Annotated in this window: 61 protein-coding genes (2 of these 61 running past the window's edge); 32 read left to right on the top strand and 29 right to left on the bottom strand. The window is 67.7% G+C overall.

Features of this window, described 5'->3' with window-relative positions:
* The 9 genes from O6P37_RS07790 to O6P37_RS07750 all read left to right on the top strand — a co-directional run.
* Window positions 1–248, top strand: partial view of an SDR family NAD(P)-dependent oxidoreductase gene (locus tag O6P37_RS07790; RefSeq protein ID WP_269893507.1) — the final stretch only. 496 nt of this gene lie to the left of the window's left edge; only the last 248 of its 744 coding nucleotides appear in the window; its start codon lies off the left edge, out of view; it ends in the stop codon at window positions 246–248.
* Between the two features lie 63 nt (window positions 249–311).
* Window positions 312–1,571: an aromatic ring-hydroxylating oxygenase subunit alpha gene (locus tag O6P37_RS07785; protein WP_269893506.1), complete on the top strand. Its 1,260-nt coding sequence runs from the start codon at window positions 312–314 to the stop codon at window positions 1,569–1,571.
* A gap of 2 nt (window positions 1,572–1,573) precedes the next feature.
* A complete protein-coding gene (locus O6P37_RS07780; RefSeq protein ID WP_269893505.1) occupies window positions 1,574–1,909 on the top strand; it encodes a hypothetical protein in 336 nt (111 codons plus the stop codon).
* Window positions 1,910–1,923: 14 nt separating this feature from the next.
* On the top strand, window positions 1,924–2,769 hold the full coding sequence (locus tag O6P37_RS07775) for a TauD/TfdA dioxygenase family protein (RefSeq protein WP_269893504.1): 846 nt from the start codon (window positions 1,924–1,926) through the stop codon (window positions 2,767–2,769).
* Window positions 2,766–3,332 carry a carboxymuconolactone decarboxylase family protein gene (locus O6P37_RS07770; RefSeq protein ID WP_269893503.1) on the top strand — a complete coding sequence of 189 codons (567 nt, stop codon included), beginning with the start codon at window positions 2,766–2,768 and terminating at the stop codon, window positions 3,330–3,332. Before O6P37_RS07775 ends, O6P37_RS07770 begins: the two co-directional genes overlap by 4 nt.
* A 76-nt stretch (window positions 3,333–3,408) precedes the next feature.
* Window positions 3,409–4,689, top strand: a complete 1,281-nt coding sequence (locus O6P37_RS07765) for a cytochrome P450 (RefSeq protein ID WP_269893502.1) — start codon at window positions 3,409–3,411, stop codon at window positions 4,687–4,689.
* Window positions 4,689–4,880 (top strand): ferredoxin, encoded by a 192-nt coding sequence (locus tag O6P37_RS07760; protein ID WP_264015557.1) that lies wholly within the window; start codon window positions 4,689–4,691, stop codon window positions 4,878–4,880. The genes O6P37_RS07765 and O6P37_RS07760 overlap by 1 nt, the downstream gene beginning before the upstream one ends.
* 31 nt (window positions 4,881–4,911) lie before the next feature.
* The gene (locus O6P37_RS07755; protein WP_264015556.1) at window positions 4,912–5,196 is read left to right on the top strand and encodes a DUF1330 domain-containing protein; all 285 of its coding nucleotides are present in this window, start codon (window positions 4,912–4,914) and stop codon (window positions 5,194–5,196) included.
* A 44-nt stretch (window positions 5,197–5,240) separates the two neighbouring features.
* Complete coding sequence (locus tag O6P37_RS07750; protein WP_269893501.1) at window positions 5,241–5,807, top strand: dihydrofolate reductase family protein; 567 nt, start codon at window positions 5,241–5,243, stop codon at window positions 5,805–5,807.
* 45 nt (window positions 5,808–5,852) lie between these two features.
* On the opposite strand, the gene O6P37_RS07745 is transcribed toward O6P37_RS07750, so the two are convergent.
* From O6P37_RS07745 to O6P37_RS07705, 9 genes are all read right to left on the bottom strand, one after another.
* Window positions 5,853–7,058 (bottom strand): cytochrome P450, encoded by a 1,206-nt coding sequence (locus tag O6P37_RS07745; RefSeq protein WP_269893500.1) that lies wholly within the window; start codon window positions 7,056–7,058, stop codon window positions 5,853–5,855.
* 40 nt (window positions 7,059–7,098) lie between these two features.
* Window positions 7,099–7,299, bottom strand: coding sequence for a ferredoxin (locus O6P37_RS07740; protein WP_264015553.1), 201 nt, complete (start codon window positions 7,297–7,299; stop codon window positions 7,099–7,101).
* 28 nt (window positions 7,300–7,327) lie between these two features.
* Window positions 7,328–8,530, bottom strand: a complete 1,203-nt coding sequence (locus O6P37_RS07735) for a cytochrome P450 (RefSeq protein WP_269893499.1) — start codon at window positions 8,528–8,530, stop codon at window positions 7,328–7,330.
* Between the two features lie 120 nt (window positions 8,531–8,650).
* Window positions 8,651–9,445, bottom strand: a complete 795-nt coding sequence (locus O6P37_RS07730; protein WP_269893498.1) for an NAD(P)-dependent oxidoreductase — start codon at window positions 9,443–9,445, stop codon at window positions 8,651–8,653.
* A complete protein-coding gene (locus tag O6P37_RS07725; RefSeq protein ID WP_269893497.1) occupies window positions 9,442–10,260 on the bottom strand; it encodes an NAD(P)-dependent oxidoreductase in 819 nt (272 codons plus the stop codon). The genes O6P37_RS07730 and O6P37_RS07725 overlap by 4 nt, the downstream gene beginning before the upstream one ends.
* On the bottom strand, window positions 10,260–11,186 hold the full coding sequence (locus O6P37_RS07720; protein ID WP_269893496.1) for an alpha/beta hydrolase: 927 nt from the start codon (window positions 11,184–11,186) through the stop codon (window positions 10,260–10,262). Before O6P37_RS07720 ends, O6P37_RS07725 begins: the two co-directional genes overlap by 1 nt.
* Entirely contained in the window at window positions 11,183–12,841 is a 1,659-nt protein-coding gene (locus tag O6P37_RS07715) for a thiolase C-terminal domain-containing protein (protein WP_269893495.1), read from the bottom strand. Before O6P37_RS07715 ends, O6P37_RS07720 begins: the two co-directional genes overlap by 4 nt.
* Before the next feature lies 1 nt (window position 12,842).
* Window positions 12,843–13,190 (bottom strand): ferredoxin, encoded by a 348-nt coding sequence (locus tag O6P37_RS07710; RefSeq protein WP_408633126.1) that lies wholly within the window; start codon window positions 13,188–13,190, stop codon window positions 12,843–12,845.
* Window positions 13,187–14,494: an NADH-ubiquinone oxidoreductase-F iron-sulfur binding region domain-containing protein gene (locus O6P37_RS07705; RefSeq protein WP_269893493.1), complete on the bottom strand. Its 1,308-nt coding sequence runs from the start codon at window positions 14,492–14,494 to the stop codon at window positions 13,187–13,189. The genes O6P37_RS07710 and O6P37_RS07705 overlap by 4 nt, the downstream gene beginning before the upstream one ends.
* Before the next feature lie 39 nt (window positions 14,495–14,533).
* Here O6P37_RS07705 and O6P37_RS07700 point away from each other — a divergent pair, with 39 nt between their 5' ends.
* Window positions 14,534–15,007, top strand: a complete 474-nt coding sequence (locus O6P37_RS07700) for a hypothetical protein (RefSeq protein WP_269893492.1) — start codon at window positions 14,534–14,536, stop codon at window positions 15,005–15,007.
* A gap of 7 nt (window positions 15,008–15,014) precedes the next feature.
* Here the strand turns inward: O6P37_RS07700 and O6P37_RS07695 are convergent, their stop codons facing one another.
* From O6P37_RS07695 to O6P37_RS07680, 4 genes are read right to left on the bottom strand one after another with little or no spacing between them, the layout of a single operon-like run.
* On the bottom strand, window positions 15,015–15,902 hold the full coding sequence (locus O6P37_RS07695; protein ID WP_264015544.1) for an alpha/beta fold hydrolase: 888 nt from the start codon (window positions 15,900–15,902) through the stop codon (window positions 15,015–15,017).
* A gap of 32 nt (window positions 15,903–15,934) precedes the next feature.
* Complete coding sequence (locus O6P37_RS07690) at window positions 15,935–16,351, bottom strand: Rieske (2Fe-2S) protein (protein WP_269893491.1); 417 nt, start codon at window positions 16,349–16,351, stop codon at window positions 15,935–15,937.
* A gap of 3 nt (window positions 16,352–16,354) precedes the next feature.
* Entirely contained in the window at window positions 16,355–17,509 is a 1,155-nt protein-coding gene (locus O6P37_RS07685; protein ID WP_264015542.1) for an amidohydrolase family protein, read from the bottom strand.
* A 19-nt stretch (window positions 17,510–17,528) separates the two neighbouring features.
* On the bottom strand, window positions 17,529–18,626 hold the full coding sequence (locus O6P37_RS07680) for an amidohydrolase family protein (protein ID WP_269893490.1): 1,098 nt from the start codon (window positions 18,624–18,626) through the stop codon (window positions 17,529–17,531).
* 282 nt (window positions 18,627–18,908) lie between these two features.
* On the opposite strand from O6P37_RS07680, the gene O6P37_RS07675 reads away from it, so the two are divergent.
* Both O6P37_RS07675 and O6P37_RS07670 read left to right on the top strand, forming a co-directional pair.
* The gene (locus O6P37_RS07675; protein WP_269893489.1) at window positions 18,909–19,913 is read left to right on the top strand and encodes an acyl-CoA dehydrogenase family protein; all 1,005 of its coding nucleotides are present in this window, start codon (window positions 18,909–18,911) and stop codon (window positions 19,911–19,913) included.
* Window positions 19,914–21,089, top strand: a complete 1,176-nt coding sequence (locus tag O6P37_RS07670) for an acyl-CoA dehydrogenase family protein (RefSeq protein WP_269893488.1) — start codon at window positions 19,914–19,916, stop codon at window positions 21,087–21,089. It begins immediately after the preceding gene.
* 52 nt (window positions 21,090–21,141) lie between these two features.
* On the opposite strand, the gene O6P37_RS07665 is transcribed toward O6P37_RS07670, so the two are convergent.
* The 6 genes from O6P37_RS07665 to O6P37_RS07640 form a co-directional block, all read right to left on the bottom strand.
* On the bottom strand, window positions 21,142–21,477 hold the full coding sequence (locus tag O6P37_RS07665; protein ID WP_264015538.1) for a hemophore-related protein: 336 nt from the start codon (window positions 21,475–21,477) through the stop codon (window positions 21,142–21,144).
* 120 nt (window positions 21,478–21,597) lie between these two features.
* Window positions 21,598–21,981, bottom strand: a complete 384-nt coding sequence (locus O6P37_RS07660) for a hypothetical protein (RefSeq protein WP_408633133.1) — start codon at window positions 21,979–21,981, stop codon at window positions 21,598–21,600.
* A 137-nt stretch (window positions 21,982–22,118) separates the two neighbouring features.
* Window positions 22,119–23,483 carry a cytochrome P450 gene (locus O6P37_RS07655; protein ID WP_269893486.1) on the bottom strand — a complete coding sequence of 455 codons (1,365 nt, stop codon included), beginning with the start codon at window positions 23,481–23,483 and terminating at the stop codon, window positions 22,119–22,121.
* A gap of 46 nt (window positions 23,484–23,529) precedes the next feature.
* Complete coding sequence (locus O6P37_RS07650) at window positions 23,530–23,721, bottom strand: ferredoxin (RefSeq protein ID WP_269893485.1); 192 nt, start codon at window positions 23,719–23,721, stop codon at window positions 23,530–23,532.
* Window positions 23,722–23,763: 42 nt separating this feature from the next.
* Window positions 23,764–24,624, bottom strand: coding sequence for a mycofactocin-coupled SDR family oxidoreductase (locus tag O6P37_RS07645; RefSeq protein ID WP_269893484.1), 861 nt, complete (start codon window positions 24,622–24,624; stop codon window positions 23,764–23,766).
* Between the two features lie 44 nt (window positions 24,625–24,668).
* Window positions 24,669–25,370 carry an SDR family NAD(P)-dependent oxidoreductase gene (locus O6P37_RS07640; protein WP_269893483.1) on the bottom strand — a complete coding sequence of 234 codons (702 nt, stop codon included), beginning with the start codon at window positions 25,368–25,370 and terminating at the stop codon, window positions 24,669–24,671.
* Window positions 25,371–25,673: 303 nt separating this feature from the next.
* Between O6P37_RS07640 and O6P37_RS07635 the strand changes: the two genes are divergently transcribed.
* From O6P37_RS07635 to O6P37_RS07580, 12 genes are read left to right on the top strand one after another with little or no spacing between them, the layout of a single operon-like run.
* The gene (locus O6P37_RS07635; protein ID WP_269893482.1) at window positions 25,674–27,194 is read left to right on the top strand and encodes an aldehyde dehydrogenase family protein; all 1,521 of its coding nucleotides are present in this window, start codon (window positions 25,674–25,676) and stop codon (window positions 27,192–27,194) included.
* A gap of 35 nt (window positions 27,195–27,229) precedes the next feature.
* Window positions 27,230–28,438 (top strand): CaiB/BaiF CoA transferase family protein, encoded by a 1,209-nt coding sequence (locus tag O6P37_RS07630; protein WP_269893661.1) that lies wholly within the window; start codon window positions 27,230–27,232, stop codon window positions 28,436–28,438.
* A 19-nt stretch (window positions 28,439–28,457) separates the two neighbouring features.
* Window positions 28,458–29,669, top strand: a complete 1,212-nt coding sequence (locus O6P37_RS07625; RefSeq protein WP_269893481.1) for an OB-fold domain-containing protein — start codon at window positions 28,458–28,460, stop codon at window positions 29,667–29,669.
* Window positions 29,666–30,832: a thiolase C-terminal domain-containing protein gene (locus O6P37_RS07620; protein ID WP_269893480.1), complete on the top strand. Its 1,167-nt coding sequence runs from the start codon at window positions 29,666–29,668 to the stop codon at window positions 30,830–30,832. Before O6P37_RS07625 ends, O6P37_RS07620 begins: the two co-directional genes overlap by 4 nt.
* Window positions 30,825–31,619 carry an MlaE family ABC transporter permease gene (locus tag O6P37_RS07615; RefSeq protein WP_269893479.1) on the top strand — a complete coding sequence of 265 codons (795 nt, stop codon included), beginning with the start codon at window positions 30,825–30,827 and terminating at the stop codon, window positions 31,617–31,619. The genes O6P37_RS07620 and O6P37_RS07615 overlap by 8 nt, the downstream gene beginning before the upstream one ends.
* A gap of 2 nt (window positions 31,620–31,621) precedes the next feature.
* A complete protein-coding gene (locus O6P37_RS07610; protein WP_269893478.1) occupies window positions 31,622–32,479 on the top strand; it encodes an MlaE family ABC transporter permease in 858 nt (285 codons plus the stop codon).
* Between the two features lie 8 nt (window positions 32,480–32,487).
* On the top strand, window positions 32,488–33,699 hold the full coding sequence (locus O6P37_RS07605) for an MCE family protein (RefSeq protein WP_269893477.1): 1,212 nt from the start codon (window positions 32,488–32,490) through the stop codon (window positions 33,697–33,699).
* The gene (locus O6P37_RS07600) at window positions 33,696–34,721 is read left to right on the top strand and encodes an MCE family protein (RefSeq protein WP_269893476.1); all 1,026 of its coding nucleotides are present in this window, start codon (window positions 33,696–33,698) and stop codon (window positions 34,719–34,721) included. The genes O6P37_RS07605 and O6P37_RS07600 overlap by 4 nt, the downstream gene beginning before the upstream one ends.
* On the top strand, window positions 34,721–35,824 hold the full coding sequence (locus O6P37_RS07595; protein WP_269893475.1) for an MCE family protein: 1,104 nt from the start codon (window positions 34,721–34,723) through the stop codon (window positions 35,822–35,824). Before O6P37_RS07600 ends, O6P37_RS07595 begins: the two co-directional genes overlap by 1 nt.
* Window positions 35,808–37,322 carry an MCE family protein gene (locus O6P37_RS07590; protein WP_269893474.1) on the top strand — a complete coding sequence of 505 codons (1,515 nt, stop codon included), beginning with the start codon at window positions 35,808–35,810 and terminating at the stop codon, window positions 37,320–37,322. Before O6P37_RS07595 ends, O6P37_RS07590 begins: the two co-directional genes overlap by 17 nt.
* Window positions 37,323–37,336: 14 nt before the next feature.
* Window positions 37,337–38,680: an MCE family protein gene (locus tag O6P37_RS07585; protein WP_269893660.1), complete on the top strand. Its 1,344-nt coding sequence runs from the start codon at window positions 37,337–37,339 to the stop codon at window positions 38,678–38,680.
* Window positions 38,680–40,380, top strand: a complete 1,701-nt coding sequence (locus O6P37_RS07580) for an MCE family protein (protein ID WP_269893473.1) — start codon at window positions 38,680–38,682, stop codon at window positions 40,378–40,380. Before O6P37_RS07585 ends, O6P37_RS07580 begins: the two co-directional genes overlap by 1 nt.
* Before the next feature lie 75 nt (window positions 40,381–40,455).
* On the opposite strand, the gene O6P37_RS07575 is transcribed toward O6P37_RS07580, so the two are convergent.
* The gene (locus O6P37_RS07575) at window positions 40,456–40,971 is read right to left on the bottom strand and encodes an Rv2253/PknI dimerization domain-containing protein (RefSeq protein WP_269893472.1); all 516 of its coding nucleotides are present in this window, start codon (window positions 40,969–40,971) and stop codon (window positions 40,456–40,458) included.
* Window positions 40,972–41,050: 79 nt separating this feature from the next.
* On the opposite strand from O6P37_RS07575, the gene O6P37_RS07570 reads away from it, so the two are divergent.
* A complete protein-coding gene (locus O6P37_RS07570; protein ID WP_269893471.1) occupies window positions 41,051–41,488 on the top strand; it encodes a hypothetical protein in 438 nt (145 codons plus the stop codon).
* 38 nt (window positions 41,489–41,526) lie between these two features.
* Here O6P37_RS07570 and O6P37_RS07565 read toward each other — a convergent pair whose 3' ends face one another.
* On the bottom strand, window positions 41,527–42,804 hold the full coding sequence (locus O6P37_RS07565) for a cytochrome P450 (protein WP_269893470.1): 1,278 nt from the start codon (window positions 42,802–42,804) through the stop codon (window positions 41,527–41,529).
* Window positions 42,805–42,982: 178 nt separating this feature from the next.
* Here O6P37_RS07565 and O6P37_RS07560 point away from each other — a divergent pair, with 178 nt between their 5' ends.
* Window positions 42,983–43,594, top strand: a complete 612-nt coding sequence (locus tag O6P37_RS07560; protein ID WP_269893469.1) for a TetR/AcrR family transcriptional regulator — start codon at window positions 42,983–42,985, stop codon at window positions 43,592–43,594.
* On the opposite strand, the gene O6P37_RS07555 is transcribed toward O6P37_RS07560, so the two are convergent.
* The 8 genes from O6P37_RS07555 to O6P37_RS07520 form a co-directional block, all read right to left on the bottom strand.
* Window positions 43,577–44,011 carry a hypothetical protein gene (locus O6P37_RS07555; protein ID WP_269893468.1) on the bottom strand — a complete coding sequence of 145 codons (435 nt, stop codon included), beginning with the start codon at window positions 44,009–44,011 and terminating at the stop codon, window positions 43,577–43,579. The two genes, O6P37_RS07560 and O6P37_RS07555, sit on opposite strands and share 18 nt — an antisense overlap.
* A gap of 52 nt (window positions 44,012–44,063) precedes the next feature.
* Window positions 44,064–44,369, bottom strand: coding sequence for a cytochrome C oxidase subunit IV family protein (locus tag O6P37_RS07550; protein WP_269893467.1), 306 nt, complete (start codon window positions 44,367–44,369; stop codon window positions 44,064–44,066).
* 4 nt (window positions 44,370–44,373) lie between these two features.
* On the bottom strand, window positions 44,374–44,970 hold the full coding sequence (locus tag O6P37_RS07545; protein WP_269893466.1) for a cytochrome c oxidase subunit 3 family protein: 597 nt from the start codon (window positions 44,968–44,970) through the stop codon (window positions 44,374–44,376).
* 8 nt (window positions 44,971–44,978) lie between these two features.
* A complete protein-coding gene (locus tag O6P37_RS07540; protein ID WP_269893465.1) occupies window positions 44,979–45,749 on the bottom strand; it encodes a hypothetical protein in 771 nt (256 codons plus the stop codon).
* Window positions 45,746–46,498: a hypothetical protein gene (locus tag O6P37_RS07535; RefSeq protein WP_269893464.1), complete on the bottom strand. Its 753-nt coding sequence runs from the start codon at window positions 46,496–46,498 to the stop codon at window positions 45,746–45,748. Before O6P37_RS07535 ends, O6P37_RS07540 begins: the two co-directional genes overlap by 4 nt.
* 108 nt (window positions 46,499–46,606) lie before the next feature.
* Window positions 46,607–47,749, bottom strand: a complete 1,143-nt coding sequence (locus O6P37_RS07530) for a thiolase family protein (RefSeq protein WP_269893463.1) — start codon at window positions 47,747–47,749, stop codon at window positions 46,607–46,609.
* A gap of 28 nt (window positions 47,750–47,777) precedes the next feature.
* Window positions 47,778–48,191 (bottom strand): Zn-ribbon domain-containing OB-fold protein, encoded by a 414-nt coding sequence (locus O6P37_RS07525; RefSeq protein ID WP_269893462.1) that lies wholly within the window; start codon window positions 48,189–48,191, stop codon window positions 47,778–47,780.
* A 113-nt stretch (window positions 48,192–48,304) separates the two neighbouring features.
* Entirely contained in the window at window positions 48,305–49,030 is a 726-nt protein-coding gene (locus tag O6P37_RS07520) for an enoyl-CoA hydratase/isomerase family protein (protein WP_269893659.1), read from the bottom strand.
* An 80-nt stretch (window positions 49,031–49,110) separates the two neighbouring features.
* Between O6P37_RS07520 and O6P37_RS07515 the strand changes: the two genes are divergently transcribed.
* The 6 genes from O6P37_RS07515 to O6P37_RS07490 all read left to right on the top strand — a co-directional run.
* Window positions 49,111–50,697: an AMP-binding protein gene (locus O6P37_RS07515; RefSeq protein ID WP_269893461.1), complete on the top strand. Its 1,587-nt coding sequence runs from the start codon at window positions 49,111–49,113 to the stop codon at window positions 50,695–50,697.
* A gap of 35 nt (window positions 50,698–50,732) precedes the next feature.
* Window positions 50,733–51,923 (top strand): amidohydrolase family protein, encoded by a 1,191-nt coding sequence (locus O6P37_RS07510; protein ID WP_269893460.1) that lies wholly within the window; start codon window positions 50,733–50,735, stop codon window positions 51,921–51,923.
* Window positions 51,920–53,428, top strand: a complete 1,509-nt coding sequence (locus O6P37_RS07505; RefSeq protein ID WP_269893459.1) for a FadD3 family acyl-CoA ligase — start codon at window positions 51,920–51,922, stop codon at window positions 53,426–53,428. Before O6P37_RS07510 ends, O6P37_RS07505 begins: the two co-directional genes overlap by 4 nt.
* A gap of 93 nt (window positions 53,429–53,521) precedes the next feature.
* Complete coding sequence (locus O6P37_RS07500) at window positions 53,522–54,466, top strand: hypothetical protein (protein ID WP_269893458.1); 945 nt, start codon at window positions 53,522–53,524, stop codon at window positions 54,464–54,466.
* A gap of 32 nt (window positions 54,467–54,498) precedes the next feature.
* A complete protein-coding gene (locus O6P37_RS07495; RefSeq protein WP_408633132.1) occupies window positions 54,499–55,149 on the top strand; it encodes a hypothetical protein in 651 nt (216 codons plus the stop codon).
* A 339-nt stretch (window positions 55,150–55,488) separates the two neighbouring features.
* Window positions 55,489–55,508: the 5' portion of a low temperature requirement protein A gene (locus O6P37_RS07490; RefSeq protein WP_269893658.1), read on the top strand. It continues 1,189 nt past the right edge of the window; the window shows 20 of its 1,209 coding nt (coding positions 1–20); its start codon is at window positions 55,489–55,491; its stop codon lies beyond the right edge, outside the window.

The following is a 55,508-nucleotide window of genomic DNA, read 5'->3' as shown; positions in this document are numbered from 1 at the left end:
CACGCGAATTCGGCGCGCTGGGCATCACCGTCAACAACGTCCCGCCGTCCGGCATCGAGACACCGATGCAGCACAAGTCCCAGGCCGCCGGCCTCTTGCCGCCCAACGAGCAGATGGCCGCGAGCATCCCGGTCGGTCATCTCGGCACCGGCGATGACATCGCCGCCGCGGTCGGCTTCCTGTGCTCGGAGGAGGCCGGCTTCATCACCGGCCAGACCCTGGGTGTCAACGGCGGATCGGTGATGTGATGGACCGGGCGACCGGCGACCGGGCGGTAGAAACGGAAACGCAACCACGACAGGGAGGTTCGCATGGCGAAGTGGCCTAAGCCGGCGGAGGGCAGCTGGACCGAGCACTATCCGGAACTCGGCACCGGGCCGGTGTCGTTCCGCGATTCCACCTCGCCGGAGTTCTACGAACTCGAGCGCGAGGCGATCTTCAAGCGCGCGTGGCTCAACGTCGCGCGCGTCGAGGAACTGCCGCGTGTCGGCAGCTACCTCACCAAGGAGATCCACGCGGCGAACACGTCGGTGATCGTGGTCAAGGGCCGCGACGAGCAGATCCGGGCCTTCTACAACATCTGCCGCCATCGCGGGAACAAGTTGGTGTGGAACGACTTCCCGAACGAGGAGGTCAAAGGCGCCTGCCGGCAGTTCACCTGCAAGTACCACGGCTGGCGCTACGGGCTCGACGGAGAGCTGAAGTTCGTGCAGCAGCCCGGCGAGTTCTTCGACCTCGACACCACCAAGTACGGTCTGGCGCCGGTGCACTGCGATGTGTGGAACGGCTTCGTGTTCATCAACCTCGACCCCGAACCGCGCCAGAGCCTGCGCGAGTTCCTCGGGCCGATGATCACCGCCCTGGACGACTACCCGTTCGAATTGATGACCGAGCGTTACGATTTCGTCGCCCACAACAACAGCAACTGGAAGATCTTCGCCGACGCGTTCCAGGAGTACTACCACGTGCCGTCGCTGCATTCGCAGCAGGTGCCCACGGAGGTGCGGCAACCCAACCAGACCTTCGAATGCGGGCACTTCCAGATCGACGGCCCGCACCGGCTGGTGTCCACGGCGGGCACCCGTCGCTGGCTGCTCGCCCCCGAATACATGTATCCGGTGGAGCGGGCCACCCGCAGCGGACTGGTGGGCCCGTGGCGCACCCCGGAGACGCACTTCTCGGCGGGCCTCAACCCCGGCGGCATCGAACCGTGGGGCATCACCAACTTCCAGATCTTCCCCAACCTGGAGATCCTGATCTATCACGGCTGGTATCTGCTGTACCGCTACTGGCCGACGTCGCACAACACGCACAAGTTCGAGGCCTACAACGCCTTTCACCCGGCGCGCACCGTACGCGAGCGCATCGAGCACGAGGTCGCCTCGGTGGTGCTGAAGGAGTTCGCGCTGCAGGACGCCGGCATGCTCGGCGGTACGCAGGCGGCGCTGGAGTACGACGTGGTAGACGACTACCCGCTCAACGACCAGGAGATCCTCGTCCGCCACCTGCACAAGGTCGCCGTGGACTGGGTCGAGGACTACAAGAGCGAGCGCTCACCGGTGGGGGTGTGAGCATGGCCGGATCGCGACTGCCCAGTGCGTTCGCCGAATTCGAATTGTTCGCCGAGAAGTGGTGCCTGGCAACCGAACCCGAGCGCTGGGAGACACGGCTGAACACCCCGATGCCGGAGATCCGCAGGTTCTACGACGCGTTCTCCCCGCGGTTCGAGGAGGCGATCGACTTCTGCGACAAGTTCCCGCTCGACGACGTCCCCGACGACGTGCTGAACCTGCTCCACCTCATCTACTCGATGGTCATGGTCTCCATGGCCGTCGAGGTCTTCGGTACCCAGAAACCCGCCGACTCCGCCGACGCCGTGATCGACCGCGTCAGCGCGCCGGTGCCCTGACAGACAGGACACGCATGACCCTTCTGACGATCAACAAGCTGACCGATTCGGTCGGCGCCGAGGTGACCGGCGTCGACCCGGACCGGCTGGCCGGTGACGACTCGCTGGGCGAGGCGGTGCTCGACGCGCTGGAGGACAACGGCGTGCTGGTGTTCCCCGGTCTCGGGCTGCAGCCCGAGGTGCAGGTCGAGTTCTGCCGTCGGCTCGGCGAGATCGACCACTCCTCGGACGGGCACCACCCGGTGCCCGGCATCTACCCGGTGACGCTGGACAAGTCGAAGAACTCGTCGGCCGCCTACCTTCGCGCCACGTTCGACTGGCACATCGACGGCTGCACGCCGCTGAACGACGAATGCCCGCAGAAGGCGACCGTGCTGTCGGCTAAACAGGTGGCTTCCCGCGGCGGCGAGACGGAGTTCGCGAATTCCTACGCCGCCTACGAGGCGTTCACCGACGAGGAGAAGGACCGCTTCGGTGCGCTGCGGGTGGTGCACTCGCTGGAGGCCTCGCAGCGCCGGATCACGCCCGATCCCTCACCGGAGCAGCTGGCGAAGTGGCGGAGCCGTCCCACCCACGAGCACCCCCTGGTGTGGACGCACCGCAGCGGCCGGCGGTCGCTGGTGCTCGGCGCCTCGGCGGACCACGTCGTCGGCATGGACCTCGACGAGGGCCGGGCCCTGCTCGCCGAGCTGCTCGACCGGGCCACGCAGCCCGCCCTGGTGTACAGCCACCGCTGGTCGGTCGGCGACACCGTCATCTGGGACAACAACGGTGTCCTGCACCGGGCGGCGCCGTACGACCCCGATTCGCCGCGGGAGATGCTGCGCACCACGGTGCTCGGCGACGAACCGATCCAGTGACCCGCCTGGCGCCGCTGCCCGACGGCGAATGGACCGATGACAGCCGTGAAGCGCTGCGGTCGCTGTTGCCCGCCGAGCGTCGCAATCCCCGCGACGCGGGCAACGTGCTGTCGACGCTGCTGCATCACCCCGGCCTCACCCACGCCTACCTCACGTTCAACGCCCACGTGCTACGCGACTCCACGCTGCCGGACCGGGTGCGCGAGATCGCGGTGCTTCGTGCGGCGCAGCGCCGTGGGTGCGACTACCTGTGGCACCACCACGTCCCGATCGCCCACCGCGCCGGCCTGACCGACGCCGAGATCGACGGCGTGCACGCCGGCGCGCCCGCGGACGAGACCGACCGGTTGGTGGTCAACGCGGTCGACGAACTACATGACCGCGATGCCGTCACCGATGCCACGTGGCATGCGCTGGGACGGGTGTTCGACGACCGTCAGCGGATGGACCTCGTTTTCACCGTCGGCTGCTACGACCTGCTGGCGACGGCGGTCAACACCTTCGAGATCCAGGACGAGGACGAGCCGGGGGACCGGGACGGGGCCGAGCACTCCACTCGTTGACGGCGCGCAACCGGTGTGAAAACCTGATACGCAAAGATGAGAATCACATTCTCGCTCGATCCGAACGGAGTCACACATGGCGGAAGACCTCACGGCGGTCGACTTCTTCCGGGACGCGCGTGTGCTGGACGATCCGTACCCGTTCTACGACGCGCTGCGCAGCAAGTGCCCGGTCAGCCGCGAGGACAAGTACGGCGTCACGATGGTCACCGGGTGGCAGGAAGCGGTCGACGTCTACAACGACGCGGACAGCTTCTCCTCCTGCATCTCGGTCACCGGACCGTTCCCCGGCTTCCCGGTGCCGCTGGAGGGCCTGGAGAACACCGACCTGTCAGACCTCATCGTCAAGCACCGCGACGAGATCCCGTTCAGCGACCAGTTGCCCACGCTGGACCCGCCGACCCACACGAATCACCGCGCACTCCTGATGCGGCTCATCACGCCGAAGCGTCTCAAGGAGAACGAGGACGCGATGTGGCAGCTCGCCGACGACATCCTCGACGACTTCCTCGCACCGGGTGAAGGTGAGTTCATCAAGGGCTTCGCCGGGCCGTTCACCCTGCGCGTGATCGCCGACCTGCTCGGCGTGCCGGAGGAGGACCGCGGCGAACTGATCGAGCGGCTCGCCAGGGGCACCCACGGAAGCGGCCTTGGCAACGCGGACAAGACGCTGACCAAGACGCCGCTGGAGTACCTGTACGACGTGTTCGCGACCTACGTCGAGGACCGTCGCCGCGAACCGCGCGACGATGTGCTGACGGGGCTGGCGACGGCGGCGTTCCCGGACGGCACCATGCCGGAGGTCGCCGACGTCGTGCGGGTGGCGACGAATGTCTTCTCGGCCGGCCAGGAGACCACGGTGCGGCTGCTGAGCACCGCGCTCAAGGTGATCGGCGACCAGCCTGACGTGCAGCGCAGGTTGCGCGAGGACCGCAGCCTGCTCGGCAATTTCATCGAGGAGTGCCTCCGCATCGAGAGCCCCGTCAAGGGCGACTTCCGGATGTCGCGGGTGCCGACCACGGTGGGCGAGGAGGCCCTCGGCGCCGGGAGCACCGTGATGGTGATCAACGGTGCGGCCAACCGCGATCCGCGCCGCTTCGAGGACCCCGACAGCTTCGATCCCGAGCGCAAGAACGCCCGCCAGCACCTGGCATTCGGCCGCGGCATCCACAGCTGCCCGGGCGCCCCGCTGGCGCGCGCGGAGACCAGGGTGGGACTCGAACGGCTGCTCGACCGCACCAGCGACATCCGGATCTCCGAGGAGAAGCATGGTCCGGCGGGGCAGCGGCGCTACTCCTACATCCCGACCTACATTCTTCGCGGCCTGACCGAACTACACCTCGAGTTCAACCTCTGATGCGTGTCGCCGTCGACGAGGATCGCTGCGCCGGGCACGGGATGTGCCTGACGCTGTGCCCCGAGGTGTTCGAACTGACCGACGACGGATGGGCCGCGGCGGATCCCCCCGACGTGCCGGCCGGGCTGGAGAAGGCGGCGCAGGAGGCGATCGACAACTGCCCGGAACGCGCTATCCACCTGATCGACTGACCGAAAACCACGAAGAGACAAGGACTCCGGCATGCCCAAGGGCTATGTGATCATCACCGAAGACGTCAAGGACGCGGCAGGCATGGCCGAATACGGCAAGCTCGCCAGCCAGACGATGGCCAACGCGAAGGTGCTGGCGTTCGGTCCTGCGGTGGAAGCCATCGAGGGGCAGTGGCACGGCACGCAGACGGTGCTCCTGGAGTTCGAATCGGTGGACGCCGCGAAGGAGTGGTACTACTCCGACGAATACCAGGAGGCGCTCAAGTTGCGTCAGGCCGCCGCGGACTGCAACGGGGCCATCTTCTCCGGTTTCTGAGCCGTCGCGCGATGAGTCCTGCCCTGTGATGCAGTCTGATCTGCATGGGCAAACTCATCTATGGCTTCACCGTGTCGGTCGACGGGTACATCGCCGACGCGCAGGGCAGCATCGACTGGTCGGATCCGAGCGAGGAACTGCACCAGTACTGGAACGACTTCGAGCGGGAGACTGCCCTGTCGTTCTATGGGCGGCGGCTCTACGACCTGATGTCCGCGTACTGGCCGACCGCCGACGAGGCTCCGGACGCCACCCCGATGATCGTCGACTTCGCACAGATCTGGCGCGACATGCCCAAGGTCGTGTTCTCGCGCACCCTGCAGTCCGTCGACTGGAACTCCCGCCTGGAACGCGGCGACCCGGTCGAGGTGGTGACGAAGCTGAAGGCCGAGACCGACGGCCAACTGGAGGTGGCAGGCGCGACGCTGGCCGCACCGATCGTGGCGGCCGGGCTGGTGGACGAGTACCGGATCGTCGTGGCGCCCACCGCGGTGGGCGGCGGCACACCGTTCTTCCCGGCACTGCCGTCATGGATCTCGCTGCGACTGTTGGAGAACCGCACCTTCCCGGGCGGCACGGTCCTGCTGCGCTACGAGGCGAAACGCGACTGACCGGAGATGCGCAGCCGGGTGGCGTGCGGCCGCACCCCGGGTCGGTCAGCGCAGGACGCGCACCGGGACGTGCGACCAGCCGGCGACGTTCTGCATCGCCACCCGCCTGCAGTCGTCCCAGATCACCTCGTAGCGGGGCATGAAGTCCAGCAGCCGCTCGAGGGCGATCGCGCTCTCCATCCGGGCGAGCGCCGCGCCGAGGCAGCTGTGCACCCCGTAGCCGAAGCCCAGGTTCTGCGCCTCGGTCCTGTCGCGGTCGATGTCGAACGTGTCGGCATCGGTGAAGGCCTCGGGGTCGCGGTTGGCCGACCCGCCGAGCAGGAACACCGGCTTGCCTTCGGGGATCGTGACCCCGTGCAGCGTCACCTCTTTCATCGAGCGGCGCACGTTGTACTGGGCGGGCGCCTCGTAGCGCAGTAGTTCCTCGACCGCGGCAGAAATCTTGCTGCGGTCGTCGAGCAGCTTCTGCCACTGGTCGGGATTCTGGGCGAACGTCACCGCGGCGTTGCCGATCAGCTTGGTGACGGTCTCGGCGCCCGCGCCGCCCAGAAGCGTGGCGAAGCCGGCGATCTCGAAGTCGTCGAGGCTCTCCATCTGCCCGTCTTCGCGCTGGATCTCGGCCTGCACCAGACGGGTGAACATGTCGTCCTGCGGATCGGCCCGCCGCTGCTGGATCAGCTCGTAGTACAGGCCCATCGCCTCCGCGATGGCCTGCAGGCCCTCCTGGGACATCTCAACCTGGCCGGGCTCCCGGTGCAGGGACGTGTCCACCCACTGGCGCACCTGCTGGCGACGCTCCTCGGGAACGCCGAGCATCCGGGTGATGACCTCCACCGGGAAGAACGCGGAGAACTCCTGCACGACGTCGAAATGCCCGGGGTCGGCGGCGCGGAAGCACTGGTCGATGGTCTCGATGACCATCGGCTTGAGGTTCGCGATCGCGCGCGGGGTGAACACCTTGTTGACCAGGCTGCGCATCTGACGGTGCTCGGGCGGGTCCATCAGGATGATCATCTTCATCGGAAGCGGTTCGCCGGACTTCACCATCGCCAGGTCGAGGCCGTACGCCGAGGAGAACGTCTCCCAGTCCTTGAACGCCGCCGCCACATCCGCGTGCCGGGACAACGCGTAGAAGTCCTGTTCCTCGTTGTAGTAGACCGGCGCCTCCTCACGCATGCGCCGGTAGATCTCCCAGGGACTGTTGAAGTACTCCTCGGAGAAGGGGTCGAACACGAGCTTCGATGTGGTCATTCACTCTCTCATTTCGCCGCGGTAAGTGCCGGTGAGTCGGTCACTCGTCGCGGATGGCGATGGCCTGTCGCGGGCACTGCCGCACGGCCTCCTTGATCTGCTCTTCGTTCTCGGGCGTGACCTCGTCCTGCAGCACGTGCAGGTAGTCGTCGTCGTCGAGGTCGAACACCTCCGGGATGATGCCCATGCACACCCCGTTGCTCTCGCAGAGGCCGAAATCGACCTCGATCTTCTGGGTCATGCGCGATCCCGCTCCGCTTGTCGCTTGGTCACCGCATCACCCGCACAGGCACGTGGTGGTAGCCGGCGACGTTCTGCATCGTGACGCGCTGCAGGCCGTCGAAATCGACCTCGAAGCGGGGCATGAAATCGAGCAGGTGCTCCAGCGCGATGACCGTCTCCAGGCGGGCCAGCGCGGCGCCGAGGCAGCTGTGGATGCCGTAGCCGAGGCCGAGGTTCTGCGCCTGCGCGCGGTCGCGGGTGATGTCGAACGTCTCGCCGTCGTCGAACGCCCGCGGGTCGCGGTTGGCGGCGGCCTTCATCAGGAACACCGGCTTGTGTGCGGGGATCGTGCCGCTGGGCACCTCGGTCTCCTTGAGGGTGTAGCGCACGTTGTACTGCACCGGGCCCACGTAGCGCAGCAACTCCTCGACCGCCGCGGGCACCAGGCTGCGGTCGTCGAGCAGCATCTGCCACTGTTCGGGATGGCGCGCGAACTCGACCACGGCGCTGCCGACCAGCTTGGTGACGGTCTCGGCGCCCGCGCCGCCCAGCAGCGCGACGAAGCCGGTGATCTCAACGTCGTCGAGCCTGCGCATCTCGCCGTTCTCGCCGGGGATCTCCGCGGCGATCAGGCGGCTGATCATGTCGCCCTGCGGGTTCTCCCGCCGCTCCTGAACCAGGCCGTAGTAGTAGACCCCCGCATCGATGTTGGCCTGCATGTTCTCGTCGGAGAGATAGAGCTGTCCTGGCTTGACTTCCAGACCCTTGTCGATCCAGTGCCGCACCTGCTGACGGAACTCCTCGGGAACACCGGCCATCCGGGTGATCACCTCGACCGGGAACGGGCCGGAGAAGTCCTGCACCACGTCGAAGCCGTCGGGGTCCACCTGGGACAGGTAGTGCTGCACGAGTTCGACGACGGTCTCACGCTGAGACTGGATGGCCCTCGGGGTGAACGCCTTGTTGAGCAGGCTGCGCATGAAGCGGTGTTCCGGCGGATCCATGAAGATGATCGACTTCTGGAACCCCTGGCCGGACTTGATCATGGACAGGTGACACCCGCGGGTGGAGGAGAACGACTCGTGATCCTTGAGTGCCGCCGCCACGTCAGCGTGCCGCGTCAGCGCGTAGAAGTCGTCTTCCTCGTCGTAGTAGATCGGGGTCTCGTCGCGCATCCGGCGGTAGATCTCATAGGGGTCGTCGAAGTACTCCTGCGAGTAGGGGCTGAACACCAATTTGGGCTTGGTCATGGAATCCTCCTCGGCGGCGAGATCAGTGCCGGCACGTTACGGAAATCTGAGAGACTGTAAGTCTCAAAATTATCATCGAAGTATGCGCCTATTTCCGGCGAATCGCCCGAACCGGCGGCCTCACGCACGAGTTCCCGCCTCTACCAGTGCGTCCAGCAACCCCAGGTCGCCACCGAGTTCGGCGACGGTGTCGCGGACGACGGCGACGTCCTTGCCGACGAACTCCCCGACCGCGGCGGCGAACGCCCCGGTGGAACCGGCGGCGGCGATCATGCTCAGCACCCGGCTCTGGGAACTGCCGTGGGTCAGCGCGGCCAACAGCGGACCCTCGTCGACGCCCAGCCGGGCGCCCAGCCTGGTGCCTTCGCTGACGAGCCCGATCTGCGCGGCGAACAGGGTGTTGTTGACCAGCTTGACCAGCTGCCCGGCGCCCGTGCCTCCCGCCTGCAGGATCGGGTCGCCGTAGGCGGACAGCAACGGTGTCAGGCGGGTCACCGCGTCGTCGGGCCCTCCGACGAACAGCGTCACCGAGCCGGCGGCGATGTCGTGCGGGCCGCCGCTGACCGGTGCGTCGACGACCTCGACATGGGTGAAGCGCTCTGCGATCGCCTGCGCCGTGCGCGGGCTGCCGGTGGTGTGCACGACCAGCGTGGCGCCCGGCCGCATGCCCTTCACCAGGTCGCCGTCCAGGCACAGCTGCCTGACCTGTTCGTCGGTGAACACGCAGACGATGACGACGTCGGCGCCGTCGGCCGCGCCCGCCGGATCGTCGACCGGTGTGGCACCCAACGCCTCTACCGCAGAACGCTTCTCGGCCGTCCGGCCGACCGCGCGCACGGTGTGGCCCGCGGCCACCAGACGCGCCACCATCGGTGCGCCCATCCGGCCGGCGCCGACGAAACCGACGTCGGTCATCGCGGGTGATCCATGTGTTGCAGGGCGGTGTCGGCTGCGGTGAACACCGATCCCTCGGCCGCCTTGGCGGCGGCGGCCAGGCTTGCCGCGTGGCGGACGTCCTTCTGCAGCAGCGCTCCGGCGATGGGCGCCAGTCCCTCCACCGTGCCGCCGAACATCGAGATGCTGTTGACCGCCTTGCTGGTCGCCGAGCCGCGAACCAGCACCTCGCACAGCTTGTCGCGGGCCACGCCCAGTGAGTCGCCGAGTTCCAGCGCGCTCAGCGCGCTGCCCAGGTTGGCGCTGAACAGCAGATTGTTGAGGATCTTGGCGACCTGACCGCTGCCGAGCGGGCCGAGGTGCACGACGGGATCGGCGTACGTCGCGAACACCGGCCGGGCCTTCTCGACGTCGGCCTCGGCACCGCCCACCATCACCAGCAGTGTGCCGTCGGCGGCGGCAGGGCCGCCCCCGCTGACCGGTGCGTCCAGCACCGAGACATCGTGGCGCCCGGCGAGTTCGGCGATCTCGGTGCAGGTGTCGGGGTGCACGGTGCTGTGGATGGCGATGACGGCGCCGGGCGCCAGTCCGGCCAGCACCCCGGTATCACCGGAGAGCACCTGACGGACGTCGTCGTCGCCGACCACGCACAGGCAGACCAGGTCGCTGGCCGTGGCCAGTTCGGCCGGGGTGTCCGCGATCTTGGCGGCGGTGTCCGCGAACGGCTCCACCGACGCGGGCCTGCGGGCCCACAGCGTGAGTTCGTGTCCCCCTTCGACGATCCGCCGCGCCATCGGCCCGCCCTGGCTCCCCAGCCCGATGAATCCAACCCGCATCAGCCGGCCTCCACTTCGATTCCTGCCGACCGGTTTTGGCGGGCGACCTCGACATTGACGATGCACTCTTCGACGAACGACAGCACCTTGAGGTGATAGGCCGCGGCGCGCAGGCCGAGGCTCAGGTTGTGGCCCGCGCCGACGACTTCATCGGTGACGAACCGCGGGGCGACGGTGAACGCCGCGCCGATCTCGGCAAGCGCATCGGGGTCGGACCGCCAGACCCGTTCGTGGTCGGCGTGGCTGAACTGCACCGGTACCCGCACCTGGGCGGCCAGCGCAGGGAAGTCCCGGTGCGGCCAGTCCCGCACCATGCCCGCCTCGTAGGGCGCGCCGGTCGACGAGTTGGTGATCCCGCTGAGCACGTCGGCGGGGTACAGGTCGGCGGGTTCCCACAGCAGTGCCCGCAGTCCCGGCGGGCGGTGGGTCGCCGACGCGTTCCGCAGGATGTCCAGAGCCGCGTCGTGATAACGCAATCCGGTGCCCGCGAGCGCCAGCCCGAGCAGTTCGGCGCCGCGCGGGTCGTCACTCGCGGCCATCCGCAGGGCGAGTTCGCAGCCGTTGGAGTGGGCGAGCACGAACAGCCCCGCTCCACGGGGGCGGGCACCGAGCACCTTGTCGACGGCGCCGTAGGCCAATGCCACCCGCTGTTCGGGCCTGGCGATCGCGTCGGGGTAGGCCGCCGAACTGCCGTAGCCAGGGCGGTCGAGCGCCACCATGGTGAAACCCAGTGCGGCGCCGAGGCGCAGGAGTGACAAGCGGGGATGCCCGGGGCAGTCGAAGTACGCCGCGGTGCTCGCGCCGCCGTGCAGCGCGACGATCACGGCCCGGGGTTCGTGCTCCGGTTCGGCGACCAGCGCCGACATCGGGACGAGGTCGCCCACGCTGTCGACCATGACCACCCGCGGCCGCGGCGCCGTCGTCATGCCTCGGCCCGCAGCAGCAGCACCCCGCTGGGCGTGAGGCCACCACTGCTGGTGACCGCCACCCGGGCGCCGGACACCTGCCGCTCGCCGGCCTCCCCACGCAGCTGGGTGACGGCCTCGTGGATCAGGCCCATGCCGTGGGTGCGCCCGTGGGAGAGCTGCCCGCCGTGGGTGTTCAGCGGGATCACGCCGTCGCGGGCGATGTTGTGGCCGCCGTCGAGGAAGTCCTTCGCCTCGCCGATCCCGCAGAAGCCGAGCGCCTCCAGCCACGACAGGCAGTTGAAGCTGAACCCGTCGTACAGTTCGGCGACATCGACGTCGCTGGGCCGCAACGATGTCCGTGTCCACAAGTGGGCGGCCTGGCCGAGCACCTGCGGCTCGTGGGTCAGTGTGGTCTGGTCCCAGTCGGTGCGTTCGACGATCTGCGTGCCCACCGCCTCGATGTACACCGGCGGCTTCGCCAGGTCGCGGGCCGCGTCGACCGCCGAGACCACGACGGCGACCGCACCGTCACACGGCACGTCGCAGTCGTAGAGCCCGAACGGTGTGGTGATCATCCGCGCCGACAGATAGTCGTCCATGGTCATCGGATCGCGGTAGATCGCGGTCGGGTTCAGACCGGCGTTCGCGCGCTGATTCAGGGCGATCCAGCCGAGCGTCTCACGGGTGGTGCCGAACCGGTCGAAGTGGCGATGTGCGTTCTGCGCCAACGTGTGTGCCGCTGACGTCGCGCCGAAGGGCATCTGCCAACTGGTGGTGCGGGCGCCCCCGGGCGGAGACATCTTGCCCTCTTTCATCAGCTGCCCGAACGTCGCCTCCCACAGCGTGCGGAAGCACAGTACGTGGCGCGCGAGGCCGGTGGCGACGGCCATCATCGCCGCGATCACCGAGCCACCGGGTCCGAACGTGTCCATCCCGCCGTTGATCCAGGTGGGTCGCAGGCCAAGTGCGCCCTCCAGCGCGTTGACACCACCCTCACCCATCCCCGCGATGTCCAGACCGGGATAGGTGGACAGCCCGTCGATGTCGTCGAAAGTCAGGCCGGCGTCGGCGACGGCCGCCTCACACGCGTCGATCGTCAGTGACAGCGGTGGCACCATCAGCCTGCGGCCCAGCCGGGAGGCCCCGACACCGGTGATCGCCGAGTGCTCCTCGAACTTGTCGCTGCGCAACATCGGCCGGACATGCTTGCCGAAATCCGCAGGCGCGATCTCGTCCGTCGGCAGCACCGGCTGCTGTCCGGCGTCGCTCGCAGGCGTGAAGACCGGCAGCCACACGTCGGCCACCTGCTGGAACACCACCTCGACCGGTTGGCCGATCGCCACCGAGTCGGGATCGGTGTCGACGATGTTGGTGGTCAGCCGGACCCGCGGATCCTCCAGGATCGCGACCTCCGCGACGACGTAGGGCGGCGGCAGGTCGGGGAAGCCGAACCGGTGATTGACGGTGAAGCCTGCGATCGTGCCCTTGCCCGACACCTCGTTCGGCTCGAGCTTGCGGCTGCGGCAGTAGCGGCAGATCGGTTGCGGCGGATGGATGTAGGACTCGCAGTCCTGACACTGCTGCAGACGAAGCACGCCGTCGGCGCCCGCGGTCCAGAAGAACTCGTTCTGCGCCGTCAGCTGCGGCACCGGCCGTCCCGGGATATCGGTCATCTCACATCCCCGGCATCATCTGTGCTTCGCGCGCCACGTCGGCATGATCGGGGTCGGACTCCTCGAGGCGCGGCAGCCCGTCACCCGCCGGAGGCAGCGGCGAGCGCTCATCGGTCACATGCTCTTCGCGCGAGCGCTCATCGGTCACACGCCTCTCGACCATCTCGATGATCGCGTGCACCGGGCAGTCCAGCAGTGCCCGCCGCACGGCGGGCTGATCGGCCTCGGGCACCGTGCCGTTGCCGACCAGTGACGCATACCCCCAGTCGTCCAGCGAGAAGTACTCCGGGGCGTGTTTCGCGCAGACACCGAACCCGTCGCACATCGTCCGGTCGAGACGCACTCTCACGGTGTCATCACCGCCTCCACCTCGTAGGGCCGCATCGCGTTGTACACCGCGGAACCGCATGAACTGCAGGAACTCTCGAGGTGACGGGCGACCTCCTGCGGGAAGCTGCGCAACAGCGTGGCCGCCACATTCGTCGCGGCGTCCAGGGTCGCGCAGGCGCCACGTCCGCGCAGTACCACCGACCAGCGTTCGAGCCGCGCCAGATCCTCGGTGGTGGCCGCGCCGTCGCGCAGCGCACTCGTAACGGCGGACATCGCCGCGGTCCCGTTGAAGCATGAGCCGCACTGACCGGCGTTCTCCCGGTCGAAGTACGCCATCACGGAGGCCGCGACCGCGATCGGGCACTCGTCGGTGATCAACGACACCGCGCCGCAGCCCAGGCCACTGCCGACCCGCTGCATGGTCTCGTGGTCGAGCGTGGTGTCGAGCACGTCGCGGTTCATCAGCCCGGTGAAGTAGCCGCCCATCAGCACGCCACGCACCTCGTCCGCCGGCACGCCGTACACGTCGAGGAGCTCGGAGAATGTTGTGCCGTGCGGCAATTCGTACAACGCCGCCGGCCTGCCACCGCCGGTGACCGTCGCCAGGAAGGTGCCGGGCGAGGTGGACGTCCCGGCGGCCCGGAACGCCTCCGCCCCGTGCCGCAGCAGGAAGGGCAGATTGGCCAGGGTCTCCACGTTGCTCACGGCCGTCGGCAGCCCGGCGACGCCGTGTTCGAACGGCCGTGGCGGCTTGTCGCTCGGTTTGGCGGGACCGCCGTTGACGAAGCGGACCGCCGCGGTCTCCTCGCCGGCCACATAACCCGCGGCCACGGTCACGACCGAGACCGGCGGGCCGTCGGTGCGTTCGCCGAGTTCGGCCAGCGCGCCCGCGGCGACCTCGGCGGCGCGGCTGTCCGAGACGTACAGGTATGCCCGGTCGGCGCCGACGATCCTGGCGGCCAACCGCAGGCCGTCGAGCACCAGGTGCGGCCGGTGCCGCAGCAGCCAGCGGTCCTTGACCGACGCGGGCTCGCCCTCTTCGCCGTTGGCGATGATGACCGCGCCGCCGGCGCGGCGGCCGTTGTCGCGTACGATGCGGAGCTTGACCGCGAGCGGGAATGCGGCGCCGCCGCGGCCCAGCAGGCCGGACAGGTCGATCACGTCGAGCAGGCCGTCGGGGTCCGCAAGTGGCTGGTATCCGCCCTGGGCCGTGTAGGCCGCGAGATCCTCGGTGCCGGAGCCCAGGTCGTCGCGTAGGAGCCGGGCGGCGGTGCCGGGCCAGCCCGCGACGGTCAGTTCGGGTGTCGTGGCGGTGGTGTTCATGACTGCCTCCCGTCACTGCCCGCGGATAGGCTGGCGGACATGAGAACCGCGGTGGTGCGCGTCGGTGTCGACCCGTCCGGTGAGCTTGGTGCCGAGCAACTGCGCGACGGGGTGACGACGCTGCGCAGGCTGGCGGCCGACGCCGGCGCCGAAGTGTTGACCGATGACCTCGCGGCGCTGCCACCCGCCCGCCGAGAGGTCGAGGTGCTGATGCTCGCCACTGCGGCCGAGGAGGTGATGCACATGGCGGTGGTCCTGTGCGCCAAGGCGTTCGGCACGGAACCGGCACCCGGGGTGGTGACGTTCATCAGCCGGGGCACCGACGACGACGCCGTCGGTGTGCTCGCCGGTTTCGGATTGACAGGGGCGATCGAGCGCACGCCGGGGGACGAGGGCTGGGACGTGGTGCAGGTGACGCTCGCCAAGGGTGACCTCGAGCGGGTGCCGGAGAGCCGGATCCACACGGCGCTCGAGGCCTCGCTCAACTGCGAGGTGCGCATCGTCACGCGCTGACGAGCGGTCATCTCCGGCCGGCCGGCGTCCGCAGGAAGTCCAGGATCGCCGGGGCCGCCTGCACCCACGTGTCGAACATGTTGAAGCGCTTCACCTTCCCCTGAGCCCGCTTCTCGCTCGCGCGCTCCCAGGCGTCCTCCGGCCACGGCGGATCGATCAGGGTCGCCCCCTTGATCAGGCAGCTCACCTCAAGTGACGTCCGCTTGGGGTGGTCGAGGTCGTTCTCGCCGCCGCGGATGATCAGCGTCGGCACCGTGATGTTGTCGAACATCTCGTCCTCGACGCCGGGGATCGTCTGGCCGGGCTTGGGCACGAAGGCGTTGAGCCAGCGCAGCATCAGTTTCAGGAACTGGTCGGGATCGAGTGCGAGCAGGCGGTCGCGGTTGTCGGGGTTCTCCGCGATGCGTTCCCGCCACTCCGACACCTCGGCGACGCCGGCCATTCCGCTGCCGCGCACGGCCAGGATGCTCGGCACGATGTAGTAGGACCCGAGCACGAAGGAGCCGTAGACACCGCCGACGATGTTCCACACCACCAGCTTCTTCACCAGCTCGGGGTAGAGCATCGTGGTCAGCATCGAGTCGCGGGCGCCGCCGGATCCGCCGGCGATGATGCACGGCCCGATCTCCAGCTCGGTGATCAGCGCTCGCAGGGTGTCGGCGCGCATGTGCGATTCGCTCTGGCCGTAGAACTGCACATCGGACTTGCCGCAGTTCGGCCTGTCCCAAAGCAGCACCCGGTAGCCGCCCTCGACGAGCTTCTTGGCCAGCGGCTTGAGGCCGGGAATGTCCTTGCTGAACCTGCCGCCCGGGGTGAGGACGATGAATTCGCCCTCCTTGCCCAGGATTTCGTACACGACGTTACCGCCGTTGATCTCGATCTTCTTGTTGGGCAACTTGTCTCCGATTTCTGGGCGCGAGGTCCGCTTCAGGCCTGGACGAGCACGTCGTTGCCGACGACCCGGACCGGGTAGGTGCGGATGCTCCACTCCGGCTTGACCGCGGTGGTACCGGTGGCGAGCTCGAAACCCCATTGGTGCCAGGGACAGAAGATGTACTCCTTGTCGCGCACCATCACCGCGTCACCGGGGACGCTGTCGTCGGCGACGTTGAGGCCGCGCGCACGTCCCGAGCACAGGGGACCGCCCTCGTGCGGACAGTAGTTCGCGATGGCGTAGAAGGAGCCGTTGACGTTGTACACGCCGACACCGTGCCTGCCGATGGGCACCAGTTTGTGTGTGCCCGAGGGGATCTCGTCGACGGTGGCGACGACGTGTTCGCGCCCCTGCGCGAGCCGGGGTTCGCGCCCCGCCGGCGGCCGGGGCGCCTCACTCTGCTCGGTCATAGGTCAGAAGACCCGGACCTGGCCCTCGAGCGCCGGAACGGTCTCGGGGAGGTGGTATGTCGCGATGCCGTTGCGGAACATGATGGCCTCGCGGGCGTGCTCGGGCAGGTGCTTGACCAGCCAGCGCGGGTCGTCGAACGTCCAGTGCGGGTAGTCACTGGAGAACAGCAGGATCTTCTCGCATTCCATCCACTCGAAGGCCCGGGTCAGTTCCGTCTTGTCCTCTGGATAGTCCAGCGGCTGGGTGGTGAACTTGATGTGGTCCTTGACGTACTCGCTCGGCTTGCGCTTGATGTCCATCCAGGACTTGCGCGCCTCGTAGATCGCGTCCATCCGCCACATCAGCGGGAGGATCCAGGTGAACGCGTGCTCGACGAAGACGATCCGCAGGTTGGGGTGCCGGTCGAAGGTGCCGTCGAAGATCAGGCTCATCACCTGGTTCGCCGCCAGCAGCGAGTAGGTGACCATGAAGTCGTGGTTGTAGCTGGGAAGTCCGACCGGCGGCATCGGCAGCTCGTCGTAGTGGCTGCGCGACAGGTGGCAGCTCACGGTGATGTCGTGTTTGGTGGCGGCGGCCCAGATCGGGTCGTACTTCGGGTTGCCCCATGACGGACGCGGCTCGGCCTTGATCAGGATCTGCGCCATGAAGGGGTGGCCGGCCCAGCGCTCGATCTCCTCGACACTGCGCTCGGGCTCCTCGATGGCCAGGCAGATCGACCCGCGCCAGCGTTCGTGCCAGTTGTTGTGGCTGTCGAGCCAGTGCTTGTCCTGCCAGTCGTTGAGCGCGCAGTTCATCGCGTGGTTCGCCTCGGGGATCCGCGCCGGATAGGCGGCGGGCTCCAGGATCGCGATGTCCGCGCCCGCCTCCATGATCAGCTGCTTGAACGCGAGATCCGGATCGCTGCACGGGAATTCACCATCGGCGGGGAAGGCGTCGACGCGCATCGCGTAGGAGTGCGCGTAGTCGGGGGCGTCGTAGTAGATCTGGTCGCCGACCTTGTGGCTGCCGAAGTAGCGGCTGCGCCACGGCTCGGGGATGTACTGACCCAGCTCGCCGGTACGGGGTGCGGGGTGGACGTCGGAGTCGACGCACCGGACCGCGATGCGTTCGGCAGCGGGAATCCTCGGATTGGCTGTGACGGACGGGATCGTTGTCATGATCGCTCCTCTTCTACCTCTACTGTGCAGCACTTGCGGATGCGATGACAGGAATTTCGATGCCGTACAGCTCCGCGGCGTTGCGCCAGCACAACTTGTCGCGCTGCTCGGCGCTGTAGGAGCTGGGTACCGACAGATCGTTGAGCTGCCAGTGCGGGTAGCTCGACCCGTACATCACCATGTCGTCCTTGCCGGTGAAGCCCGCCCACTCACCGGCGAAGCCGACGTCGCCCGGGCCGTCGAGCGCGCCCTGGATGAAGTAGGTGTGACCGGGCAGGTAGTCGCTCGGCATCCTCGGCGCCCACGGCGTCTGCTCGAGATGGGGCCTGCCGAAACAGTCCATCCGCCACATGAACGGCGTCAGCATGTCCGCGGCGCCGTCTGCCCAGACGAACTTCAGCGTGGGCATGCGCTCGAAAACGCCCTCGGCGATCATGTTCATCAGGTGGTAGAGGAAGTTCATCGCGGTGAAGCCGACGAACTGCTCGTAGGTCCGGGTGATGCCGTTCGGGGTGGGCGGCAGCATCACTCCCGAGCCGACCTCGAAGTGCACGGCCACCGGCAGCCCAGCGTCGACGGCCGCCTCCCACAGCGGCCAGAACTGCGGCTTGCCGTACAACTCGCGCGACTGCAGCGGCACGCCGATCTGCACCACCCGTGGGTGGTCCTTGTACTTGGCGATCTCGCGCAGCGCACCGGTGATGTCGTCGGGATTGACCCGGATGGTGCCCCGGAATCGCTCGCCGTGTGCGCTGTCGTCCAGCCAGCGCGTCACCATCATCTCGTTGTGCCCGGCGGCGAGCGCGGACCCGAGGTGCCGGTCCGGCATGATGCCGCGGCCCATCGGGTGCAGGATCGCCACGTCCACGCCGCGCTCGTCGAACAGGTGGCGCGCGACGATGTCCGGGTCGGAGCCGGGGTACTGCTTGTCGGGGCCGGTGGTGCCCTTGGCGTATTCGCCACCGGGCGCCCCGTACCAGTCCATCTCGTAGTCGGGAAAACCCCGGCTGCGGAACGGCTCCCGCAGGAAGTTCTGCCGCAGGTCCTTGTTCGACTTGCAGAAGATGTGCACGCTCGCATCGATGACGGGTGTACGCGTCCCGTCGGGGTGCTCCATGACCAAGGCTGACCTCCGTGTTCGTCCGGTTCGCGCGGGCTGCGCACCGTCGAAGACGACGCGCGGCGGAGCCGGACCTGCCCCCAGTGTAAATGCTAGTTCTTCAAAGGCAAGAATTCTGTTCTCTTGCCGAATACCCGCATCTGTGCAGGTGAGCGTGCCTGCTGGTCAGTCGCCCAGCAGACTGCTTAGGTAATCTCATGACCGTTGCGGGAGAACGGGGCGACACGTTGCGAGAATGCTATTCTCCTGGGGTCGTGACATCGCACCAGGAGGCGCCGGATGCTACTCGAGTTCGATGCCGATCAGCGGCTGTGGCAGGAGACCGTGCGCGACGCGGTGACCAAGCAGTGCCCACCCTCGCTGGTCCGCAGCGTGGCCGAAGACCCTGACTCACCCGAGGGTGACCCCACCCCGCTGTGGAAGCTGTACGTCGACGCCGGCTGGACCGAGCTGACGGACCAGGAGAACACCGTCGAGCTCGCCATCGTCTGCGAGGAGCTGGGTCGGGCCACCGACCCGACACCCTTTCTCGCGACGCTGACCCAGTACGCGCCGCTGGCGGCCGACCGGTACGACCCGCAGCAGGCGGGCGCGGCGGTCTACTCCGGAGTGAGTGCCCACCGCGACGCCGAGGGTTGGGTGCTCGACGGCATCGCCCGCAACGTCGTCGACGGTGACCGGGCCGACCGGCTGGCCGTGGTCACCGAGGCCGGGGTCTTCCTCGTCGAGGCCGCGGAGGTGTCGTCGCGCCGCAGCCCGGTGTTCGATCCGGTGCTGCACGTGGCCGAGGTGTCGTTCCACGGAGTGCGGGTCTCCGACGCCGCCCGGGTGCACGTCGACGCGGAGAAGGCGCACCATCTCGCGCTGACCGGCATGGCGATCACGATGGTCGGCGCCTGCCAGCGGATTCTGGACCTGGCGCTCGACCACGCCAAGCAGCGACACCAGTTCGGGGTACCCATCGGTTCGTTCCAGGCCGTTCAGCACAAGGCGGTCGACATGCACGTCGCCATCGAACGGGCCCGGGCCCTGTCGTATTTCGCCGCGCTGACCATCGCGGCCGACGACCCGCGCCGCCGGATGGCGGCGGCGATGGCCAAGGCCTCAGCGGGTGAGTGTCAGTCCATCGTGTTCCGGCACGGCTTGCAACTGTTCGGCGCCATGGGCTTCACCTGGGAGAACGACCTGCAGTTCGCGCTGAAGCGGGCGAAGGCCGGTGAGCTCCTGCTCGGCGGCGCCGCCGAGCACCGGGCCCGGATCGCCGAGGAGTACAGGGGTTTCTAGATGCAGCTGACCTTCGATTCCGATGTCGAGGAGTTCCGGGCCGAGTTCGCCGCCTTCCTCGACGAGCACCTGCCCGACGAGGCCGACACGCTCGAGCGGCCGCGCTCGGTGTCGCACATGCCGCAGTGGGCCCGTGACTGGCAGCGGTTGCTGTTCGACAACGGATGGCTGCTGCCCGCACAGCCGCCGGAGTTCGGCGGCCGCAACGCGTCGGTGCTGCAGACCTTCGTCCATCTCGACGAGCTCTGCCGGCGCCGCATCTACCACAGCTTCAACCCGCAGGGCGTGAACATCGTTGCGGCGTCGTTGATCTCGTTCGGGTCCGACGAACACAAGCAGCGCTGGGCGGTGCCGGTACTCAAAGGTGAGATCACCGCGTCGCTGGGGATGAGCGAGCCGAGTGCGGGCTCGGACCTGGCGTCGCTGCGCACCCGGGCCGTGCGCGACGGCGACGACTTCGTGGTCAACGGCCAGAAGGTGTGGACCTCCGGTGCCCACGACGCCGATTTCCTGCTGACCTTCGTGCGCACCGACCCCGACGCGCCCAAGCACAAGGGGATCAGCGTGCTGATCATCCCGACCGACCTGCCCGGAGTCGTCTGCCGGCCGTTCGCCGACCTGTGCGGGGAGGAGAACAAGGACTTCAACGAGGTCTTCTTCACCGACGTGCGGGTGCCCGCCGAGAACCTCGTCGGACCGCTGAACGGCGGCTGGAAGGTGGCCAACGGTTCACTCGGCCACGAGCGCACCATGATGTGGCTCGGCTTCGCCGACCGCATCGACAACATGATCGCCGACTTCGAACCGCACACTGAGATCGAACGCGACCAGTACGCGTCGATGATCATGGATTATCAGGCGCTGCGGGCGATGGGCTCGGCGGGTCTGGCGCGTGCCGCCCGTGGCGAGTCGGACACCGCATCGGTGTCGGTGCTCAAGCTGTTCGGTTCGGAGGCCGAGATGCGCGCCGCGGACACCGCACTGACCGCCGCGGGGGCCGACGGACTCGTGCATCCCTCGACCACCGGCCGCTACGAGCACATGAACCTCGACCACTACTTCGCGAGCTGGTTCGAGCGCTTCTCCCGCAGCTTCTCGGGGACGATCGCGGGCGGCACGTCGGAGATCCAGCGCAACATCATCGCCACGCAGGTGCTAGGACTGCCCCGCGGCTGAGAAACGACGTCGGGGCCGGTCGCTCATGGCGACCGGCCCCGACGCCGTCACATCAGTAGTTGCTGCAGGATCCTGAGATCTGCACGATGGGCCCCAGGTAGGCCTGTGCCATCGAGCTGCCCTTCAGGAAGTTCACGGTCTGCTGCCGCTGGGCCGGCCCCGACGCCAGGAAGCTGCGCAGCTGCCCCTGGAACCCCGGCGACGAATTCACCTCGGCGGCGAGATCGGGCCGCTGGTCGTTCAGCGCCGCGATCACCTGGTCGTAGCTACACGTCGTGTTCACGACCGCATCCAGATTCGGCTGCGCGGACGCCACTCCGGCCGAGAGGCTCAGGGCGGAGACCGCCAGTCCACCACCGATTGCCGCCAGCACTCTTGCACGCTTCATAACTGCTTCTACCCCGTTCCGACAGGTTGTTGCCCGCTTTCTTTTACAGGCTAACAGCATGTCGTTCCAAGGGTTCTGGTCGTTACAGCGCGACCACCGCCGTGGGACAGGCGCGGGCGGCTACAGCCGCCGCAGCGCGAACGTCCAGAACTGGGTGCCGGGCGGGCCGTTGAAGCAGCCGACGTTGTACCGGGAGTCGATCGTGCCGGCGAGTGTGACGTCGTCCCAGACGTAGGTTTCGCGGGTCGGGAGATTGTATCCGGGGCACCGGAGACCGTCCGGCACGTCGACGACCAACGTCCAGCGACCGTCCTTGAGATAGGCCTTGTTCTCGTAGTACTCGTAGAACTTCAACCGCGGCCGCGCGCTGACCTTGGCGCAGTCGGCGCTCTTCTCCGGAACGCAGAAGGAGAGGTACCACATCCACGATGCCCGGTCGTAGCGGTTCGTGAGCAGGTCATAGTTGCCCAGGCGCATCGCGGATGCGGGCGGGGCCGTGACCATCGCGGTCACGGTGAACACGGCGACGGCGAACGCCGCAGCGGCGGTTGAGATGCCGGCCCTGACGAGCTTCACTGCTTCTTCCCTCCCGTTCTTCCCCCGGCCCATAGAACCATTTCGCCTCGACCTCGGCATGGAGATCAGTCGATTACCGCCGGTTCCTTGCGCTCGGTGATGGGCCGGGCGAGCTCCTGCTCGTTGCAGATCCGCTGCAACTTGTCGATCGTCTCGTCCAGACCGGGGCCCAGCGGGTCGGAGGGGGTGAAGGTCGCGGGCAGGTTGCGCATGCCCTGGATGACGCCGATGGTGTCGTAGTGCACGGCGCCCTCGGGGTCACACACGTAGTCGGGCATCCGGTCGAGCACCGCGGTCAGCATCGACTTGAACACCGTGCGGGCGACGTTCGAGCCGACACAGCGGTGAACGCCGATACCGAAGCTGAAGTGCCGGTTGCCCTTCCGGTCGAGCATGATCTCGCTCGGCTTGTCGAACACCGACGGGTCGCGGTTGGCCATCGCCCAGGACAGCCACAGTCGCTCGTACTTCTTGAACTGCTGGCCCTCGACCTCCACGTCGTCGGCGAAGGTGCGCCCGTCGCCGGGCGCGGGTGTGAAGAACCGGAGGAACTCCTCGGTGGCGGGATGCAGCAGCTTCGTGCGTTCTCGGGACAGCCGCTCGCGTTCGTCGGGATGCTCACCAAGCCATTCCAGGGCGTGCGCGGTGAGCGCGGTGGTGGTGTCGAACCCGCCACCGATGATGAGTCCGAGATTCCCGAGGATCTCCATGTCCGGTGCCGGTTCGCCGTCGATGCGCAACTGCACCAAAGCGTTCACCAGGCCCGGCCGCGGGTTGTCGCGTATCTCCATCATGTTGGTGATGAGGTCGATGCCCATCTCCCGGTGCTGCTCGTTGATCTTCTCGCGCTCTGGGGAGTGCTCGGGGGTGTACACCGACGCGTGGGTGGGCTCGCTGTAGACGTTCCACTTCTTCAGCTCGATGCCCATCATCGCGAGCGTGAACACCGCGGGCACCACGTTGGCGAGGTGCTCGACGAAGTCGATGCGGCCCGACGCGATGTGCTCGTCGAGCGCGGCGCGAGTGATCTCGTCGACGAATGGCTCCCAGCGCTTGATCGCGGCAGGGGACAGGTACGGGTTCAGCGCACCGCGGTAGGAGCTGTGCTCCGGCTCGTCCATCTCGAGGATGCCGCCGCGAACGACGGTGGCGCGACTGGCCTTCGGGATCGTGATGCCCTTGAACGGGGTCTCACCGGTGATGTCGTGGTGATTGGACACCACGGGACAGCGAGCCAATTCGAACACGTGCCTGCTGTCGGCGGCCACCCAGTGCCCGTCGTAGGTGTCGGTCCACGCCATCGGACACTTGGCCTGCATCTCCTCGGTGATCTTCTGGAACTGCAGGCGGTACTCCGGTGTGTGCCGGTCGAAGTGGTACGTGTTCTTCTTGCGGTCGCCGTCGGTCGTGACACCGTCGTCGATGCTCACGTGGTCGTCTCCTCTGCCTGGAGCGGGACCTGCTGGGTAGTGGGAGTCATTCGATGACGATCGCCTGTTCGGGGCAGGAGTGTGCGGCCTCTGCCACCTGCTCCTCCTGGTCCCCGGGAACGTCCTCGTTCACCGGCGACGCGTGGCCGTCGACGTCGTCGAGTTCGAAGGAGTCGGGAGCGATCATCGAGCACAACGTGTGGCCCTGGCAGCGCGTGCCGTCAACTGAGACCTTCACTGCTTTCCTCCAGTCGGCTAACCATGTTGCGGCGCAACGGAATCAGACGTGGTAGTCGTACCACTTGAGGTAACCGCCCGCGTCGACCCGCAGCTGCATGCCGGTGACGAATCGCGACTCGTCGGAGGCCAGCCACAGCACGGCGTTGGTGATGTCCTCGGGCTCGATGTACGGCACCGGCATGGCCTGCTGCACCCCGAACGCCAGTTCGGCGTCCGCGCGGGTCGGCTTCTCGAGGTCCGGCCGGAACGAGCGGTACATCGGCTCGCTCTGCAGCATGTCGGTGTTGCAGTTGGTCGGGTGGATCACGTTGGCACGGATGCTGCGGACCGCCAGTTCGGTCGCCAGGTCGTGCACGTACTGGGAGATGAGGCGCTTGGAGGTCATGTAGCCCATCCCGCCGGGATCGGCGCCGGGACGGTCCTTCTTCGAGGCGTCCATCAGCGCGGCGGCCGACGCCGTCGCGATGATCGAGGCGCCTTCCTTCAGGTGGGGGAGCGCCACCTGGATGGCGTTGATGGTGCCGACGAAGTTGGTGTTGATGCCGTCGGTCCACGCCTGCATCGCCGGGGCGCCCTTCATCGCGGCGATGCCGGCCTGGGCGACGACGATGTCGAGGTGTCCCAGTTCGGCAACCCCGTTGTCCAGCGCCGCCTTGAGCGCAGCCGCGTCACGCACGTCGGCCTGGGCGATGACCGCCTTGCGGCCCGCCTTCTCGACGTACTGCGCGGTCTCCTCGAGGTCCTCCGGCCGGGCCAGGGGGTATCCGACGGTGTCGATGTCGGCGCAGATGTCGACGGCGATGATGTCGGCGCCTTCCTCGGCCAGCCGGATGGCATGGCTGCGGCCTTGACCGCGCGCTGCACCGGTGATGAAAGCGACTTTGCCCTCAACGCGTCCCACAGTGGTGTCCTTTCGTTTCTTGGTCGATGTCCGGCTGAGGCGGTTCAGGTGTTCCGGCCGCCGTTGACGCCCAGGATCTGGCCGGTGATGTAGCCGGCCTCCTCGGAGATGAGGAAGGCGCACGCCGCGGCGATGTCCTCGGGCCGGCCCATCCGCCGCACCGGCGTTGCCGCGATGGTCTGGTCGAGGTCGCCGAGGAACCCTTTCTCGGCTGCCGCCCGCATCATCGGGGTGTCGATGAAACCCGGCGGCACGGCGTTGACCGTGATCCCGGCCGGGCCGTACTCGAGCGCCAGCGTCTTCGTCAGCCCGTTGACCGCCGATTTGGCCGCCACATAGGGCGCCATGTACGGGGCGCCCGAATGGGTGCTCGACGACGAGATGTTGACGATGCGGCCCCAGCCGGTTTCGATCATGTCGGGCAGTACGGCCTGGACGCAGTGGAAGACGCCGTTGAGGTTGACGTCGATGACGCGCTGCCAGCGCTCGAAGGTGACGTCGTGGAACTTCTTGAAGCTGTCCAGGCCGGCGCCGTTGACCAGGATGGAGATCGGGCCGAGCTTGGCGCGCACCGCCGTCAGGGCGTCGTCGACCTGACCGCGGTCGGTGACGTCGGCGGCGAAGGCGAACTCGTCGTCGCCGGGGTTCAAATCGAGGATCGCGACGTGATGGCCGTCGGCGCGCAGGCGGGCGACGATGGCGGCGCCGATACCGGAGCCGCCTCCGGTGACCACGGCATTCTTCACGCTGGGAACCTCGCTGCGGTGGCCTCAGCTGGGGTGGGCCCGGCGGCGCTCGAGGGGGCGGCCGGGTCGATCGCGGTCGTCGCAGACGTCAAGAATCTTCCTTCCGATTATGAGAACCGTACTCTCGGAGGTGGCGATTCTGCAAGATTCGAAACGTCGCGGTCAAGCGGGTCCTATGCTGCTCACCCGGCACCGTAAGCCTATGACTAGCCGGTCTACGCAACCTTGAGTTCTCACTGGGTGAATGTATGATTCGCCCTCGATGAGAATGAAATTTCCATCACATGTGCCGCTAGGAGGATGATGCAGGAAACGCCGACCATCTCGGAAGACGTCCCGGGGGCCGACTCCATCGCCCCGCACAGTGCCGGGACGTCCGAACACAAGGCCGACCGGAGACTGCTGATCGACGGGCGCCTAATCGAGACCGAGCGGACGTTTCCCTCTCTCAATCCGGCCACCGGCGAGGTGCTCGGTCACGCGCCGGACGCCACGGTCGCCGATGCCCGCGCCGCGGTCGACGCGGCCCGGCGGGCGTTCGACGAGTCCGCCTGGGCGACCGATGTCGAGCTGCGGGTGCGCTGCCTCGAACAGCTGCACAGCACGCTGGTCGAGCACCGCGACGAACTCGCCGCCCTCACCATCGCGGAGGTGGGCGCGACGGAGTCGCTGTGCCAGGGCGCGCAGCTGGACCAGCCGATCGGGATCGTGCGCTACTACGCGGATCTGCTGAAGAGCTATCCGATGACCGAGGACCTCGGCAACATCGAGAGCCGCGGTATGCAGCACCACCGGTGGGTCGAGAAGGAAGCCGCGGGCGTCGTCGCCGCGATCATCGCCTACAACTACCCCAACCAGCTGGCGCTGGCGAAGCTGGCGCCCGCGCTGGCCGCCGGCTGCACCGTGGTGCTCAAGTCTGCGCCGGACACCCCGCTGATCACCCTCGCCCTCGGTGAGCTGATCGCCGAGCACACCGACATTCCGGCCGGCGTCGTCAACGTGCTCTCCGGCGCCGATCCCGAGGTGGGCGCGGTGCTGACGACCAGCCCGGACGTCGACATGGTCACCTTCACCGGATCGACGCCGACCGGCCGCCGAATCATGGCCGCCGCCAGCGAGACGCTCAAGAAGGTGTTCCTCGAACTCGGCGGGAAGTCGGCCGCGATCGTGCTCGACGACGCCGACTTCAGCATGGCCGCGCTGTTCTCCGCGTTCAGCATGGTGACGCACGCCGGACAGGGCTGCGCGCTCACGTCGCGACTGCTCGTGCCGGAGGCCCGCGAGGACGAGATCGTCGAGCTGATCAAGAACAACTTCGGGCACGTGCGCTTCGGAAATCCAGTCGACCCGTCCGTTTACATGGGTCCTCTGATCAGCGAGAAGCAGCGCGACAAGGTCGACGGCATGGTGCAGCGCGCAGTGCAGGCCGGCGCCACCCTGGTCACCGGCGGCGAGAAGGTCGATCCCGGCTACTTCTACACGCCCACGCTGCTCGCCGACGTGCATCCGGACAGCGAGATCGCCCAGGAAGAGGTGTTCGGACCGGTGCTCGTGGTGATCACCTACTCCGACGACGACGACGCGGTGCGGATCGCCAACAACTCCATCTACGGGTTGTCGGGCGCCGTGTTCGGCAGCGAGGAGCGCGCGCTGGCGCTCGCCCGGCGTATCCGTACCGGCACCTTCTCGATCAACGGCGGCAACTACTTCAACCCCGACACGCCCTTCGGCGGATACAAGCAGTCCGGCATCGGCCGCGAGATGGGCACCGCGGGTCTCGAGGAGTTCCTCGAGACCAAGACCTTCGCGCGGGTGGTGTCGTGAGTTCCGGCGGGCAGGAGCGACGCGACCCGGGAAATGTGACCGGGCCACTCGAGGGCATCCGCGTGCTCGAGGTCGCGATGTACGGCTTCGTGCCGTCGGCGGGTGCGGTGCTCGGCGAATGGGGCGCCGACGTGATCAAGGTCGAGCATGCGGTGACGGGGGACCCGCAGCGTGGCCTGAGGCAGACCGGGTTGTTGCGCGTCGAGGGCGACCCCAATCCGAACATCGAGCACGCCAACCGGGGCAAGCGCAGCATCGGACTGGACATGTCGGTGCCGGAGGGCAGGGATGTGCTGCTCGAACTGGCCCGCCGGGCCGACGTGTTCCTCACCAGCTTCCTGCCGGGGCACCGTAAGAAATTCGGTATCGATATCGACGACATCCGTGCCGTCAAGCCCGACATCATCTATGCAAGGGGTAGCGCGTTGGGGCCGCGCGGCGAGGAAGCGGTGAAGGGGGGCTATGACATGACGGCCTTCTGGTGCCGTGCAGGCACGGCCCGCACCATCACACCTCCCGACATGCCCGGCATGATCGGACCGCCCGGGCCCGCCTACGGCGACACCATCTCCGGCACCAATCTCGCAGGCGGTATCGCCGCAGCGCTGCTGAAGCGCGAGCGCACCGGCGAACCTTCGGTCGTGGACGTCTCGCTGCTGGGCAGTGGGCTGTGGTCGATGGGCCACACCGTGGCGCTGACCAACCATCTCGGCGAACGCATGGAGGCCTTCCCGCCCGGCGTGCACGGCTCGCCCATCAACCCGCTCGTCGGGCTGTACCCCACCGCCGACGACCGCTACATCTCGTTCGTGATGATGCAGCCCACGAAGTTCTGGGCCGACGTGTGCCAGCACATGGACCTCACCGAGCTCGCCGACGACCCCCGGTTCGCCACGGCGGAGTCGATCGCCGAGAACACCGCAGCGGCCAACGAGATCCTCACCGAGGCGATGAAGAAGCGGCCCCTGGTCGAGTGGAGTGAGCGGTTCTCCACGCTCGCCGGGCCGTGGGCGCCCGTGCAGGACACCCTGCAGGCCGCCCAGGACGCGCAGGTCAGGGCCAACGAGTACATGGTGCAGGCCGGCGAGCTCGAACTGGTCGCCAACCCGGTGCAGTTCGACGTCGCCGCACCGCGGACCGGCCCGGCGCCGGGGTTCGCCGAGCAGACCGACGACATCCTGGCCGAGCTCGGCCTGGACTGGGACCGCATCATCGAGCTCAAGACTGCCGGCGCCGTCACCTAGAAAGGTCGCTCAAAAACCCATGCCACACATCGCTTCCATCGGGACCTACCTCCCGTGCTGGGGAACACCCCGGCACCGGGTGGCGGGCGACGACGAGGATGCGATCACGATGGCGGTCGAAGCCGGCCGCGCGGCGCTGGACGCCGGTGGAGCGGTCGAGCGGGTGGTGCTGGTCAGCCGTGACCTGCCGCCGGTGGTGAGCAGCAACGCCGCGGTGCTGCTTGCCGGCCTCGGACTGGACCCGGAGCTCGAGGTCGACGAGCGGTTGGGCGGGGCTCCCGCGACGCTCGACGCGGTGAGCTCGGCACGGCCCCGCTCGCTGATCATCGGCGTCGACCTGGATCCGGCGGGCGCCGCGGCGATCCTGACCGCCGACCACGGCAGGAAGGTGCGCACCGCCGCCCGGGTGGCCCGCAGCCTGCCCGTCCGCACCCGCAACGCGGTCGGGGTGGTGCACGACTATGGAGATCCGCGGCTGCTGCACGAGCGAGGCTTGCTGGCATCGCTGTCGGCAGCGTGGTTGGACACGCCCGTCGCGGTCGCCGGCGTGGAGTACGACAAGGTGACGGAGCTGTGTGCGGGCACGCCGCCACATATGCCGACTTATGGAGCAAGTGCCGGATTATTCGCGCTCGCAAGCCTTACCGAGTCCGATACCATTGGCCCCTTGGTTGCGGTCGAGCAGGCAAGTCTTTCCGGGATCACGGTCGCAGGCGGCGAGGCTCAGGTGAATCGACGAGAACCGGCGGCACGTCCGTTGCCGGACGGCGGCGTCACCCCCGGCGCGGATCTGCCGATCTCGCTGGCCGCCTACGAACGCGCCTTCGAAGCCAAAGTTCGTTGGGAAGCAGGCAGATACGCCGGCAGCGACCAGCTCGACTTCCCGCCGCGGTACCGGGTCGGCGAGGACTGCTCGCTGAGCACCGACTACGAGCTGGTTCCGCTGCCGAAGACGGGAACCGTCTACACCGAAGCCACCGTGCGGATTCCGGTGCCCGGCCTGCGCTCGCCGTACTCCCTGGTGATCGTCGAGCTCGACGGGGTGGCGGTGCGGGCGTTGGTCAAGGTGACCGGTGCGGCCCCGGGTTCGGTGGACATCGGTGACCGTGGCCGGCTGGCGCTGCGCCGGATCGCCGTGCGCTCCGGTGTGCCCGACTACGGGTATGCCTTTGAACCCGACGCGGCATCGTCGCGCGAGTCGCTGTGCGACCGCTCCGCGGGTGCGGCATGAGGAAGGTCGCCGTCGTCGGCGCCGGAATGACGCCGTTCGCCGAGCATTTCGCCTTCGGCATCAAGGATCTCCTGGCGATGGCCTTCGCCGACTGTGCCGCCAGCGTCGACAAGGGCATGTCCAAAGCCGACCTCGACGCCGCCTGGTTCGGCGCGATGGGAACGACGGACGGTTTCCCGTCCGGCATCCTCGCCGACACCCTCGATCTGCACGACCTGCCCGTCACACACATCGAGAACTCCTGTGCCACCGGCAATGACGCCGTCCGCAACGCCCTGTACGGTGTCGCCTCGGGTGCGGCCGACGTCGCACTGGTGATGGGTGCGGACAAGCTGCGCGAGGTCGCGACCAAGGACATGCTGTGGGGCTGGGAGGCGATGACCCGCGACATGGCGTGGGACCACCCGCTGGGTCTCGTCGCGCCCGCCGGATTCGCCCTGCACGTCCGGCGCTACCTGCACGAGTCACCGGCGACGCGCGAGCACCTGGCGATGATCGCCGTCAAGAACCACCGGCACGCCGTGGACAATCCCAAGGCCCGGTTGCGCTTCGAGATCACCGTCGAGCAGGCGATGTCCGCGCCGATGGTGGTCGACCCGTTCGGCGTCTACGACTGCGCGCCGCAGAGCGACGGAGCCGCCGCCCTCGTGCTGGCGGCCGAGGACGTGGTGGACCGGTTCACCGACCGGCCGGTGTGGATCCGCGGGGTCGGACTCGGGCTGGATTCTGTGATGTATCCGCACAAGCCGGACATGACCACGTTCCCCGCGACGGTGCGGGCGGCCAAGAGGGCGTTCGGAATGGCGGGACTCTCACCGGCCGACGTGGACGTCGCCGAGGTGCACGACTACTTCACCGGCATTGAACTGATCAGTTACGAAGACCTCGGGTTCGCCGACCGCTTCGAGGCCCACAAGCTCGTCGAGACCGAGACGACCACCGTCGGGGGAGCACTGCCGGTCAATCCGAGCGGTGGGCTCAAGGCGAAGGGACATCCGCCGGGAGCCACCGGCGTCGCGCAGTGCGTCGAGATCTTCGGTCAGTTGCGCGGGGAGGCGGTCAATCAGGTGGACGGTGCACGGATAGGGTTGGCGCACAATATCGGTGGCCCGACAGCGGTGTCGGCGGTCACCATCCTGGAAGGACCCGGATCCGATGGCTGAACGGTGGACGACAGGGGTGAACCTGGGTCGGGCATCGGCGCCGATGCAGGCGGTCGGCGGATTGTTCGCGATGTTCGCCGATGCCATCCGATTCATTTTCCGCAGGCCGTTCCAGTGGCGCGAGTTCCTGGAGCAGTCCTGGTTCGTCGCCCGGGTGTCGCTGGCGCCGACGCTGCTGGTGGCGATCCCGTTCACCACGTTGGTGTCGTTCACGCTGAACATCCTGCTGCGCGAACTGGGCGCGGCGGATCTGTCAGGGGCCGGTGCGGCGTTCGGCGCGGTGACGCAGCTGGGCCCGATGGTGACGGTGCTGATCGTGGCCGGCGCGGGTGCGACCGCGATGTGTGCCGACCTGGGCTCTCGCACGATCCGCGAGGAGATCGAGGCGATGGAGGTGCTGGGCATCAACCCGGTTCAGCGACTGGTGACGCCGCGCATGCTCGCCTCGGGCCTGGTCGCGCTGTTGCTCAACAGCCTGGTGGTGATCATCGGCATCCTCGGCGGCTATGTGTTCTCGGTGTTCGTCCAGGACGTCAACCCCGGCGCGTTCGCTGCGGGCATCACGCTGCTGACCGGGGTGCCCGAGGTGATCATCTCCTGTGTCAAGGCCGCGCTGTTCGGATTGATCGCCGGCATGGTCGCCTGCTACCGCGGGCTGACGATCACCGGTGGCGGCGCCAAGGCGGTCGGTAACGCGGTCAACGAGACGGTGGTGTACGCGTTCATGGCGCTGTTCGTGATCAACGTGGTGGTCACCGCCATCGGCATCCAGATGACGACGGGCTAGACATGGGAACCCTGACCACGCTTCGGGCCACGTACCCGCGCATCGCCAAGCAGCTCAGTCGGCCGGTGGGAACGCTGAGCCGCATCGGCGACCACACCATGTTCTACGGCCGGGCGCTGGCGGGCACCCCGCATGCCGCCGTGCACTTCCGCAAGGAGATCATCCGGCTGATCGCCGAGATCTCCATGGGCGCGGGCACCTTGGCGATGATCGGCGGCACCGTCGTGATCGTCGGATTCCTGACCCTGGCCACCGGCGGCGTGCTGGCGATCCAGGGCTACAGCTCGCTGGGCAACATCGGCATCGAGGCGCTGACGGGCTTTTTGGCGGCGTTCATCAATGTGCGCATCGCCGCTCCGGTGGTGGCCGGCATCGGCCTCGCCGCCACCTTCGGCGCCGGCGTCACCGCACAGTTGGGCGCCATGCGCATCAACGAGGAGATCGACGCGCTCGAGTCCATGGGCATCCGGCCGGTCGAGTACCTGGTGAGCACCCGGATCGTGGCCGGAATGGTCGCAGTGACACCGCTGTACGCGATCGCGGTCATCCTGTCGTTCGTGGCCAGCCAGTTCACCACGGTGTTCTTGCTCGGGCAGTCCGGCGGGCTGTACTCGCATTACTTCGACACGTTCCTCAACCCGATCGACCTTTTGTGGTCATTCCTTCAGGCCATTTTGATGGCGATCTCGATTCTGCTGGTGCACACTTACTTCGGCTATTTCGCGTCGGGGGGGCCGTCGGGGGTGGGTAACGCTGTGGGCAACGCCGTGCGCACCTCGCTCATCGTCGTGGTGTCGGTGACCCTTCTGGTGTCCCTGTCGGTCTACGGCTCCAACGGCAACTTCAACCTGTCGGGTTAGGGGGGATCATGGCGCAGAGCAACACCGGCGGCCGGAATTACGCCGCCCTGGCCGGACTCGGCACCATCGTGGTCTTCGGGCTCATCATCGCCATGGCGATCGGCCTGTTCCGTGGCAGTTTCACCAGCACGGTGCCGGTGACGGTGATCGCCGACCGGGCAGGCCTGGTGATGAACCCCGAGGCCCGGGTGAAGATGCGTGGCGTCCAGGTCGGCCAGGTGTCCTCGATCGAGGAACGCGCCGACGGCAAAGCCGTGCTGCACCTGGCGATGAATCCGGACCAGCTGAAACTGATCCCGTCGAATGTTCTCGTCGACATCGCCTCCACCACCGTGTTCGGCGCCAAATTCGTGGAAATGGTGCCGCCGCCCGATCCCGAGCCGACGCGACTTGCGGCCGGTCAGATCATCGAGAACCGGCACGTCACCGTCGAGGTGAACACGGTGTTCCAGCAACTGGTGAACGTGCTGGACAAGATCGACCCGGCGAAGCTCAACGAGACGCTTGGCGCGATCTCGTCGGCGTTCAACGGACGCGGTGAGCAGTTCGGCAAGACCCTCGTCGACTTCAACGCGCTGCTCGCCGAGCTCGAGCCGAGCCTGCCGAACCTGTCGCGCGACATGGAGGCCCTGGTGCCCACGCTGACCGCGTACGCCGATGCGACACCGGATTTCCTGTCGACCATCCAGAGCACCACGTCGGTGAGCAATTCCATCGTCGACCAGCAGCAGAACCTCGACGCCTTCCTGGTCAGCAGCATCGGTCTCGCCGACATCGGCAACGAGGTCGTCGGCGGAAACCAGCAGGCGCTGACCGACCTTCTCCGCGAGCTGGTGCCGACGTCGGAGCTGCTCAACAAGTACCGGGAGTCGATCTGGTGCGGTGTCGGCGGCCTCATCCCGTTCGCGAAGTCCCCGCCGCAGTACTCGGGCATCCTGGTCAACGCCGGCCTGACCCTCGGTGTCGAGCGCTACCGCTACCCCGGTGACCTGCCGAAGGTCGCAGCCTCCAGCGGCGGCGCCGACTTCTGCGAGGAACTCGGTCTGCCCGAGCAGCCGGCTGAGTTCAGGCCGCCGTTCATCGTCGGCGATGTCGGCTCGAACCCCGCGCAGTACGGCAACGCCGGCATCCTGCTGAACTCCGAGGGACTCAAGAACTGGCTCTACGGGCCGCTCGACGGTCCGCCGCGCAACAGCCCACAGATCGGAATGCCGGGATGACGCGGTTGCTACCGACGCTGATCAAGCTGGGGGTGTTCGCGATCGTCAGCGTGCTGCTGACGGCCTTCGTGTTCCTCGTCTTCAGCGATGCCAGAACCGGTGCGAGCGAGGAGTATTCGGCTGTCTTCACCGATGCCTCCCGGCTGAAGACGGGCGACACGGTCAGGATCGCCGGTATTCGCGTCGGCACTGTCAACGGCGTCGAACTCCAGCCCGATCGCAAGGTGCTGGTGACCTTCGAGGCCGACCGCAGCACCCAGCTGACCACTGGGACGAAGGTCGCGATCCGGTATCTGAACCTGGTGGGGGACCGCTACGTCGAGCTCGTCGACACGCCGGATTCGACGAAGATCCTGCCGGTCGGATCGCAGATCCCCGAGGAGCGCACCGCGCCTGCGCTCGATCTGGATCTGCTGCTGGGCGGGCTCAAACCGGTCATCCAGGGCCTGAACCCGCAGGATGTCAACGCGCTCACCGGATCCCTGGTGCAGATACTGCAGGGTCAGGGCGGCACGCTGGAATCGCTGTTCAGCAAGACCTCGTCGTTCAGCAACTCGCTGGCCGACAACAACCAGGTGATCGAGCAGTTGATCGACGAACTGCGCACGGTGCTGGACACACTGTCCAAGGACGGGGACGAGTTCTCCGGAGCCATCGACAAACTCGAGCAGTTGATCTCCGGGCTCTCGCAGGACCGCGACCCGATCGGCACAGCCATCGAGTCGCTGGACAACGGAACGACCTCACTGGCCGATCTGCTCGGTCGTGCCAGGTCCCCCCTCGCAGGCACCGTCGACCAGTTGCACCGGCTGGCTCCGGTGCTCAACACCGATTTGGAGCGCCTCGAGGCCACCATCCAGCGGCTCCCCGAGATCTATCGCAAGCTCGCACGCGTCGGGTCGTACGGCGCGTTCTTCCCGTACTACATCTGCGGTGTCACGTTCCGCGCCAGTGATCTGGAGGGCCGCACGGTGGTGTTCCCCTGGATCAAACAAGAGACCGGAAGGTGCGTGGACGAGTAATGCTCAAATACCGCGGCCCTCAGCTCGTCCGGGCAGGCTTCATCGGCGTGGCCGTCATCATCCTGGTCATCGTCGTCGGACTCCAGCCGGAACGGCTGATCTCGTGGGCGACCGCGTTGCGCTACCAGGCGCTGTTCACCGAGGCCGGTGGGCTGGTGAGCGGCAACGACGTGACCGTGTCGGGCATCAAGGTCGGGTCGGTGTCGTCGATCGAACTCGACAACGGCGACGCCCTGGTCAAGTTCACGATCAACAGCAAGTACGCGCTGGGTTCGGACACCACCGCCCACATCCGCACCGGCAGCCTGCTCGGTGAGCGCGTGCTGACGCTGGAATCCGAAGGCAGCGGCACGCTCTCGCCCGACCAGGTCATCCCGACCAGCCGGACCACCTCGCCGTACTCGTTGACCGACGCGGTCGGCGAGCTGACCGCCAACACCCGCGACACCAACACCCAGGCGCTCAACCAGTCGCTCGACACCCTCGCGCAGACGCTCGATCAGGTGTCCCCACAGCTCGGGCCGACCTTCGACGGCCTCTCGCGGGTGTCGCAGTCGCTCAACAACCGCAACGAGAGCCTGGCCGAACTGCTGCGCACGGCAGGCGATGTCACCCAGATCTTCTCCGAGCGCAGCAGTCAGGTGAACGCGCTGATCCTCAACGCCAACGACCTTCTGGCGGTGCTCGACGAACGTCGCTATGCCATCACCAGCCTGCTGGCGAGCATCTCCGCGGTCTCCCGGCAGCTGACCGGAGTGGTGGCCGACAACGAGGCCGAACTGCGTCCGACGCTCGAGCAGTTGAACAGCGTCACCGCGATGCTGGAGCGCAACCGTGACAGCCTGGCCAAGATGCTGCCCGGCGCCGCGAAATACTATTTGACCCAGGGTGAGATCGTCTCGAACGGCGCGTACTACAACGCATTCGTGCCGAACCTGATCTTCGGCCAGCTGCTGCAGCCGTTCCTCGACTATGCATTCGGGTTCCGCCGCGGTGTGAACGCCGGGCAGCCACCGGACGCGGTTGGACCGCGCGCCGAGCTCCCGTTCCCCGTCAACGGCATCCCGCAGCCAGGAGACCTCCCCGATGATGGCAACCCGTAAGCGCCTCGCGGCCTGGACCGCGATCCTGCTGGCCGTCGTCCTGGTGGCCGGCGGAGGTTATCTCGTGAAGAAGGCATTCTTCGGCCCCACGAACATCAACGCGTACTTCTCGACGGCCACCGCCATCTATGCCGGGGACGAGGTGCGCGTGGCCGGGGTGAAGGTCGGCAAGATCGAGGCGATCACCCCGGAGGGCACGCAGACGAAGATCAGCATGAGCATCGACCGCGGCGTCCCGGTACCGGAGGGCGCGAAAGCGGTGATCGTCGCCCAGAACCTGGTTGCCGCGCGGTATGTGCAACTCACGCCGGCCTACCGAGAGGGCGACGGGCCGACCATGCGGGACGGCGGCGTGATCCCGCAGAGCCAGACCGCGGTCCCGGTGGAGTGGGACGAGGTGAAGGACCAGCTGATGCGGCTGGCCACCGAGTTGGGCCCGGACAAGGGCGTGGACGGCACCTCGGTCTCCCGATTCGTCGACAGCGCGGCCAACGCGCTCGACGGCAACGGCGAGAAGCTGCGCAGCACCCTGTCCCAATTGTCCGGCGCTGCAAGGATTTTTGCCGAAGGCAGCGGCAACATCGTCGACATCATCAAGAACCTGCAGATCTTCGTCACTGCGATGCGGGACAGCAAGCAGCAGATCGTCCAGTTCCAGAACCGGCTGGCAAGTCTGACCAGCGTCCTCGACGACAACAGATCCGATCTCGACGCGGCGCTGTCGGACCTGTCGGTCGCCATCGGCGAGGTGCAGCGCTTCGTGGCAGGCAGCCGTGACCAGACGTCGGAACAGGTACAGCGGCTGGCAAACGTGACGCAGGTGTTGGTGGACAACCGGCTTGCGCTGGAGAACGTCCTGCACATCACACCGAACGCGATCGCGAACTTCGAGAACATCTACTACCCGAACAGCGGTGCGGTCACCGGCGCGTTCGCCTTCAACAACTTCTCGAACCCGACGCAGATCATCTGCGGCATGATCGGCGCCGTCGCCAACGTCAGCGCGCCCGAGACCGCCAAGCTCTGCGCGCAATACCTCGGGCCCGCGGCGCGGCTGTTGAACTTCAACAACATCCCGTTCCCGATCAACGCCTATCTCAGGCCGGCGATCGATCCCAAGCGGATGATCTACACCGACCCGAAACTGGCGCCCGGCGGAGCCGGGCCCGGCGACCCGCCCGAGCCGCGGCCGACCGTCTCCGCCTACACCGGCGCAGGCGACATCCCGCCGCCCCCCGGTTGGGGTGCGCCACCGGGACCGCCGGGGATCTACCAGCCCGACCGCGATGCGCCGGCCATCCCGTCTCCGGCGCTCTACCCGGGCGCACCGATACCGGCGCCGCCGACCATCATCTCCAATATCCCTGTGCAGCCGTCACCGTCGGTCGACGCGATGCTGCTGCCTGCGGCCCCGCCGGGCTCAACGGTCGACGACGCCGCTCCGGCGCCGGCACCGAACACGCCACTGCTGCCCGCGGAAGGAAACCCGCCATCATGACCCGGCATGTTCCGATGCGGCGCGCCGCGATCGCGTCCTGTGCGGTGCTGACGCTGTCCGGGTGCTCGTTCCAGGGCGTCAACTCACTGCCGTTGCCAGGCGCGGACGGCCGCGGACCCGACGCCGTCACATATCAGGTCGAGGTGCCCAATGTCGGCACCCTGGAATCCAATTCACCGGTGATGATCGACGACGTCGTGGTGGGCAGCGTCGGGAAGATGACGGTCAAGAACTGGCATGCCGACGTCGAGATCTCGGTGAAGCCCGACGTGGTGGTGCCCGCCAACGCGGTGGCCACCGTGGGGCAGACCAGCCTGCTGGGCTCGATGCACCTCGCGCTGAACACCCCACTGGGTGAGAGCCCGGAGGGACGGCTGCAGCCCGGTACCACCATCCCGCTCACCGACTCGTCGACCTACCCGTCCACCGAGCGCACGCTGTCGTCGCTCGCCGCGGTCGTCAACGGGGGCGGGCTCGGACAGATCGGCGACGTGATCCACAACGCCAGCCGCGCACTGTCCGGGCGCGAGCCGGAGATCCGCGAACTGCTCACCCGCCTCGACAACTTCGTCGGTGTGCTCGACGAGCAGCGGGCGAACATCATCGCGTCGATACAGCAGCTGAACCAACTCGCGGGCCGGTTCGCCGGACAGCGCGACATGATCAGCCGCGCTCTCAAGGACATTCCGCCCGCCCTCGATGTGCTGATCAAGGAGCGGCCCACGTTGACCACGGCCCTGGAGAAGCTGGGTACGTTCAGCGACACCGCGACCACCCTGGTGAACAACGCGGGCGACGACCTGGTGACCAATCTGCAGAACCTCGAGCCCGCCTTGCAGAGAATCGCCGACATCGGACCTGACCTGAACCTCGCACTGCTGTGGGCCACCGCGTTCCCGTACGGTCCGACCTTCGCCGACCGGATCACCAAGGGCGACTACATCAACCTCTTCGCCACCTTCGACCTGACCTACCCGAAGTTCAAGCGGTCGCTGCTGCTCGGTACCCGATGGGAGGACCAGGAGGCCAAGCTCATCCCGGCCCCGGGTGACCCCTACTACCTCAACTACTCCTACGATCCGATGGCCATCGGTGTGGCTCCGCCGCAGCGGGATTCGCCTGACGCGCCGGCCGCACCCGCGGGTGAGGTGGGTGAGGTGGCGCCCATGCCCGCCGTGGCCGAACCGCTGCTGCCCGTCACACCGCCACCGCCGGCCAATCCCTGGGCACCCTCAGCGCAGAGCATTGCGCCGGGACAGATCTTCGCGGGGCCGTTCGGCCCCGCGGCGCCACCGCCTCCAGCGGTTCCGGCGCCTGCGCCCGCCGAAGCGCTCCCGCCGACCTCGGAAGGTGGCTGATGCTCACCCGGTTCGTTCGGACGCAGCTGATCATCTTCACCATCGCCTCGGTGGTCGGGGTGGGGGTGATGGTGTTCGCCTACATGCAGGTGCCGACTCTGCTCGGAATCGGCCGCCTGGCCGTGACCCTCGAGCTCCCTGCCGGCGGCGGCCTGTACCAGTTCAGCAACGTGACCTACCGCGGCGTTCAGGTGGGCAAGGTGACCTCGGTGAATCTGACCGAGAACGGCGCCGAGGCGGTTCTCTCGTTGGAGACGTCGCCGAAGATCCCCGCCGATCTCGAGGCCGAGGTGCGCAGCGTCTCGGCCGTCGGCGAGCAGTACGTCGACCTACGACCCCGGACCGACTCCGGCCCGTACCTGACCGACGGATCACGGATCTCGGTGCGCGACGCCACGATCCCGCAGCCCGTCGGGCCGGTCCTCGACGAGCTCAGCTCGCTGGTCGAATCCATCCCGGGAGACCGCATCGCCGACCTCCTCGACGAGGCGTTCAAGGCCTTCAACGGAGCAGGTCCCGACTTCCAATCCCTGCTCGACTCGGCGGCCAAACTGTCGACGGACGTGCGCGGCGCCTCCGGTGAGGCGCGCACCCTGGTCGACGATGCCAAGCCGCTGCTCGAATCCCAGGCGGAGACCACGGATTCCATTCGGACATGGGCTCGCAGCCTGGCCGGCGTCACCGGTCAACTCGAGCAGAACGACCCGGAGATCCGCACCTTGCTGGAGCGCGGTCCAGGCTTCGCGCAGGAGGTGAGCGCACTGCTCGAGCAGGTGAAGCCGACCCTGCCGACCCTGCTGGCCAACCTCACCACGGTGGGACAGGTGCTGGTCACCTACAACCGGTCGCTCGAACAGCTGATCGTGATGTTCCCGGGAATCATCGCGGCACAGCAGTCATTCGGCCTACCCAACAAGAACCCCACCGGCCTGCCGTTCGCCGACTTCGCGCTGACGATCAGCGACCCGCCGCCCTGCACCGTCGGATTCCTGCCGCCGTCGCAGTGGCGATCTCCGGAGGACGAGACGTCGATCGACACGCCTGACGGCCTGTATTGCAAGCTGCCGCAGGACTCCCCGATCAACGTCCGCGGTGCGCGCAACTACCCGTGCCAGGGCAAACCCGGCAAGCGCGCCCCGACAGTCGAATTATGCAACGACCCACGCGGTTTCGTCCCGCAGGTGATCCGCCAGCACTACACCGGGCCCTATGCGTTCGATCCGAACCTGATCAAGAACGGGCTGCCGCCGCACGACATCGTGGACTTCAACGAGCGGATCTACGCTCCGGTCCAGGGGACACCGTTGCCGCCGGGTGCAGTGCCGTCGGGAACGCCTCCCGGCGCGTTCACCCCGCAGCCGCCACCGGGCGCGTCGCCACCGGATGCGGCGCCCGCACCCATGGCGCCCGCGCAACCCGCGTTGCCGCAAGCCCCGGTGCCACCACCGCCGCCGGCAGGCAACTCGCTCAACGGAACTCCGATCGCGCCGCCGCCGGACGCACCGTCGCCGCCGGCACTTCTGCCCGCGGACGGGGCGGTACCGGCCACCCCCAGTGCGTTCGACGGTGACGGGCCTGCGGTGGCATTCCAGCGTTACGATCCGCGCACCGGTCAGTACCTCACGGCTGACGGGCAACTGCGGACGCAGACCAACCTCGTCGGTGCGGACAAGTCGTGGAAGGACATGCTGCCGAGCTGATCTCGCCCGCGGAGCCGCTGCACGTCGCGGCGGTCCCGCGGAACCGCGCAGGCGGCGCCCCGGTGGTGCGTCCGGTCAGCGGCTGATGCGCTCGACCCGTACGGGCAGCTCGAAGTCGAGAACCGCATTACGGCCGCACGACCCGCTCGGCGCTTTGGTGATGTTGCGGCCCTGGAGGAACTCCGCCGACACGACGCGCTCCTCGGTCACCGGGTCGAAGCCGAAGATGAGGAACGTCTGGTGCGCGCGCGCGAAGGTGCCGTCGGGGCACGGCGCCCACTTCGGGATGTCGTGCTCGATGAACCAGAAGTCGTCGAGGCGGGCGGAGCCTGTCCAGCCGAGACTGCTGGTCACCGTGCCGGTGCACTCGATCGGACTGACGCAGCTGGTGTTCACGGTCCAGGTCTGGGTCTCACTGGGCACGTCGAAGAGAACTTCGTCGCGGCGTGCCCATTCACCGTCGGAGAACACCCGGTAGGTGCCGTTGAGCGCGACCTCCCGTGCGGCGTCCGCGGGAGCTGCCGCGACGACGCCGCCAAAGAGGGTTGCCACGGACATCGCCATGGTGCCGAGCACTCGGTCTACGCGCATGGCCACCAGCATAATTCGCTGCTGGAGCTTGGCTCTCCGAAAGCGAGAATTTGATTACTCCTTGTGTGAAGATGATCTGATGCGATCGATCGTCGCGGTACTTGCTGCGTGGGCAACTCCGGTGGTGGCGGCGGCGACCCTGATGGCGCCGCAGGCAGCGGCACAGCCGCAGATCCCTCCGCCGATACCGCCGGCCGGGGCGCCGTGCAACAACCCGAACTGCACACCCGGTATCGCACCCAACATCGTGCTCGGCTCCTACTGCAACAACAGCACCTACTACGCGTTCGGCGTGACGTCCTGGGGCCGTCTGGTGTTCTGCGGTTCCGCCCGGCGGTACGAACCCCGCTGGTTCCGGTCACCCGAGATGCACGGGGTGAAGAACCTGTACGACCTGTGCCCGGAGTTCGTCGGCGAGGTCGCACAGGCTCCGGACGGTCTGTTCCTCACCTGTGTCGCGATGAACAACCGCGCCTACTGGGAGCGCGGCGATCTGCCTCTGCGCGGCACCGAGTGAGCGCCGCCGCCCCCTGAAAGGGGCAGCGGCGGCACCGATCACGACACGGGCGTGTACTTGATGTTGATCTCAGTCAGGCCGCGGAGGATGAACGTGGGCTCGTACTCGTAGCGGCGGGCATCGGCCGGCCCGTGCTTCTCCTCGTCGATGGTGATGTCGGCCATCCGGTCGAGGAGGCGCTCGATGGACACCCGGCCCTCGACACGGGCCAGCGGCCCGCCCGGGCAGGAGTGCACGCCGCGCCCGAAGGCGATGTGCTCGCGGACGTTCTTGCGGTCGAGGTGGAACTCGTGCGGATCGTCGAAGCGGTTGGGATCGCGATTGACCGCACCCGGACAGACCATCACGATGGTGCCGGTCTTCACCTCGGTGTCGCCGACCTTGGCCGGCTTCTTGGCGAGCCGGAACTGACTCTTCACCGGGGCGTCCATCCGCAGCGACTCCTCGACGAATGTCGGGATGCGGCTGCGGTCCTCGCGCAGTGCCTGCTGGATCTCGGGATGGTCGCCGAGCACCCGCATGGAGGCGGACAGCAGCTTGGTGGTGGTCTCCTGGCCAGCGGCGAACAGGAACGTCGCCGAACGGGCCACCTCGATCAATTCCGGCGTCGACCCGTCCGGGTACTTCGACGTCGCCAGCCCGGTCAGGACGTCGTTGCGCGGGTTCTTCCTGCGTTCGGCGAGGTAGGAGATGAACTTGTCGTCGAGCCACTCGAGCGGGTTCAGGCCGACGTTGGAGCCGTCCAGTCGGCCGACCTGGGTCTCCGGACGCGGGGCGCCCAGCACGTTGCGGAACTCCTCGTGGTCCTCCTCGGGGACACCGAGCAGGTCGGCGATCACCAGCAGTGAGAACGGCTTGGCGTACGAGGACAGGAACTCGCACGAGCCTGCCTCGATGAAGTCGTCGAGCACCTCATCGGCGAGGCGCCACATGAAGTCCTCGTTCTCCTTGAGCCGCTTGGGGGTCAGCAGCCGGTTCAGCAGCGACCGGGCGTCGGTGTGCTCGGGCGGGTCCATGGTGACCATGTGCTCGAACATCGGCAGCTGCGACCGGTTGGCGGCGATCTGCGCGGTCAGATCGTCGCCCTCCGGGGTGAACGGCAGGGGCGGGAACGGGCCGCCGAGCGCGATGCAGGAGGAGAAGGTGTCGCTGTCCTTGAGGACCGAGTTGGCAGCCTCGTAGCCGGTGATGGCCAGCACGCCGTAGTGCGGCTCGGGCTGGACGGGGCACTTGCTGCGCATGTGGTCGTAGTACGGGTGCGGATCGGGCACCAGCGACGGATCGGTGAAGTAGTCGATGGTGTCGTAGTCGGTCATCTGGGGGCGTCCCTTCGAGAAACTGAACACTGCGGTGGCGCGACAGGGAGTCGGCGCTCTGGGCTGAAAGTGCTGAGCATCTGCTTAGCATGCCGTAGGGTCGTGGTCAAGGTCACAGCGCCCGGCGGCGGCTACTATCCCGGTGTCCACCAGTCATTCCGACGGAAGGTGTTGCGACGTGGCTTCTCCGCGCCGGATCGGGGCGCCCGACGCCAGGAACCGGGTCGTACTGCTCGAGGCCGCCGAGCAGTTGATGATCGACGAGGGCTACGCGGCGGTGACGTCGCGGCGCGTCGCCGAGAAGGCCGACCTCAAACCGCAGCTGGTGCACTATTACTTCCGCACCATGGACGAGCTGTTCCTGGCGCTGTTCCGGCGTCGTGCCGAGCAGGGTCTGGAGGCACAGGCGCGGGCGCTGGCGTCGCCGCAGCCGCTGTGGGCGCTGTGGCGCTTCATGACAGATCCGTCGGCGACCCGCCTGACGCTCGAATTCATGGGCCTGGCGAATCACCGCAAGGCATTGCACGCCGAGATCGCGCTGTACGCGCAGCGGGCCCGTGAGGAACAGACGAAGGCCATGAAGGTGGTGCTGCAGAACTACGGCGTGGACACCTCGACGGTGCCTGCCGTGGTGTGGACGTTCTTCGCGACCGGCGCGTCACAGGTCCTGGTGTTCGAGCGCAGCCTGGGGATGTCACTGGGCCACTCGGAGATCGTGTCGTTCCTCGAAGACCAGATCCGGGCGATCGAGGGGGAGCCGGTGCCCGTCGATTCACCAGGGGCGGATTGAGCAGAGCGCGCCCTTGGGGCCGGCATCTGTCTTGACCACGACCCCGTCGACGGCGAGAACGCAGTGGAAGTTCGCGTGCTCGGTCGTGTAGAACGTGGTGGCCGTGACCATGGCCCACTGATCCGGATCGGCGAGCATGACGTCCAGCGTCCACATCTGGTCCGGCCCGAGGGCCGCCCAGGTCTTCGGGCTGAACTTGTACGAGTTGTGGCTGTACTCCGCCCAGTTCGGGGGATCGACGTTGCGGTAGTAGATCTCCGCCTCGGGCACCGGCACCTCGGTGAAGACGGTGTACTTGACGTGATGCATCACCCGGGGCGGCGGCGGTGCGGGCTGGGCGTTGGCCGAACCGACCATCGACATCATGGCGGCGAACGCCGCGGCGGTCGCGACGGCGGGCCGGATCGGAAACAGCATTATCGAATATTAGAACAGGACTTCCAGAGATAGCGCCGTTTGCCCGAGCCGCTCAGTACAGATAGATCGCCAGCACCGCGGCCCACAGCGCCACCAGCCACGCGTCGGTGGCCCAGCGCAGCCACCGCGGCCCGTCTCTGACCTCCATGAAGTACCGGATGATCAACCGGCCCTTGATGAATCCCAGCGCGATCACCGCCAGCGTGAAGGGGATGCTGGCCACCGCGTCGTGGTCGCCGTGGGCGGGTGCGAGCCACCAGGACGCGACGGTGATCGCCGACAGCACGATCCAGGCGACCGTGACCGCCCGGTCAGCCGACGCCCTCGAAGCGGCGGCCGGGGAAGCGTCGATGGTCACGGAGTCACCTCATCACGTAGAGCAGGGCGAAGATGACGATCCACAGCAGGTCGACCATGTGCCAGTAGACGGCGCCGGACTCGACCATCGACATCCGGCGGCGGTGCGGGTCGCGCAGCTCGCGGACGACGATGCCGATGATCAGCAGGCCCAGGGCGACGTGGAAGAGGTGGATGCCGGTGAGCATGTAGTAGAACGACCAGAACTCGCCGCTGCCCAACGTGTGGCCCGCAGCGATCTTGACCGACCACTCATAGGCCTTGACGCCGATGAACAACACGCCGCAGACCGCGCCTCCGTACGTCCACCGCAGGGCGGCGAACGGGTCGCCCGACCGCGCCGCCACCACGCCGCGGGCGACGAACCACGAACTCGTCAGCAGTACAAGCGTGTTGAGCACACCCACGTTGAGGGTGAGGTCCTGCTGGGCGTGCAGGTACTCCTGCGGCGCCATCGCCCGGTGCACCATGAAGATCACGAAGTAGGCGCCGAAGATGATGAGGTCGCCCAGCACCATCACCCACATCGCGCCGTCGCCGGGCAGGTGCGGTCGCGTGCCGGTGGCGGGAGCGGTCACGGCGTCCTGTCGGGTGTCTGTCATGGCCGGCCTCAGTCCAGCGGCAGTTCGTCGGCGGGCTGTTCCTCGGTGGCCTTGCGGAGGAAGAAGATGACGCACGACAGCCAGAAACCGAAGATCAGCGTCCCGGACCAGAAGGCCATCGACCCGTTCCAGGAGAACGGCCCGGCGCCCACCACGAAGAGCGGCGCCGCCATGATCTCGGTGACGATCTGCCAGACCGTGACGTAGGCCAGCCACTTGGGGAAGACGCCGTTGCGGTCGTAGAGGATGGCGATCGCGAAGCCGAAGTAGGCCGCGGCGAAGCAGCCGAGCGATCCGACGTAGGACAGGCAGCCGAGGTCGTAGAGCAGCGCCAGCAGTTCGGGGTCGCGGTCGGGCCGCAGCGCCGCCGTCAGGAAGCAGAACGCCACCAGCAGGCAGCCGGGCAACGCACCGACGGCCATGCCGCCCATGTAGAGATACGCGCAGACCGAGCCGGCCGTCATCCGTTTCATGTGGTAGACGACGATCCCGTTGGCCACCCCCGCGCCGCCGACGATCAGGATGAGCAGCCCGAAGCCGATCTGGATGGTCAGCTGGTGCGCGGCGAAGAACTCGGCCTTCTGTGCGGTGGTGACGTCGGGCCGCGGCGGGGGCATGGTGCGCGCCAGCGCGAAGAAGATGACGCCGAACGCGGTGTAGAACGCGGGCACGATCCAGAACACGATCCAGATGTCGCGCTTGCCCGCCGACGGTCGTACCTGAGCGGCCTCGCCGGGCTGCTCCGGAGGCCGCTCGGCGCGGGAGGTGACCGTGCTCATCGGGCGGGCACCGCCGCGTCGCGCTCCTCGGCGGCCTGCCTGCGCAGGACGGAGCGCAGCACGAAGAACATCACCACCACGAAGGCGGCGAACGCGCCGTTGCGCAGCCAGAACGACACCACACCGTCCCAGGCCAGTGGTCCGGTGGTGACCACCGCTGCGGCCGCGGCGGGCGCCATCGCCAGCGCCGTCGCCAGCGAGTAGTGCCCGACCCAGCGCGGGAACACCGGCCGCGGACCGCTGTCGAAGTACACGGCCAGCGCCAGCAGCAGGTTCTGGGCCACCAGCATGCCGACCGGTGCGATGAAGATGATCCAGGCCATGTCGTTGAGCAGCTGCACCAGCTCGGGCCCGCGATCCGGACGGAACGCGGCCACCAGGTAGAAGATGTCGGCGAGCGCGAAAATCGTTGCGCCGCTGACGACCGCGGTCAGGTAGCAGTAAGCGAGCACATGGCTCTGGCCCGCCATCCGCTTCATCTGGACGACGATCACCAGGAACAACGGCAGCAGCATGATCGCGCAGAGGTTGAACGTGATCATGCTGAACCGGATCATCGCGGCGTTATCCCGGTAGAACGCCGCGACCTCCTCGGCCGGCAGTGTGGGCGACATCGGCGGGAAGAAGCCGGGGAAGGCGACGAACGCGACCAGGAGAACCACCGCGGCCGCCAGCGCGGCCCACAGGCTGACCGACTGGGTGGTGACGTCGGCGGATCGCGGCGAGCTGTCGGTCTCGGTGAGGGTCATCGAACCTCGATGCGTTGCGACGGTGGGCGGGTCGCGCTGAACGCGGCCCTAGCCGGTCGGCTAGTCAGCCACGGTAGCCGATCGGCTACCCGCAGGGCAACGGTGGGTTCAGGTCGACAGGATGGTGGCCGACGCCGTGCCGGGCGCGCCGTACACCTGAGCCAGCCCGACCCTTGGCTCCCCGGGGACCTGTCGGTCGCCGGCCTCGCCGCGCAGCTGGCGCACCAGCTCGTGCACCTGGCGCAGCCCCGACGCGCCGATCGGCTCACCGTTGGCGATCAGGCCGCCGTCGGTGTTGACCGGGATCGACCCGCCGATCTCGGTGGCGCCGTCGGCCAGCAGCTTCTCCTGCTCGCCGTCGGCGCACAGGCCCGTCTCGGCCATGTGGATCACCTCGGCGCCGGCGTCGGTGTCCTGGAGCTGCGCCACATCGACGTCCTCGGGTCCGATCCCGGCCTGCTCGTAGGCCGCGCGGGCGGCGTACACCGTGGGGGAGACATCCTCGTCGAGCGGCGCGGACGTGGCGTGCACCTCGTAGGCGCCGAACGTCCTGGTGCGGATCTCCGTTGCCTTCACGTACACCGGCTTGTCGGTGTAGCGGTGCGCGATGTCGCCGCGGCACATGATGACCGCCGCCGCACCCTCGTCGGGAGCGCAGAACATGAACTGGCGCAGCGGATAATTGAGCACCGGTGAGGCCATGATCTCGTCGATCGAGATCTCCTTGCGGCGGAACGCATTCGGGTTCATCGCGCCGTTGCGGAAGTTCTTGTTGGCCACGCGGGCCAGCGTCTCCTCGGAGATGCCGTGCTTGTGCAGGTAGTGGTTGGCCTTGATGCCGAAGAACTTGGTGGTGACGAACTGCCCGTTCTCCGCATACCACTGCGGCAGAGCGAGTTTGGCCGGGTCGTCGGTGAACGCGCCGCGCGGGTGCTTGTCCAACCCGATTGCGATGCCGATGTCGTACTTGCCCAGCCGGATGGTGTCGGCGGTCTGCTGGATGGCGCTGGCGGCGGTGGCGCAGGCGTTGAACACGTTGGTGAAGGTGATGCCGGTCAGACCCACCAGGCGGGTGACCGCGTCGGGGTTGGAGACCTCGTAACTGCCGCCGAAGCCGAACTGGATGTCCTTCCAGTCCAGCTTCGCGTCGGTCAGGGCGCTCTGGATCGCCTCGGCGCCCATCTCCATCGCGGTCTTGTCGAACCGGCCGAAGGGGTGCAGACCCACGCCGATGATCGCCACGTCGTTCATGTCTCGACTGTTCCTCTCGTACGCGGGGTCAGACCGGCTGGAAGGCGAAGGTGATGATCTCCTCGCCGTCCTCGTCCTTGGTGAACGGGATCATCGTCAGCTCGACGGCCATCCCGAACTGCAGCTTGGCCGGATCGTTCTCGGTGAGCCTGCCCTCCACCCGGATGACGTCGTCGAGTTGGACGAGGCCGACGCCGAACGGCACGAAGTCCTTGCCGGTCGGCCCCTTGTAGGGGGCGCCGGGCGGGAAGCCCTGGGTGGTCCAGGCGACGAGCGTGCCCTGCCGCGGCAGCAGCGCGTCCGACATCTCGGCGCTGCTGCACTTCGGGCAGCGCGCCTGCACCGGGAAGGCGGTGGCGCCACAGGCGCCGCAGGTGCTGCCGATCAGCTGGGGTTCACTGTCCGGCCAGGTCGAGATCTCGGGCGCGAGCGCCTTCGCCATGACGTCCTCCTGTGTCGACGGGGTCGCCCAGCGCCTATGCGACGCCGTGCATGTGGCTGACATTAATTGGAAATGGCGTTCTCGTCTAGAGAGAACATGTTCCGGCGAGCGGTCTACCGCGCCCGTTTCATCACCTTGTCCGCGGCCTGCCAGTGCGCGTCGGAGACCCACAGCCGGGCGAAGGCGGCGACGGCCTCGGCGGTGGTGACACCGTTGACCACCCGTTTCACCTCGGCGGCCGGCGCGGTGGCCAGCGCCTGGGCGACGGCGCGCCATTCGGCGTCGAAGGAGGCGCGCGGCAGCACCCGGTCCACCAGGCCGATCTGTTCGGCCTCGGCCGCCTCGAGTACGGTGCCCGCGCCCGCCAGCATCAGCGCACGACCCCTGCCGACGAGTGCGGCGAGCCGCTCGGCGCCGCCCCAGGCCGGCATGATCGCCAGCGTCACCTGGTTGAAGCCGATCTTGATGTCGTCGGCCGCCAGCCGGATGTCGGCGGCCACCGCCACCTCGGCGCCGCCGCCGAGGGCATGGCCGTTGAGCGCCGCGATCACCGGGCCGGGGAAGGCGGCGATCCGGTCGCAGATCGCCCGCATCCGCCATGCCATCGCCGAGGCGTCGAGTTCGGTGCGCAGGGCACTGAGTTCCTTGAGGTCACCGCCGGAGACGAACGCGCGGTCACCGGCGCCGGTGATCGCCAGCGCACGCGCGTCGACGGTCGTGTCCAGGGCGTCGAGCGCCTTCTCGAGCTGACCCATCGTCTCCAGGGAGATGGCATTGCGGGCGTGCGGGCGGTCGATGGTGATCACCGCAAGTCCGTCGGTCACCTCGAGGTCGATCATCAGACGTTCTCCCAGCACGGTATTGGCATTCTCGCCAGCGGAGAATAGCATCGCCAACGAGCTGGAGGTGCTGGGCAAGCGTGCGAAACATCCCTGTTGAGCTGACCGAACGCTACGAGGCGGAAGGGTGGTGGACCCGCGAGACGCTCGGTGAGATGCTCGCCGGCGGTCTGACCGCGAGCCCGGACACCGGCTTCTGGGTGCACTCGTCGGTCCGGCCCTATGCCGGCACCTTCGCCGACGTCGAACTGCGGGCGCGGCAACTGGCGGCGGGACTGCGGCGGCGCGGCGTCGGCCCGGGCGACGTGATCGCCCTGCAGCTGCCGAACTGGATGGAGGCCGCCGTGGCCTTCTGGGCCTCGGCGTTCCTCGGCGCGGTCGTCGTGCCGATCGTGCACTTCTACGGCCGCAAGGAGCTCACACACATCCTGGGTACGGCACGGCCCAGGGTCTTCATCACGGCCGAGGAGTTCGGCCGCATGCAGTTCCAGCCGGACCTGTGCGCCGACGTCCCGATCGTCGGGCTGGTCGGCACCGACGGCTTCGACGCCCTCTTCGACGACGAGCCGCTGGTCGGCACCGTGCCGACCGACCCGGCGAGTCCCGCGTTGATCGCGTTCACCTCCGGCACCACCCGCGATCCGAAGGGCGTGGTGCACAGCCATCAGACCCTCGGATTCGAGACCCGCCAGCTGCTGGCGAACTATCCGCCCGACCGCGGCAGACAGCTGACGGCGACACCCGTTGGCCACTTCATCGGCATGGTCGGCGCCTTCCTGATCCCGGTGCTCGAGGGTGCGCCGATCGACCTGTGCGACGTCTGGGATCCCGGCAAGGTGCTCGACCTCATCGAGACCGAGGGACTGTCGATCGGCGGCGGCCCGCCCTACTTCGTCACCAGCCTGCTCGACCACCCGAAGTGCACCCCCGCCCATATGGCCAACTTCAGCACCGTGGGCCTCGGCGGCTCGACCGTGCCCGCCGCGGTGACCCGGCGGCTGGCCGACATGGGACTGTTCGTCTTCCGGTCCTACGGCAGCACGGAACACCCGTCGATCACCGGATCGCGGCGCACCGCACCGGAGGCCAAGCGGCTCTACACCGACGGCGACGTGCGACCGGGGGTGGAGATCAAGCTGACCGACGAGGGCGAAATCCTCTCGCGGGGGCCCGATCTGTGCCTCGGCTACACCGACGACGAACTGACGGCGAAGGCCTTCGACGCCGACGGCTGGTACCACACCGGCGACGTCGGCGTTCTCGACGAGGACGGCTACCTGACCATCACCGACCGCAAGGCCGACGTGATCATCCGCGGCGGGGAGAACATCAGCGCCCTTGAGGTCGAGGAGGTGCTGCTGGCGATGCCCGCCGTGGCCGAGGCGGTGGTGGTCTCGGCGCCCGACGAGCGGCTCGGCGAGCACGTCGCCGCGGTGTTGCGGATCAAGGCCGGTCAGACCATGCCCAGCCTCGACGAGGTCCGCACCCACTTCGGCCGGGCCGGTGTGGCGCGGCAGAAGTGCCCGGAGGAGTTGCACGAGGTTCCCGAGGGCGAGGACTACCCGCGCACCGCCAGCGGCAAGGTGCAGAAAGTCCTCATCAGGGCGCAGATCCACCGACGAGTGGCAACCGCCGCTGCGCAGGGCGTTGCAGCGACAACCGAATGAGAATACGATTCTCCCAATAAGCAAAGGAGCATTTCATGGGACAACTCTCGCATCGGGTCGATATCCCGTTCCCGCTGTTCGACGCGGACAACCACCTCTACGAGCCGCCGGAGGCGATGACCAAGTACCTCCCCAAGGAGTACAAGGACGTCGTCCAGTACGTCGAGGTCAACGGGCGCACCAAGATCGCGATCAAGGGCCAGATCAGCAACTACATCCCCAATCCGACCTTCTCGCACGTCGCGAAGCCCGGTGCATGGGAGGAGTACTTCAAGTTCGGCAACCCGGACGGCAAGAGCAAGCGGGAGCTGTTCGGTGAGCCGATGCGGTCCATCCCGGCGTTCTTCGAGCCCGGCCCGCGCCTCGAGCTGATGAACGAGCTGGGCATCGACCGGAGCCTGATGTTCCCGACGCTGGCCAGCCTCATCGAGGAGCGGCTGCGCGACGACCCGATGGCCATCCACGTCATCATCCACTCGCTGAACGAGTGGCTGCACGAGGTCTGGGGCTTCAACTACCAGAACCGCATCTTCGTCACCCCGGTGATCACGCTGCCGATCGTGGAGAAGGCCATCGAGGAGCTGGAGTGGGCGGTCAAGCGTGGCGCCCGCGCCATCCTGGTCCGGCCGGCGCCGGTGCCCGGCTTCCGCGGCCCGCGGTCCTTCGCGCTGCCCGAGTTCGACCCGTTCTGGCAGAAGTGCGTGGATTACGACATCTTCGTCGGCATGCACTCCTCCGACAGCGGCTACTCGCGCTACACCTCCGAGTGGGACGGCGTTGCCCAGGAGATGCTGCCGTTCCAGACCAACGCGATGAACATCCTCAACGAGTGGCGCCCGATCCAGGACGCCGTGGCCTCGTGGGTCATCCACGGTGCGCTGTTCCGGTTCCCGAAGCTCAAGGTGGGCATCGTCGAGGCCGGATCGAAGTGGATGTTCCCGCTGCTGGACTCCATGTCCGAGGTCTACAAGAAGGCGCCGGAGGCCTTCCCGGGCAACCCGATGGAGGAGATCAAGAACCGGATCTACGTCAGCCCGTTCTACGAGGAGGGCATCGACGACCTGATCAACCTGATCGGCGTCGACCAGGTGCTCTACGGATCGGACTGGCCGCACCCCGAGGGGCTGGCCGAGCCGACCCACTACGTCACCGCACTCGAGCATCTCTCGATGGAGGACCAGGCGAAGATCATGGGCGGCAACCTGGGTCGTCTCGTCACTACGTGACCTACGTTCCCAAATGGCAGACCATCCCCGAGATGGTCGCCAGCGCGGCGGACCGCTTCGGCGACGCAGAAGCAGTCGTCGACGGTCCGCTGCGCCTCTCATATGTCGAGCTCGTCGAACGGGTCCGCCGCGCCGCGGGCGCCTTCCGTGATCTCGGGGTGGCCAAGGGCGACCGGGTGGCGGTGTGGGCCCCGAACTCCGCCGAGTGGATCATCGCCGCGTTCGGACTGGTGACCGCGGGCGGCGTGCTTGTCCCGGTCAACACCCGCTTCAAGACCGACGAGGCGGCCGACGTCATCGGCCGCAGCGGCGCCAAGGCCGTTCTGGTGCAACAGGGTTTCCTCGGCACCGAGTACGGCGCTCCCGCCGGTGTCCCGGTGATCGACCTGAAGTCCGGCTTCCTCGACAGCGGCGACCCGTTCGAACGGGGGATCAGCGGCACCGACATCGCCGACATCATCTACACCTCCGGGACCACCGGGCGCCCCAAGGGCGTGATGATGAACCACCTGCAGACGCTGCGGATGTACGAGGAGTGGTGTGACCTCAACGATCTGCGCCAGGGTGACCGCTACCTGGCCGTCAATCCGTTCTTCCACACCTTCGGCTACAAGGCCGGGTGCATCGCCTCTCTGATCCGCGGCGCCACGATCCTGCCGATCCCGGTGTTCGACGTCGACGTCGTGGTCGACATCATCGAGCGCGAGCGGATCACGATGCTGCCGGGCCCGCCGACGCTGTATCACTCGCTGCTCGCGGTGCCGGACAAGTCGAGGCTGGCGACGCTGCGCGCGGGGGTGACGGGTGCGTCGGACATCCCGGTGGAGCTGATCCGCCGCATCCACGACGAGCTGCCCTTCGCGTCAGTGAACACCGGCTACGGCCTCACCGAATGCGGCACCGCCACACTGTCGCGGCCCGGTGACTCGTTCACCGACATCGCGACCACGGTCGGCGTCGCGTGCGACGGCATCGAGGTCGCGATCGCCGACGACGGAGAGGTCCTGGTGCGCGGCTACAGCGTGATGCAGGGCTATCTCGACGACCCGGCCGCCACGGCGGAGGCGATCGACGCCGACGGCTGGTTGCACACCGGCGACCTCGGCACGCTCGACGATGCCGGCCGTCTGCGCATCGTCGGACGCAAGAAGGACATGTTCATCGTCGGCGGCTTCAACGCCTACCCGGCCGAGATCGAAGGCTTCCTGCTCGAGCACCCGGCGGTCGCGCAGGTCGCCGTCATCGGTGTGCCCGACGAGCGGATGGGTCAGGTCGGCAAGGCCTTCGTCGTCCGCTCCGACCGGACACCGGCGCCGACGGCCGAGGAACTGATCGCGTGGAGCCGGGAGCGGATGGCGGGTTTCAAGGTTCCGCGCTCGGTGGAGTTCCTGGACCGACTGCCGCTGAACGCGACGGGCAAGGTCATGAAAGACCAGCTGCGCTCTCCGGCGAACGTCGGTGACGAACCGGGAACGCAGGCCGGCGCCGGCGCCGAGCGGCGATGAGTAGGGTGGCGTCGACAAACGAGAATGTAAACGCCATTCTCATCCGGCTGCGTCAGGTGGGACCGGTCAGACAGACAAGACGAGGAGGTCGCTGTGCCTTCGTTCAGGCGTAAGGCGTCGGTCACCGACGCCGGCTCGGCTCCGGTCAGCGGGCCGCCGACGGACAAGGCATCGCCCGCGGACGCGCAGGACCGGCCCGATCCGGCGCTCGCGCAGATCCTCGCCGAGGAAGCCGAGGCCGAAGCCGCCGAGGCGGAAGCGGCAGTGGCCGCCGCCCGCGCACGGGCGCGCGCGCTGCGGCTGCGCCGGCAGGCTCAGGAAGTCGAAGCATTCGCCGTCGAGCCCGTCGACGAACCCGCCGCAGCCGACGACGACGAGATCGTCTCCGTCCCGGACGAGGGCGAGACGCCCGCCGCCGGGACCGCTGCGGCGAACGACGCCGCCGCGGCCGACGACGACACCGCCGCGGAGGACGAGCCGGTCGACATCGACGCTCCCGCGGAGGATGTTGCCGAGACGCGTTCGCGCCGGCGGCTCCACGTGGGAGTGCCGCTGCCGACCTGGAAGGGCGTCGCGCTGTTCCTCGCCGTGCTCTGCACGTTCGCGCTGCTGGCGGCCAGCGGCTACATGATCCGCGAGCACCGGCAGGCCGAGCGCGACGCGCAACTCGCCGCCGAGTACACCGCGGCGGGCCGCCAGGCCGTCGTCACCCTGATGTCACTGGACTTCAACAAGGCCGAAGAGGGTGTGCAGCGCATCATCGACAATTCCACCGGCAAGTTCCGCGAAGACTTCCAGCAGCAGGCGGAGACCTTCGCCCAGGTGGCGCAGGACTCCAAGGTGATCACGGAGGTCACCGTGAACTCCGCGGCCGTCACGACCATGTCCGAGGACACTGCGAACGTGATCGTTTCGGCGACGTCGCGCGTCACCAATGCGGCCGGGGCCAACAAGGACCCGCGCGGATGGCGGTTGTCGGTGGACCTGGAGCGCGACGGCGACCAGGTGAAGATGTCGAGAGTCGAGTTCGTACCGTGACCAAAGACCAGACCGACACCGACGAGGCCGCCGTGGTCGAGGATTCGGCGAGCCGGGAACACACCGACTCCGAAGACGCCGTGATCGCCGACGAGGAGACGACGGCGACGGAGCCCGAGAGCGGCGCCACCGAAGCCGACCGGCTCGAGGAACATCTCGAGCTGTCGGGCCGCGGCGGCGGAAAGGCCCGGCGCGGAATGCGGGCGCGGATCGGCGTGATCGGTGTCGCTGCCGCACTGATCCTGTCGGCTGTGCTCGCGACGTGGCTGTACGTCTTCCAGTACCGCCCGCAGCAGCAGACGGATGCCGCCGCCGCCCAGGTCGCGCTGGATGCCGCGACCTCCGGAACGGTCGCCCTGCTGTCCTACTCGCCGGAGACGCTCGAACAGGACTTCGCGGCCGCCAAGACACACCTCACCGGTGAATTCCTGGACTACTACACCCAGTTCACGCAGACGATCGTCACCCCCGCCGCGAAACAGAAGCAAGTCAAGACCAGCGCGTCGGTGGCGCAGAGCGCACTCGCAGAGATGCATCCCGACAAGGCGGTGGCGCTGATCTTCGTCAACCAGACGACGGTGAGCAAGGAGAACCCGGACGGCGCGTACGCCGCCAGCAGCGTCAAGGTCGGCCTGACCAAGATCGACGGCAAGTGGCTGATCTCGTCCTTCGACCCGGTGTGACGTTCGCCGTGGAGTGATCCTGCGACCGCCGCATGAGGCGGTTCGCGCCGTCAGTCCTCCGCGTGCCGGTCGTGGTCCCAGCGCTCCAACCGCATCTGCAACTCGTAGAGTCCCAGTGCGGCCAGTGCAGTGGCGACCGATACGCACATCACGACAAGTGCACTCATCATTCGCCGGCTCCCGGGTCGTTGCTGTCGAGATCAGCGTATGAAGGCGGGCCGGCGGCGGCATGCGTAGTGGACTACCTGCGGGTGCGGCGCGGGCGACGGAGAGGACAGGCACGTGAGCGACGCCGAGCCAGTGGCCGGGACTGCGACACCGGCGCACCGGCTGCGCCGGATGGTGGGTCGTGACCCGCA

The sequence above is a fragment of the Mycobacterium hippophais genome, from assembly GCF_027529605.1.
Lineage (GTDB): Bacteria > Actinomycetota > Actinomycetes > Mycobacteriales > Mycobacteriaceae > Mycobacterium > Mycobacterium arseniciresistens.
This window is presented reverse-complemented; position numbering and strand designations above follow the sequence as displayed.

Coding starts and splice junctions, on each gene's coding strand:
- O6P37_RS07720 (WP_269893496.1), bottom strand. CDS start 11,186: ATGACGACGGCGCCGCGGCCGCGGGTGGTCATGGTCGACAGCGTGGGC.
- O6P37_RS07595 (WP_269893475.1), top strand. CDS start 34,721: ATGCTCAAATACCGCGGCCCTCAGCTCGTCCGGGCAGGCTTCATCGGC.
- O6P37_RS07730 (WP_269893498.1), bottom strand. CDS start 9,445: ATGACCGACGTCGGTTTCGTCGGCGCCGGCCGGATGGGCGCACCGATG.
- O6P37_RS07545 (WP_269893466.1), bottom strand. CDS start 44,970: ATGACAGACACCCGACAGGACGCCGTGACCGCTCCCGCCACCGGCACG.
- O6P37_RS07620 (WP_269893480.1), top strand. CDS start 29,666: ATGAGGAAGGTCGCCGTCGTCGGCGCCGGAATGACGCCGTTCGCCGAG.
- O6P37_RS07760 (WP_264015557.1), top strand. CDS start 4,689: ATGCGTGTCGCCGTCGACGAGGATCGCTGCGCCGGGCACGGGATGTGC.
- O6P37_RS07615 (WP_269893479.1), top strand. CDS start 30,825: ATGGCTGAACGGTGGACGACAGGGGTGAACCTGGGTCGGGCATCGGCG.
- O6P37_RS07785 (WP_269893506.1), top strand. CDS start 312: ATGGCGAAGTGGCCTAAGCCGGCGGAGGGCAGCTGGACCGAGCACTAT.
- O6P37_RS07625 (WP_269893481.1), top strand. CDS start 28,458: ATGCCACACATCGCTTCCATCGGGACCTACCTCCCGTGCTGGGGAACA.
- O6P37_RS07745 (WP_269893500.1), bottom strand. CDS start 7,058: ATGACCACATCGAAGCTCGTGTTCGACCCCTTCTCCGAGGAGTACTTC.
- O6P37_RS07670 (WP_269893488.1), top strand. CDS start 19,914: ATGCAGCTGACCTTCGATTCCGATGTCGAGGAGTTCCGGGCCGAGTTC.
- O6P37_RS07565 (WP_269893470.1), bottom strand. CDS start 42,804: ATGACCGACTACGACACCATCGACTACTTCACCGATCCGTCGCTGGTG.
- O6P37_RS07725 (WP_269893497.1), bottom strand. CDS start 10,260: ATGCGGGTTGGATTCATCGGGCTGGGGAGCCAGGGCGGGCCGATGGCG.
- O6P37_RS07530 (WP_269893463.1), bottom strand. CDS start 47,749: ATGAACGACGTGGCGATCATCGGCGTGGGTCTGCACCCCTTCGGCCGG.
- O6P37_RS07635 (WP_269893482.1), top strand. CDS start 25,674: ATGCAGGAAACGCCGACCATCTCGGAAGACGTCCCGGGGGCCGACTCC.
- O6P37_RS07690 (WP_269893491.1), bottom strand. CDS start 16,351: ATGACCGAGCAGAGTGAGGCGCCCCGGCCGCCGGCGGGGCGCGAACCC.
- O6P37_RS07540 (WP_269893465.1), bottom strand. CDS start 45,749: ATGAGCACGGTCACCTCCCGCGCCGAGCGGCCTCCGGAGCAGCCCGGC.
- O6P37_RS07590 (WP_269893474.1), top strand. CDS start 35,808: ATGATGGCAACCCGTAAGCGCCTCGCGGCCTGGACCGCGATCCTGCTG.
- O6P37_RS07755 (WP_264015556.1), top strand. CDS start 4,912: ATGCCCAAGGGCTATGTGATCATCACCGAAGACGTCAAGGACGCGGCA.
- O6P37_RS07555 (WP_269893468.1), bottom strand. CDS start 44,011: ATGCTGTTTCCGATCCGGCCCGCCGTCGCGACCGCCGCGGCGTTCGCC.
- O6P37_RS07510 (WP_269893460.1), top strand. CDS start 50,733: ATGGGACAACTCTCGCATCGGGTCGATATCCCGTTCCCGCTGTTCGAC.
- O6P37_RS07700 (WP_269893492.1), top strand. CDS start 14,534: ATGAGAACCGCGGTGGTGCGCGTCGGTGTCGACCCGTCCGGTGAGCTT.
- O6P37_RS07580 (WP_269893473.1), top strand. CDS start 38,680: ATGCTCACCCGGTTCGTTCGGACGCAGCTGATCATCTTCACCATCGCC.
- O6P37_RS07585 (WP_269893660.1), top strand. CDS start 37,337: ATGCGGCGCGCCGCGATCGCGTCCTGTGCGGTGCTGACGCTGTCCGGG.
- O6P37_RS07715 (WP_269893495.1), bottom strand. CDS start 12,841: ATGACCGATATCCCGGGACGGCCGGTGCCGCAGCTGACGGCGCAGAAC.
- O6P37_RS07570 (WP_269893471.1), top strand. CDS start 41,051: ATGCGATCGATCGTCGCGGTACTTGCTGCGTGGGCAACTCCGGTGGTG.
- O6P37_RS07685 (WP_264015542.1), bottom strand. CDS start 17,509: ATGACAACGATCCCGTCCGTCACAGCCAATCCGAGGATTCCCGCTGCC.
- O6P37_RS07765 (WP_269893502.1), top strand. CDS start 3,409: ATGGCGGAAGACCTCACGGCGGTCGACTTCTTCCGGGACGCGCGTGTG.
- O6P37_RS07675 (WP_269893489.1), top strand. CDS start 18,909: ATGCTACTCGAGTTCGATGCCGATCAGCGGCTGTGGCAGGAGACCGTG.
- O6P37_RS07600 (WP_269893476.1), top strand. CDS start 33,696: ATGACGCGGTTGCTACCGACGCTGATCAAGCTGGGGGTGTTCGCGATC.
- O6P37_RS07705 (WP_269893493.1), bottom strand. CDS start 14,494: ATGAACACCACCGCCACGACACCCGAACTGACCGTCGCGGGCTGGCCC.
- O6P37_RS07610 (WP_269893478.1), top strand. CDS start 31,622: ATGGGAACCCTGACCACGCTTCGGGCCACGTACCCGCGCATCGCCAAG.
- O6P37_RS07740 (WP_264015553.1), bottom strand. CDS start 7,299: ATGACCCAGAAGATCGAGGTCGATTTCGGCCTCTGCGAGAGCAACGGG.
- O6P37_RS07660 (WP_408633133.1), bottom strand. CDS start 21,981: ATGGTCACGGCCCCGCCCGCATCCGCGATGCGCCTGGGCAACTATGAC.
- O6P37_RS07520 (WP_269893659.1), bottom strand. CDS start 49,030: ATGATCGACCTCGAGGTGACCGACGGACTTGCGGTGATCACCATCGAC.
- O6P37_RS07775 (WP_269893504.1), top strand. CDS start 1,924: ATGACCCTTCTGACGATCAACAAGCTGACCGATTCGGTCGGCGCCGAG.
- O6P37_RS07780 (WP_269893505.1), top strand. CDS start 1,574: ATGGCCGGATCGCGACTGCCCAGTGCGTTCGCCGAATTCGAATTGTTC.
- O6P37_RS07750 (WP_269893501.1), top strand. CDS start 5,241: ATGGGCAAACTCATCTATGGCTTCACCGTGTCGGTCGACGGGTACATC.
- O6P37_RS07665 (WP_264015538.1), bottom strand. CDS start 21,477: ATGAAGCGTGCAAGAGTGCTGGCGGCAATCGGTGGTGGACTGGCGGTC.
- O6P37_RS07575 (WP_269893472.1), bottom strand. CDS start 40,971: ATGCGCGTAGACCGAGTGCTCGGCACCATGGCGATGTCCGTGGCAACC.
- O6P37_RS07525 (WP_269893462.1), bottom strand. CDS start 48,191: ATGGCGAAGGCGCTCGCGCCCGAGATCTCGACCTGGCCGGACAGTGAA.
- O6P37_RS07735 (WP_269893499.1), bottom strand. CDS start 8,530: ATGACCAAGCCCAAATTGGTGTTCAGCCCCTACTCGCAGGAGTACTTC.
- O6P37_RS07680 (WP_269893490.1), bottom strand. CDS start 18,626: ATGGAGCACCCCGACGGGACGCGTACACCCGTCATCGATGCGAGCGTG.
- O6P37_RS07535 (WP_269893464.1), bottom strand. CDS start 46,498: ATGACCCTCACCGAGACCGACAGCTCGCCGCGATCCGCCGACGTCACC.
- O6P37_RS07605 (WP_269893477.1), top strand. CDS start 32,488: ATGGCGCAGAGCAACACCGGCGGCCGGAATTACGCCGCCCTGGCCGGA.